Annotated in this window: 62 protein-coding genes and 1 other annotated feature (2 of these 63 cut by a window edge); of the genes, 5 read left to right on the top strand and 57 right to left on the bottom strand. The window is 39.5% G+C overall.

Going from position 1 to position 57,671, the window contains the following annotated elements; genetic code table 11:
- From glyQ to rpsU, 16 genes are all read right to left on the bottom strand, one after another.
- Nucleotides 1–474, bottom strand: partial view of a glycine--tRNA ligase subunit alpha gene (gene glyQ, locus H0185_RS05920; protein WP_221872147.1) — the 5' portion only. It extends 417 nt beyond the left edge of the window; only the first 474 of its 891 coding nucleotides appear in the window; it begins with the start codon at nucleotides 472–474; its stop codon lies off the left edge, out of view.
- 86 nt (nucleotides 475–560) lie between these two features.
- Nucleotides 561–729 (bottom strand) — a binding site (T-box leader).
- Between the two features lie 51 nt (nucleotides 730–780).
- Complete coding sequence (recO, locus tag H0185_RS05915; protein WP_221873041.1) at nucleotides 781–1,533, bottom strand: DNA repair protein RecO; 753 nt, start codon at nucleotides 1,531–1,533, stop codon at nucleotides 781–783.
- Nucleotides 1,534–1,563: 30 nt separating this feature from the next.
- Entirely contained in the window at nucleotides 1,564–1,707 is a 144-nt protein-coding gene (locus H0185_RS05910) for a YqzL family protein (RefSeq protein WP_221872145.1), read from the bottom strand.
- A gap of 363 nt (nucleotides 1,708–2,070) precedes the next feature.
- Entirely contained in the window at nucleotides 2,071–2,982 is a 912-nt protein-coding gene (gene era / locus H0185_RS05905; protein WP_221872143.1) for a GTPase Era, read from the bottom strand.
- The gene (locus tag H0185_RS05900) at nucleotides 2,975–3,373 is read right to left on the bottom strand and encodes a cytidine deaminase (RefSeq protein WP_221872141.1); all 399 of its coding nucleotides are present in this window, start codon (nucleotides 3,371–3,373) and stop codon (nucleotides 2,975–2,977) included. Before H0185_RS05900 ends, era begins: the two co-directional genes overlap by 8 nt.
- Nucleotides 3,374–3,558: 185 nt before the next feature.
- Entirely contained in the window at nucleotides 3,559–3,957 is a 399-nt protein-coding gene (locus H0185_RS05895; RefSeq protein ID WP_221872140.1) for a diacylglycerol kinase family protein, read from the bottom strand.
- A complete protein-coding gene (ybeY, locus tag H0185_RS05890) occupies nucleotides 3,935–4,405 on the bottom strand; it encodes an rRNA maturation RNase YbeY (protein WP_221872138.1) in 471 nt (156 codons plus the stop codon). The genes H0185_RS05895 and ybeY overlap by 23 nt, the downstream gene beginning before the upstream one ends.
- Nucleotides 4,402–6,561 (bottom strand): HD family phosphohydrolase, encoded by a 2,160-nt coding sequence (locus H0185_RS05885; RefSeq protein ID WP_221872136.1) that lies wholly within the window; start codon nucleotides 6,559–6,561, stop codon nucleotides 4,402–4,404. Before H0185_RS05885 ends, ybeY begins: the two co-directional genes overlap by 4 nt.
- 229 nt (nucleotides 6,562–6,790) lie before the next feature.
- Nucleotides 6,791–7,759, bottom strand: coding sequence for a PhoH family protein (locus H0185_RS05880; protein ID WP_221872134.1), 969 nt, complete (start codon nucleotides 7,757–7,759; stop codon nucleotides 6,791–6,793).
- Nucleotides 7,719–8,948 (bottom strand): sporulation protein YqfD, encoded by a 1,230-nt coding sequence (gene yqfD, locus H0185_RS05875; RefSeq protein WP_221872132.1) that lies wholly within the window; start codon nucleotides 8,946–8,948, stop codon nucleotides 7,719–7,721. The genes H0185_RS05880 and yqfD overlap by 41 nt, the downstream gene beginning before the upstream one ends.
- 15 nt (nucleotides 8,949–8,963) lie before the next feature.
- Nucleotides 8,964–9,248 carry a sporulation protein YqfC gene (gene yqfC / locus H0185_RS05870; protein WP_221872130.1) on the bottom strand — a complete coding sequence of 95 codons (285 nt, stop codon included), beginning with the start codon at nucleotides 9,246–9,248 and terminating at the stop codon, nucleotides 8,964–8,966.
- 92 nt (nucleotides 9,249–9,340) lie between these two features.
- Nucleotides 9,341–9,838: a hypothetical protein gene (locus H0185_RS05865; RefSeq protein ID WP_221872128.1), complete on the bottom strand. Its 498-nt coding sequence runs from the start codon at nucleotides 9,836–9,838 to the stop codon at nucleotides 9,341–9,343.
- Nucleotides 9,839–9,868: 30 nt separating this feature from the next.
- Nucleotides 9,869–10,870: a flotillin-like protein FloA gene (gene floA, locus H0185_RS05860; RefSeq protein ID WP_221872126.1), complete on the bottom strand. Its 1,002-nt coding sequence runs from the start codon at nucleotides 10,868–10,870 to the stop codon at nucleotides 9,869–9,871.
- Between the two features lie 23 nt (nucleotides 10,871–10,893).
- Nucleotides 10,894–12,210, bottom strand: a complete 1,317-nt coding sequence (locus H0185_RS05855) for an NfeD family protein (RefSeq protein WP_425515812.1) — start codon at nucleotides 12,208–12,210, stop codon at nucleotides 10,894–10,896.
- Nucleotides 12,211–12,461: 251 nt separating this feature from the next.
- On the bottom strand, nucleotides 12,462–12,908 hold the full coding sequence (locus H0185_RS05850) for a GatB/YqeY domain-containing protein (protein WP_221872125.1): 447 nt from the start codon (nucleotides 12,906–12,908) through the stop codon (nucleotides 12,462–12,464).
- Between the two features lie 16 nt (nucleotides 12,909–12,924).
- A complete protein-coding gene (gene rpsU, locus H0185_RS05845; RefSeq protein WP_090741070.1) occupies nucleotides 12,925–13,098 on the bottom strand; it encodes a 30S ribosomal protein S21 in 174 nt (57 codons plus the stop codon).
- A 203-nt stretch (nucleotides 13,099–13,301) separates the two neighbouring features.
- On the opposite strand from rpsU, the gene H0185_RS05840 reads away from it, so the two are divergent.
- On the top strand, nucleotides 13,302–14,234 hold the full coding sequence (locus tag H0185_RS05840; protein ID WP_221872123.1) for a Na/Pi symporter: 933 nt from the start codon (nucleotides 13,302–13,304) through the stop codon (nucleotides 14,232–14,234).
- Between the two features lie 805 nt (nucleotides 14,235–15,039).
- On the opposite strand, the gene mtaB is transcribed toward H0185_RS05840, so the two are convergent.
- The 12 genes from mtaB to gpr form a co-directional block, all read right to left on the bottom strand.
- A complete protein-coding gene (gene mtaB / locus H0185_RS05835; RefSeq protein ID WP_221872121.1) occupies nucleotides 15,040–16,386 on the bottom strand; it encodes a tRNA (N(6)-L-threonylcarbamoyladenosine(37)-C(2))-methylthiotransferase MtaB in 1,347 nt (448 codons plus the stop codon).
- Between the two features lie 5 nt (nucleotides 16,387–16,391).
- Nucleotides 16,392–17,141: a 16S rRNA (uracil(1498)-N(3))-methyltransferase gene (locus tag H0185_RS05830; RefSeq protein WP_221872119.1), complete on the bottom strand. Its 750-nt coding sequence runs from the start codon at nucleotides 17,139–17,141 to the stop codon at nucleotides 16,392–16,394.
- 90 nt (nucleotides 17,142–17,231) lie between these two features.
- Nucleotides 17,232–18,167: a 50S ribosomal protein L11 methyltransferase gene (gene prmA / locus H0185_RS05825; RefSeq protein ID WP_221872117.1), complete on the bottom strand. Its 936-nt coding sequence runs from the start codon at nucleotides 18,165–18,167 to the stop codon at nucleotides 17,232–17,234.
- 18 nt (nucleotides 18,168–18,185) lie between these two features.
- Nucleotides 18,186–19,313: a molecular chaperone DnaJ gene (gene dnaJ / locus H0185_RS05820; protein WP_221872115.1), complete on the bottom strand. Its 1,128-nt coding sequence runs from the start codon at nucleotides 19,311–19,313 to the stop codon at nucleotides 18,186–18,188.
- 169 nt (nucleotides 19,314–19,482) lie between these two features.
- Nucleotides 19,483–21,315 carry a molecular chaperone DnaK gene (dnaK, locus tag H0185_RS05815; protein WP_221872112.1) on the bottom strand — a complete coding sequence of 611 codons (1,833 nt, stop codon included), beginning with the start codon at nucleotides 21,313–21,315 and terminating at the stop codon, nucleotides 19,483–19,485.
- A gap of 33 nt (nucleotides 21,316–21,348) precedes the next feature.
- The gene (grpE, locus tag H0185_RS05810) at nucleotides 21,349–21,954 is read right to left on the bottom strand and encodes a nucleotide exchange factor GrpE (protein WP_246629041.1); all 606 of its coding nucleotides are present in this window, start codon (nucleotides 21,952–21,954) and stop codon (nucleotides 21,349–21,351) included.
- A gap of 107 nt (nucleotides 21,955–22,061) precedes the next feature.
- Nucleotides 22,062–23,093 (bottom strand): heat-inducible transcriptional repressor HrcA, encoded by a 1,032-nt coding sequence (gene hrcA / locus H0185_RS05805; protein ID WP_221872111.1) that lies wholly within the window; start codon nucleotides 23,091–23,093, stop codon nucleotides 22,062–22,064.
- A 77-nt stretch (nucleotides 23,094–23,170) separates the two neighbouring features.
- Entirely contained in the window at nucleotides 23,171–24,316 is a 1,146-nt protein-coding gene (gene hemW / locus H0185_RS05800) for a radical SAM family heme chaperone HemW (protein WP_221872110.1), read from the bottom strand.
- Between the two features lie 162 nt (nucleotides 24,317–24,478).
- Nucleotides 24,479–26,314: a translation elongation factor 4 gene (gene lepA, locus H0185_RS05795; protein ID WP_221872108.1), complete on the bottom strand. Its 1,836-nt coding sequence runs from the start codon at nucleotides 26,312–26,314 to the stop codon at nucleotides 24,479–24,481.
- Nucleotides 26,315–26,799: 485 nt separating this feature from the next.
- Nucleotides 26,800–27,138 carry a YqxA family protein gene (locus tag H0185_RS05790; protein ID WP_221872106.1) on the bottom strand — a complete coding sequence of 113 codons (339 nt, stop codon included), beginning with the start codon at nucleotides 27,136–27,138 and terminating at the stop codon, nucleotides 26,800–26,802.
- Between the two features lie 24 nt (nucleotides 27,139–27,162).
- Nucleotides 27,163–28,353: a stage II sporulation protein P gene (gene spoIIP, locus H0185_RS05785; protein WP_221872104.1), complete on the bottom strand. Its 1,191-nt coding sequence runs from the start codon at nucleotides 28,351–28,353 to the stop codon at nucleotides 27,163–27,165.
- A 96-nt stretch (nucleotides 28,354–28,449) separates the two neighbouring features.
- Complete coding sequence (gene gpr, locus H0185_RS05780; RefSeq protein WP_221872102.1) at nucleotides 28,450–29,574, bottom strand: GPR endopeptidase; 1,125 nt, start codon at nucleotides 29,572–29,574, stop codon at nucleotides 28,450–28,452.
- 207 nt (nucleotides 29,575–29,781) lie between these two features.
- On the opposite strand from gpr, the gene rpsT reads away from it, so the two are divergent.
- A complete protein-coding gene (gene rpsT / locus H0185_RS05775) occupies nucleotides 29,782–30,042 on the top strand; it encodes a 30S ribosomal protein S20 (RefSeq protein WP_221872100.1) in 261 nt (86 codons plus the stop codon).
- Nucleotides 30,043–30,235: 193 nt separating this feature from the next.
- Here the strand turns inward: rpsT and holA are convergent, their stop codons facing one another.
- The gene (gene holA, locus H0185_RS05770; RefSeq protein ID WP_221873038.1) at nucleotides 30,236–31,258 is read right to left on the bottom strand and encodes a DNA polymerase III subunit delta; all 1,023 of its coding nucleotides are present in this window, start codon (nucleotides 31,256–31,258) and stop codon (nucleotides 30,236–30,238) included.
- A 244-nt stretch (nucleotides 31,259–31,502) separates the two neighbouring features.
- Between holA and H0185_RS05765 the strand changes: the two genes are divergently transcribed.
- Nucleotides 31,503–31,637, top strand: coding sequence for a YqzM family protein (locus H0185_RS05765; RefSeq protein ID WP_221872098.1), 135 nt, complete (start codon nucleotides 31,503–31,505; stop codon nucleotides 31,635–31,637).
- Nucleotides 31,638–31,885: 248 nt separating this feature from the next.
- Here H0185_RS05765 and H0185_RS05760 read toward each other — a convergent pair whose 3' ends face one another.
- From H0185_RS05760 to H0185_RS05750, 3 genes are all read right to left on the bottom strand, one after another.
- On the bottom strand, nucleotides 31,886–34,195 hold the full coding sequence (locus tag H0185_RS05760) for a DNA internalization-related competence protein ComEC/Rec2 (RefSeq protein WP_221872096.1): 2,310 nt from the start codon (nucleotides 34,193–34,195) through the stop codon (nucleotides 31,886–31,888).
- A 3-nt stretch (nucleotides 34,196–34,198) separates the two neighbouring features.
- Nucleotides 34,199–34,645 carry a ComE operon protein 2 gene (locus H0185_RS05755; protein ID WP_221872094.1) on the bottom strand — a complete coding sequence of 149 codons (447 nt, stop codon included), beginning with the start codon at nucleotides 34,643–34,645 and terminating at the stop codon, nucleotides 34,199–34,201.
- Nucleotides 34,646–34,711: 66 nt separating this feature from the next.
- Nucleotides 34,712–35,359: a helix-hairpin-helix domain-containing protein gene (locus H0185_RS05750; protein ID WP_221872092.1), complete on the bottom strand. Its 648-nt coding sequence runs from the start codon at nucleotides 35,357–35,359 to the stop codon at nucleotides 34,712–34,714.
- Nucleotides 35,360–35,454: 95 nt separating this feature from the next.
- Between H0185_RS05750 and comER the strand changes: the two genes are divergently transcribed.
- Nucleotides 35,455–36,279: a late competence protein ComER gene (gene comER, locus H0185_RS05745; RefSeq protein ID WP_221872090.1), complete on the top strand. Its 825-nt coding sequence runs from the start codon at nucleotides 35,455–35,457 to the stop codon at nucleotides 36,277–36,279.
- A gap of 279 nt (nucleotides 36,280–36,558) precedes the next feature.
- Here the strand turns inward: comER and H0185_RS05740 are convergent, their stop codons facing one another.
- The 8 genes from H0185_RS05740 to H0185_RS05705 all read right to left on the bottom strand — a co-directional run bounded on the left by H0185_RS05740 (nucleotide 36,559) and on the right by H0185_RS05705 (nucleotide 41,741).
- The gene (locus H0185_RS05740; RefSeq protein ID WP_221872088.1) at nucleotides 36,559–37,308 is read right to left on the bottom strand and encodes a class I SAM-dependent DNA methyltransferase; all 750 of its coding nucleotides are present in this window, start codon (nucleotides 37,306–37,308) and stop codon (nucleotides 36,559–36,561) included.
- Nucleotides 37,305–37,661 (bottom strand): ribosome silencing factor, encoded by a 357-nt coding sequence (gene rsfS / locus H0185_RS05735; RefSeq protein WP_221872086.1) that lies wholly within the window; start codon nucleotides 37,659–37,661, stop codon nucleotides 37,305–37,307. The genes H0185_RS05740 and rsfS overlap by 4 nt, the downstream gene beginning before the upstream one ends.
- A complete protein-coding gene (gene yqeK, locus H0185_RS05730; RefSeq protein WP_221872084.1) occupies nucleotides 37,662–38,231 on the bottom strand; it encodes a bis(5'-nucleosyl)-tetraphosphatase (symmetrical) YqeK in 570 nt (189 codons plus the stop codon).
- Nucleotides 38,221–38,790: a nicotinate-nucleotide adenylyltransferase gene (locus H0185_RS05725; protein ID WP_221872083.1), complete on the bottom strand. Its 570-nt coding sequence runs from the start codon at nucleotides 38,788–38,790 to the stop codon at nucleotides 38,221–38,223. The genes yqeK and H0185_RS05725 overlap by 11 nt, the downstream gene beginning before the upstream one ends.
- A gap of 19 nt (nucleotides 38,791–38,809) precedes the next feature.
- Nucleotides 38,810–39,103, bottom strand: coding sequence for a ribosome assembly RNA-binding protein YhbY (gene yhbY, locus H0185_RS05720; RefSeq protein ID WP_221872081.1), 294 nt, complete (start codon nucleotides 39,101–39,103; stop codon nucleotides 38,810–38,812).
- A complete protein-coding gene (aroE, locus tag H0185_RS05715; RefSeq protein ID WP_221872079.1) occupies nucleotides 39,097–39,936 on the bottom strand; it encodes a shikimate dehydrogenase in 840 nt (279 codons plus the stop codon). Before aroE ends, yhbY begins: the two co-directional genes overlap by 7 nt.
- A gap of 179 nt (nucleotides 39,937–40,115) precedes the next feature.
- A complete protein-coding gene (gene yqeH / locus H0185_RS05710; RefSeq protein ID WP_221872077.1) occupies nucleotides 40,116–41,222 on the bottom strand; it encodes a ribosome biogenesis GTPase YqeH in 1,107 nt (368 codons plus the stop codon).
- Between the two features lie 3 nt (nucleotides 41,223–41,225).
- Complete coding sequence (locus tag H0185_RS05705) at nucleotides 41,226–41,741, bottom strand: YqeG family HAD IIIA-type phosphatase (protein WP_221872075.1); 516 nt, start codon at nucleotides 41,739–41,741, stop codon at nucleotides 41,226–41,228.
- Nucleotides 41,742–42,079: 338 nt separating this feature from the next.
- Between H0185_RS05705 and H0185_RS05700 the strand changes: the two genes are divergently transcribed.
- Nucleotides 42,080–42,220, top strand: coding sequence for a sporulation histidine kinase inhibitor Sda (locus H0185_RS05700; RefSeq protein ID WP_221872073.1), 141 nt, complete (start codon nucleotides 42,080–42,082; stop codon nucleotides 42,218–42,220).
- Nucleotides 42,221–42,331: 111 nt separating this feature from the next.
- On the opposite strand, the gene H0185_RS05695 is transcribed toward H0185_RS05700, so the two are convergent.
- The 17 genes from H0185_RS05695 to H0185_RS05615 form a co-directional block, all read right to left on the bottom strand.
- Nucleotides 42,332–43,111, bottom strand: coding sequence for a phosphatidylserine decarboxylase (locus H0185_RS05695; protein ID WP_221872071.1), 780 nt, complete (start codon nucleotides 43,109–43,111; stop codon nucleotides 42,332–42,334).
- Nucleotides 43,112–43,209: 98 nt separating this feature from the next.
- Nucleotides 43,210–45,015, bottom strand: coding sequence for a M3 family oligoendopeptidase (locus H0185_RS05690; protein ID WP_221872069.1), 1,806 nt, complete (start codon nucleotides 45,013–45,015; stop codon nucleotides 43,210–43,212).
- A 128-nt stretch (nucleotides 45,016–45,143) separates the two neighbouring features.
- Entirely contained in the window at nucleotides 45,144–45,866 is a 723-nt protein-coding gene (gene sigK / locus H0185_RS05685; RefSeq protein WP_221872067.1) for an RNA polymerase sporulation sigma factor SigK, read from the bottom strand.
- A 551-nt stretch (nucleotides 45,867–46,417) separates the two neighbouring features.
- Nucleotides 46,418–46,558 (bottom strand): YrzI family small protein, encoded by a 141-nt coding sequence (locus H0185_RS05680; RefSeq protein ID WP_221872065.1) that lies wholly within the window; start codon nucleotides 46,556–46,558, stop codon nucleotides 46,418–46,420.
- Between the two features lie 115 nt (nucleotides 46,559–46,673).
- Nucleotides 46,674–46,814, bottom strand: coding sequence for a YrzI family small protein (locus H0185_RS05675; RefSeq protein WP_221872063.1), 141 nt, complete (start codon nucleotides 46,812–46,814; stop codon nucleotides 46,674–46,676).
- 116 nt (nucleotides 46,815–46,930) lie between these two features.
- Nucleotides 46,931–47,077, bottom strand: a complete 147-nt coding sequence (locus H0185_RS05670; RefSeq protein WP_221872061.1) for a YrzI family small protein — start codon at nucleotides 47,075–47,077, stop codon at nucleotides 46,931–46,933.
- Between the two features lie 383 nt (nucleotides 47,078–47,460).
- Entirely contained in the window at nucleotides 47,461–47,724 is a 264-nt protein-coding gene (locus H0185_RS05665; RefSeq protein ID WP_246629039.1) for a YrhC family protein, read from the bottom strand.
- Between the two features lie 707 nt (nucleotides 47,725–48,431).
- Nucleotides 48,432–49,130: a 5'-methylthioadenosine/S-adenosylhomocysteine nucleosidase gene (mtnN, locus tag H0185_RS05660; RefSeq protein WP_221872059.1), complete on the bottom strand. Its 699-nt coding sequence runs from the start codon at nucleotides 49,128–49,130 to the stop codon at nucleotides 48,432–48,434.
- Between the two features lie 52 nt (nucleotides 49,131–49,182).
- The gene (locus H0185_RS05655; protein WP_221872057.1) at nucleotides 49,183–49,839 is read right to left on the bottom strand and encodes a YrrS family protein; all 657 of its coding nucleotides are present in this window, start codon (nucleotides 49,837–49,839) and stop codon (nucleotides 49,183–49,185) included.
- A gap of 132 nt (nucleotides 49,840–49,971) precedes the next feature.
- A complete protein-coding gene (locus H0185_RS05650) occupies nucleotides 49,972–51,729 on the bottom strand; it encodes a peptidoglycan D,D-transpeptidase FtsI family protein (RefSeq protein WP_221872055.1) in 1,758 nt (585 codons plus the stop codon).
- Nucleotides 51,730–51,793: 64 nt separating this feature from the next.
- Complete coding sequence (greA, locus tag H0185_RS05645; protein ID WP_221872054.1) at nucleotides 51,794–52,270, bottom strand: transcription elongation factor GreA; 477 nt, start codon at nucleotides 52,268–52,270, stop codon at nucleotides 51,794–51,796.
- Nucleotides 52,271–52,413: 143 nt separating this feature from the next.
- On the bottom strand, nucleotides 52,414–53,049 hold the full coding sequence (udk, locus tag H0185_RS05640) for a uridine kinase (RefSeq protein WP_221872052.1): 636 nt from the start codon (nucleotides 53,047–53,049) through the stop codon (nucleotides 52,414–52,416).
- A gap of 3 nt (nucleotides 53,050–53,052) precedes the next feature.
- Nucleotides 53,053–54,321 (bottom strand): peptidase U32 family protein, encoded by a 1,269-nt coding sequence (locus H0185_RS05635; RefSeq protein ID WP_221872050.1) that lies wholly within the window; start codon nucleotides 54,319–54,321, stop codon nucleotides 53,053–53,055.
- Between the two features lie 46 nt (nucleotides 54,322–54,367).
- Nucleotides 54,368–55,297 (bottom strand): peptidase U32 family protein, encoded by a 930-nt coding sequence (locus tag H0185_RS05630; protein ID WP_221872048.1) that lies wholly within the window; start codon nucleotides 55,295–55,297, stop codon nucleotides 54,368–54,370.
- A gap of 6 nt (nucleotides 55,298–55,303) precedes the next feature.
- Nucleotides 55,304–55,942, bottom strand: coding sequence for an O-methyltransferase (locus tag H0185_RS05625; protein WP_221872046.1), 639 nt, complete (start codon nucleotides 55,940–55,942; stop codon nucleotides 55,304–55,306).
- Nucleotides 55,943–56,171: 229 nt separating this feature from the next.
- Nucleotides 56,172–57,326: an endolytic transglycosylase MltG gene (gene mltG / locus H0185_RS05620; protein ID WP_221872044.1), complete on the bottom strand. Its 1,155-nt coding sequence runs from the start codon at nucleotides 57,324–57,326 to the stop codon at nucleotides 56,172–56,174.
- Nucleotides 57,327–57,502: 176 nt separating this feature from the next.
- Nucleotides 57,503–57,671, bottom strand: the 3' portion of a protein-coding gene (locus tag H0185_RS05615; protein ID WP_221872042.1) for a DUF1292 domain-containing protein. It continues 119 nt past the right edge of the window; 169 of the gene's 288 nt are visible here — the last part of the coding sequence; its start codon lies off the right edge, out of view — the gene reads right to left on this strand; its stop codon occupies nucleotides 57,503–57,505.

The following is a 57,671-nucleotide window of genomic DNA, read 5'->3' as shown; positions in this document are numbered from 1 at the left end:
AGTGATTTCAACAGATACAGGCTTACACTCCAGGCCACCAACCTGCTGGAAATAAGTAAACTGAGTAATCTCCATTCCATCAAGCCAAACTTCCCAACCTAGTCCAGCACAGCCAAGTGATGGATTTTCCCAGTTATCCTCAACAAATCGAATATCATGCTCAAGAGGGTTAATACCAAGCGCCTTTAGTGAGTCTAGGTACAACTCCTGAATATTGTCAGGTGAAGGCTTCATAATTACTTGGAACTGGTGATGTTGATATAAACGATTCGGGTTTTCCCCATATCGTCCATCTGCAGGTCGTCTTGAAGGCTCAACATACGCCACATTCCAAGGTTCAGGACCAATTGCCCTCAAAAAAGTATAAGGACTCATTGTACCGGCACCCTTTTCGACATCGTATGCCTGCATTAAGATACAGCCTTGTTCAGACCAGTGTTTTTGCAACGTTAAAATCATATTTTGGATATTCATAAAAGAACACACCTCCAAATTTTTTGAACTCTTAAGGCACAATCCTGAGCAAACAAAAAACTCTCGCCACTATGCCTTAAAAATGGCATAGGGACGAGAGTTACCCGCGGTTCCACCCTATTTGCTGCATACGCAGCCTCTTTAAGTAAAGTCGCTCCAGAACGCCATTCTCTAAATCTCCGCATCTCGGCTCACACCATCCCGAGTTCGCTTTTACAGAGGAATTTAGATACTCCTTTCCTTCACAGCAACATATGTAAGTAATTTATTTAGAATCATAACCAAAACAAAATGAGTTGTCAATATTTATAGCTTATCTTTAAAGCTATCAAGCTGCCCAAGAAACTTCTTCGTTTTCAAGTTGAGACCAGAGTATTCTTCATAATACGCATTTATAACCTTTTTTAACTCTGCCTTTGTTTCAGCCTTGACGGAGATATTCCCAAGTCTTGAGAGATCAAGTAAATAAAAAAGTCTTAACAAGCGAACCGTAGCAGGTGAAATTCTATAATGATAGGGATCTTTTTGGATGCAATGTTGGCAGAGAAGGCCACCTTCTCGAATTGAAAAAGCAAAGTTCCCTTCTGTCCGTCCGCAGCTTGCGCATTGGTCCAAAACCGGATAAAGCCCAAGAACATTCAACATTTTCATTTCATAGATATTCACTAAGATATCTAAGTCATAGCCTTCGTTCATATATTGCAAAGTCTGCAAAAGAAGTTCAAAGAGAAAAGGATTAGGCTTCTTTTCTTCAGTGCTTTTGTCTGTTAAGTCAATAACATAACTAGCATAAGCAGTTAAAAAAATATCCTCTCGAATACTTCGCATTGACGAAATCAAATCCCCTTGTTGCAGACCTCCAAGCCCTCTACCACGTTGGATTAGAAAATAACCATAAGTAAAAGGCTGGGTGACAGCCGTTAGGCGACTATTTGGTTTTTTCGCCCCTCTTGCCATCACTCCAACCTTACCCCATTCTCGTGTAAATAAGGTCACGATTTTATTCGTTTCAGCATAATCAGTTGTTCTTATAACGATGCCTTCGCATTTTTCCAGCACCATTCTTCACCATCCACCTGAGGAGACAATCTATGAGATGGGAAAATCAATTTCTGCTAGATCTTCCTCCTGATTATCGGGTATTTCTCGTCTTTCCTGCTCCAATTCCTTGAAGAGGAGATAAGTGTCAATATTACCTGTTTGTGAAAAGACCTTCCAGGTAAAATCCAACATGCGAAAACCCCACCTTTCATTAATCGATACTAGCAATTTCAATCCCGAATCCTTAACAATATCATAGCCTGTCAGTCTGTTTTTCATGTGCCACAAATTTTGTAAATGAGTTAAATGCATAAAACATGTCTTCACCTAATACATTAATTAGGGCTTTTTAAACACTAACCATTTTTTAATACGGCTCTTTTCTCAAACTTTGTTGTAAAGTGCACATCCATTATACCTAGCTCATTCTGAGCTATATACGAAATTCACTAATGAGAAAAGAGCTTACAAACCAATTAAAACCTAATAAATAGCTGTCCTTATGCTAAAAATCAGCTTTAGGATTTTAGCAAACAATCCTTACCCAAATAGCTTTTAATATTCATCTTCCCTAAAACCATAGTCACGGAGGTGTGAAGCACGGTTCCTCCAGTCCTTTTGAACTTTTACCCATAATTCAAGAAACACTTTGCTTCCCAATAGGTTTTCAATATCGAGTCTTGCTCGCTTGCCAACTTCCTTGAGCATACTCCCTTGTTTCCCGATTACGATTCCCTTTTGAGAATCTCTTTCAACAATAATGGTCGCCATAACGTGTACGGTATCCTTTTCATCGTTTCGTTCAATTTTCTCAATCAAAACAGCAAGGGAGTGAGGAATTTCCTCACGCGTTAGATGAAGCGCTTTCTCCCTAATTAATTCAGAAATTATGAAACGCTCAGGATGATCCGTCACCTGGTCAGCAGGGTAATACTGAGGACCCTCGGGTAAGTAAACTTTAATTTGCTCTAGAAGTTTTTCAATATTGTTCCCTTCTAGTGCTGAAATTGGCACAATCTCTTTGAAATTAAGTTTCTCTTTGTATCCATCTATCATCTTCAAAAGTTGGTCTGGGTGAACTAAATCAATTTTATTGATAACGAGAAATACAGGTGTATGAATGGATTGAAGCTTTTCAATAATGAACTCTTCTCCACGTCCATAGCCTTCCTCTGCATTCACCATAAATAAAACAAGGTCAACTTCCTTAAGGGTATTTTGTGCAACTTTCATCATAAAATCCCCAAGTCTATGCTTAGGTTTATGAATACCCGGTGTATCAATGAACACCATTTGCGAATCATCAAGGGTTAAGACCCCCTGAACCTTGTTTCTCGTGGTTTGAGGTTTATCGCTCATAATCGCAATTTTTTGACCAACTACTTTGTTAAGGAAGGTCGATTTGCCGACATTAGGTCTACCTATGATAGAAATAAAACCTGATTTGTATCCATTATCCTTATTCATGTAAATCCTCCGGTGTAAACGCGCCTGGAAGCAATTCCTCAACGGTTAGTTCTAATGTATTTCCTTTTAAGTTTGTTAAAGTAACCTTCATATCCTTTGGGCATAATTCCGAAATAACCTGGCGACAAGCTCCACACGGAGAAATCGGTCGGTCTGTATTCGCAACGACAGCAAGTGCCTTGAATTTTCGATCTCCATGGGCGTAAGCACTAAAGATTGCCGTTCTCTCAGCACAGTTACACATACTGTAGGCAGCATTTTCAATATTACATCCATGATAAACCTTATCATCCTCAGTTAGTAAAGCTGCTCCAACTTGAAACTCAGAGTATGGAACATATGCTTTTTTCATTGCTATTATTGCTTCATCAATTAACGTTGTGTTATCCATCGATGATCTTCCTTTCCACTATTTTACCTTATATTGATGTTAATTTCACTGTAAATAACGAAAAAAGTTAAAAATTTTAAATTTTCAGTAAATATGCAAATCCTTTTAATCTGACTTATTTTCTCAAATTGCCTCCGCACACTCAAGATGTAACTAATAGGAATGAAAAGCTGCCTAGGAGGCAGCTAAAAAGATAAGATGGATAAGATTCTCGGAACAAATATAACAATTCCAACCACTACCGAGGTAACCGCAAATAGTAGGACAGCCCCCGCCGCGATATCCTTAGCCTGTTTTGCTAGTGGATGGTATTCTTCAGTCGCTAAGTCCACAACTCTCTCAATTGCAGTATTTATTAACTCCGCACATAACATCCCGCCAAGAACCAAAATAACAATTAACCACTCTATCCTGGTAATTGAAAAAGCAAAGCCTAGAAAAATCACCAACAAAGAAAGTGTCAGATGAATTCTTAAATTACGCTCGGTCTTAATAGCCGAAGAAATTCCACTGATGGCGTAATAGAAAGAACGTAAAAGAGTGATTTTTTTCTTATGATTCCTATCTGGTGAGCCCATACTCATCTAAAATTTCCCTTTGTCTTGAAAACATTCTTTTCTCATCTTCTTCATTTTCATGATCATAACCAAGTAAGTGAAGAAAACCATGAACGGCCAAGAATCCTAGTTCACGCATAAATGAGTGATTATATTCAACTGCTTGTTCTCTGGCTTTTTCAGTCGAAATGATAATGTCACCAAGAACACGAGGTATATCTGTTCCTACAATTTCCATTTCACCTTCACCCCTTTCTTCTAACGCAAATGAAATGACATCTGTAGGTCGATCCTTATCCCGATATTCTCGATTTATCTCATGGATTCTTTCACTTGAAACAAAGGTCACCGAAACTTCACTACCTGGCTCAACCTTCTCTTTCGTTGCAGCAAAATTCAATAGATTTTCAATTACCGCTAGATCGTCTTGAGAAAGTTCATCTACTTCATCAAAAATATCAATTTCCAAACTCATGCCTGCTTCACCTTCTGCTTTGTCATTTCTGGGTATTCAATCCGGGAGTGGAAAATGCCTTTTAGCGTTTCACAGAATGATTCCCCAACTACATTTAATTCTTTAAGAGTAATATCACAATCATTTAACTGTCCATCTTGAAGTCTATCCGAAATAATATTTTTCACAAGAGTTTCAATCTGCTCATGTGTTGGATTTGACATTGAACGAACAGCAGCTTCAACACTATCGGCAATGCCTATAATCGCACTTTCCTTCGTTTTCGCTTTCGGGCCTGGATAACGGTAATCAGCCTCTTTTACTTCGCTTCCGTCTTGTTTCGCCTTATGGTAAAAGAATTTTAATAGCGTCGTCCCATGATGTTGCTCAGCAATATCAATAATTTCTTTCGGCATCTTGTGCTTCCTAAGCATCTCCGCACCATCTGTTGCATGAGCAATAATAATATTTTTACTTGTCATCGGAGGCAATTTATCATGCGGATTTTCAATATTAATCTGATTCTCAATAAAAAATTGAGGGCGTTTTGTTTTTCCAATATCATGATAATAACACCCAACTCGAGCCAACAAACCATTTGCTCCAACTGCTTCACAAGCTGATTCAGCAAGATTCGCAACCATCACACTATGATGATAAGTGCCAGGTGCCTCTGTCAAGATTTTACGTAATAGTGGGTGATTTGGATTTGACAACTCGATTAGTTTCATGGTTGATAACACCCCAAAGCCGGCCTCGAAGAATGGTAAGAGACCAATCGTCAACACAGCAGAAGAAATACCTGATATAAATGCTACCAATAGATTTATCCCATATTCTAAGCCCGAATATTGGCTGTTACGCAGCAGAACAAGTGTAATGATAACAAAAAGATTAACTAACGATACAAATAATCCTGCTTGAAGAATTTTCGACCGCTGATTCTGATGTCGGAGGTACAAAATCCCTGCCAAGCCACTTGCGATAATATAAATCGCTACCGTCACATTGAGCGTTCCAGTGATCCCTTGGTTGAAAAGAATGCTGCCTGAAATCCCAAGGATAACGGTTTGAAAAATCGCTAAGCGTTCATTGATAAGTACTTTAATCAACATTGGCCCCATCGCAGCAGGAACTACATACCCAATCTCAGAATATTTATAATCAGTAAAGAGACTCAACAGTTTCATGATTAACAACACAAGGATAAAAATGAAACTAAAAATCAACAGCTGATTTTGATTGCTTCCTGTTGCTCGCATTTCGTCAAAAATAAAGAAAAGAGCACATAGGATAATAAAAATCATCATAGCAAGACCCACAAACGGCCTCAGAGAATTTTCATTATCTAAAAGTCCAGCCAGCTCCAATTTATGATAAACATCCCTACTGATTAACTGGCCTTCCTCTACAATGATCTGGCCCTCTAAAATCTTTACAGGCTCAACTCCGTCGCTTGCTTGCTGGCGCAAATCCTCAGTAGCTCTTGGGTCATAAAATTCATTTTGAATAATGGCATAACGACCCAATTCAATAATGGCAGCCTTTAAACCAGAATTTAGACTCGTATACTTTAATTCTTCCTCAACACGTTTTTTTGCATTTTCAACTCCATCAGCAGGAATCCGATTGGTCATTACATTGTTAACAGCAGTCACAGTTAAATCCCTTGCTATTGATAGATCGTCAGGTGAGGCATGTAACATCGCGGTGAAGGATTGATTAGAGATTGCATCCGTGACTTCAGATGTCAACATCGCCTTAACTCTTGTTAACTTTTCATTTAGCAATTGAGCAGGAGTTTTGCTTGCCTCGTTTTCTTCGTTAGCGGGTGCTTCCTCGATTTCACTATTCACTTCCGTAATGGAGTCAAAGATTGACGTAATTAAATCGACTTGATTTTGAGTGTATTCTTTTTTCACCGTATATACATCTTGGACTTGGTCGACGGCCTCTTGTCTCTTTCTCTCAGTATTCGTCTTATCTTCAACAGTAATCGGAGAACGGATTGTTTGACCGGCAATTGAAAACAGGGTTAGATTTAGTTTTTCCGGTTTCACATTGCTATACATGGATAAAAACATCACAATACCAAGGATAAGAAATAATAAAACACGGAAAAGCCTGATATTCAATAAATTAAGGATAGAATTTAACGAATGCTGTAGCTTTTCCATTCCATGCCTCCTTTCCCGTCCTTGCTAACAAGAAATACGTTAATTGGAAAATTTATCTTCATTATTTTACATCATACCAGTTTTTTTGCTAACTTTCATCTTTCAATTAGAAAAGCGGAAGTGCCCTTTTAGCACACGACAGGACTGGAGCGCTTCAACTGAAATCTAGGGAAACGATTGTTCCTTTTGTTATTTAGAACAACTAAAAAGTCTGTCCGAAAGGGACAGACTATTTCTGTTCGTCATTGTTTTCGTAGGCACGAATAATTCGAGCTACTAGCGGATGCCTCACTACATCTGTTTGTTCCAAATGAATAAACTCAATTCCCTTTACTTGTGAGAGAATTGCTTCCGCCATAATCAGTCCAGACTTTACCCCTCTTGGTAGGTCAATTTGAGTTTGGTCTCCCGTAATAACCATTTTAGATCCAAAACCTAGTCGCGTAAGAAACATCTTCATCTGTGCTTGTGTCGTATTCTGAGCTTCGTCTAGAATAACAAAAGCATCATCCAATGTTCTTCCTCTCATGTACGCAAGCGGGGCAATTTCAATTGTCCCACGTTCAATTAGGCGTTGGGTATGTTCCATGCCTAGGATATCGTGCAAGGCATCATACAATGGTCGTAAATAAGGATCTACCTTTTCCTTTAAATCTCCTGGAAGGAAACCTAGACTTTCCCCAGCCTCAACAGCTGGTCGCGTTAAAATAATTTTGTTTACATTCCCATTTTTCAACGCACTTACAGCCATGACAACTGCAAGATAGGTTTTACCGGTCCCAGCAGGACCAATACCGAAAACAAGGTCATTCTTTTTAATCGCATTGATATAATACCTTTGTCCAAGTGTTTTAGCCCGAATCGGCTTCCCTTTGGAGTTTTTCGCAACTTCTTCATTATAGAGATCTTCAAAATAGTCAAGGGTGCCCTTTTCAGCTAGTTGAATAGCATAGATGACATCCCTTTCACTGATATTAATTCCTTTCCTAACGACGGCAATCAGCTTTTCAAGTATTACCCGTGCTAATTCAACTTTCTCAGGATCACCTGAAAGATTGACTGATTCACCTCTAGTAACAATTGAGATGCTTAACTCTTTCTCCACCGCTTTAAGGTTGGCATCAGAGTTTCCAAACAATGCAATTGCTTCTTCATGATTAACTAGTTGGATTTCCATTGTTTTCAAATCTTGAGTCATCTTCGTCTCCTTGGATTATTGGTTGGCCTTCTGCGATATTTTCTATTACTTGAAATAGTATGGATAGTTTTACTTTACCATTCTTTATTGACTGATGTAAAATTTCTTCCCCTTTTATAGTAGCATCTTCAGGTAACTGGTTTTTTATATCTTTTCTTGCCAAATCAGTTGCTCTTTTAATTGCTTCCTTCTCGGTATAAGTCCGATTGACCTCTTCCCTTTCGCGTATGGTATCAGTTTTAAAGGTCACAGGAAGCTCCCATTTAAGCAATTTTAATCGATAATCTCTGGTCTCCTGTTCAAATTCTTTATATTGATGATCTCCGAATCCCCAAACTGGAATAGTAGCACTCCCAATATTGAGGTGGTATTTTCGTTTTTCTTCCCCACTAAATACTTGAAAGGTTGAATTGAGCGGCAGTTCAACCTGAGATTTATACCAGGTTTCTCCAAGAATTTCACCTCTTGCTGCAACCGGCTGTTTTTCATCCTCTTTCCCAATTAATCCAGAAACAAGCAACTGTCCTGGTTTTACATTATCGTTTAACTCAACAACTTGCTCCCCTTCTTCAACAAACATTTTGACGATTGTAGCCTTCTTGGTTGCGACGAGATTCTGTGCACTATATAACTCTGGTTTCTCCGGCTCCGCTTTTTCAACAACCTGAAAATGATAGGTTGTCCCCTGTAATTCCACCCCTACCCATGTCAAAGCCTTTACTTTATCAGTTAGTTCCCGTTGAATAACATCTACATTATCCACTTTAAATTGGGGTGTCCCAATTTTCACCCCCATATCGTCTAATTCCTTCCGTATTTGATATTCAGTAGCTGGGCTTGCCCCCTTTATTTCAATCCCCCAAACCATATTTGATAAGATTAAAATCAGTGCAAAAAAGGCAACTGCCCCTATGACAAACCCACTGTTTGTCCATAATCTCTGTAAAAAGAAAGGGCCGCCCGCCCTCTCAATAAATCGAATTTTGCACTCACTTGCTCTGGCAGGTCCACGAAGCTTTTTTATATCGGTTAACCTTATTTGAAAGGTAATGGCTTGTGTTCCGTGCCTTTTTACATTCCAGATAAGAATTTCATTTCTCGTTAATTGGTTTAAAAACCGCTCTACCCCTCTGCCAGTTACTTTTACTCGGACGATACCAATCAAACCGTTTATCCACTGATTTTTCATGTATTTCCTCCTGAATCATTCATTGATATATATCACCTGGTCAATTTTTCCTTCAAGTAAAATTTCTTCTGGCAAAATCGTTTTTATTACAAACGCCTTCCCTTTAACAAGAAGCTGTCCTTGCTCAAGCAACAGCCGAACTTCCCTGTCAGAGAAAGCAAGTAAGCCACGGTGGTTCTCAATATAGATATGGATTTGACCAACCATTGTAATTCGGGGGAGATCCATCATGACATCGGGTGGAAGATCCATGGTCTGGCTCATCCAATTTCGTATAAGCTGGCTCCATTTTTTTGCCATAAAAAAAGAACCCCCTTTCATCTCATATGTATGAGCTGAAAAAGGGTTCTAGCACTTCTTTTTAACTTCCTAGTCGAGCTTTAATTAACGATTTATTTACGCCTCATCGTCCGGTGCGGATTCCGTGAACGAGGCTCCCCAAGAACCTGCGCCCAAGCAATCCCTTCAATTAACCGGTCTGCCTCTGGGCTCAAGTCTAATGAGACTCCTTCTGGTGACTCATCCTTCTTCAATGAAGTGGTTGTTGCTATCGACCGACTCTGTAAATTGTTGGATCGAGGTGACTTTTTGTATTCATTCTCGCGGCGTCTTTCCTCATACTTCTTTTGGATATCCAAGAACGGATTTTCCGGTACACCGGTAAATTCCTTCTTCTCTTCGAACCGTTCATCTTCGGACGTTTCGGTCCTCAGTGGTTTAAGAGGTTCCGTAGGCATCTGTCCCTCTGAATTCCAAGTAGGTCCTTGTTGCTCAGGACGCACCGGCCTTTTAGGCTGCTGCTCTTGTTCCCCTTTTACCTTTTTAAACAAGCTTGAGATAATTCCAATCAAGACAAAGATGATGAGGGGGTTTTCAAATAGGAATTCCATCTAAGGTACCTCCTTTACATCCTGAATTCATTAGTCATTCTTTTTATCGTCTTTTTTTCCACCTGAAAGCTTACCAAATGAGTCTCTCATATCAGTATCAGCAGAAATATTTTGGATGTTCATGTAATCCATAACACCAATATTCCCCGATTTTAGCGCTTCAGCCATGGCCAATGGCACAGTTGCTTCTGATTCAACCACTTTTGCTCTCATTTCTTCAACTCGAGCCTTCATTTCCTGTTCTTGAGCTACAGCCATTGCTCTACGTTCTTCGGCCTTAGCCTGAGCAATTTTCTTATCTGCCTCAGCTTGTTCTGTTTGCAATTCCGCACCGATATTTTTACCGATATCAACATCGGCGATATCAATCGAGAGGATTTCAAATGCTGTACCAGCATCAAGCCCTTTAGCTAATACTGTCTGGGAAATCATATCTGGGTTTTCCAACACTTTTTTGTGATTATCTGAAGAACCGATAGTCGAGACAATCCCTTCCCCGACACGGGCTACAATGGTCTCTTCACCAGCACCACCGACAAGGCGGTCAATATTCGCTCGTACCGTGATACGGGCTTTCGCTTTTACCTCAATCCCGTCCATTGCAACACCGGCTATAAACGGCGTTTCAATTACTTTAGGGTTAACACTCATCTGGACAGCTTCAAGCACGTCACGCCCTGCTAGGTCAATCGCAGCAGCTCTTTCAAACGAGAGTTCAATGTTTGCACGGTGAGCAGCGATTAACGCATTCACGACACGGTCTACATTTCCCCCAGCAAGATAATGACTCTCCAACTGGTTCGTTGTTACTCCAAGCCCAGCTTTATGAGCCTTAATTAATGGATTAATCACTCGACTTGGGATAACTCGACGTAATCTCATCCCAATCAATGTAAAGATGCTTACCTTTACCCCAGCAGCTAATGCTGAAATCCATAGCATAACTGGTACGAAAGTAAATAAAACGCTAAGCAGTATTAAACCTATTACAACTGCAACTAGTACAAAAATTGTACCGCTAGTAAATACCATAACTATTTCCTCCAATCGATGTATTACTCAATTATTTCTCGGACCACAATTCTCGAACCTTCTGCTTTTACAATTTTGACTTTCTTATCCTTTTGGATAAAGCCACCTTCACTGACAACATCAAGTCGTTCGTCTCCAACCTTAACTGTACCAGCAGGTCTCAGAGCAGTAATTGTAACGCCTTCTACTCCAACTAAATCGTTTCGTGTTTTATTTGACACATAGCCACTATCGGTACTGGTTGAATCTGTCAGTATAATTTTTCTAAAGAATTTCACTTTTTTCCCCAACACCTTTACCATCAGGATAGATACTAGAACTGAAAGGATTAGAGCAATCAATAGGGATATTCCCATATGAACAATATTTCCTGATGCCAAGAAGAAGCTACCAATAACGGCTATAAATCCAATAATCCCGGCGATTCCACCTGGCACAAAAAGCTCGAGGATAATTAAACCGAGACCAATGACAAACAGAATAATGGCCTCATATCCCGCTAACCCAGCAACTAAATGACCATAAAAGAATAGAAGTAATGAAGAAATTCCCATGAACCCAGGTATACCAAATCCTGGAGAATACAATTCAAGCACTAGACCTAGACTACCAATTGATAATAGTATAGGGACCACAACAGGATGCGTAATAAATCTTGCTAGCTTTTCAGCAAAACTCTCTTCAACATTCTTTATGACCGGATCCTGGTAACCTAGTGTTTCAATTAAATGATCTAAATTAGATACGGTACCATCAGAGTAGCCAACCTCTAATGCCTGATCTGTCGTCAGCGTCAAGAGCTCGCCTTTTCCCGCACCATACTCCGGCAAATCCACTTCATCGTTTGCCATTGCCTCAGCATAGAGCGGATCACGTCCAGACTCTTCGGCAGCACTTTTCATCGCAGCTAGCCAATAGGACTGAGCTTTTTTATCAGCTGCATTTCCACTTTGATCGATAACCGCAGCAGAGCCCATTACAGCTCCGGGCACCATGTAAATTTCATCAGCATTCAATGAAATAAAGGCTCCAGCAGATAAAGCTTGTTTGTTTACAAAGGCTATGGTCCGAATATCTGTTGTTGTAAACAACTTTCCAATCTCCCCGGCCGCATCAACAGCACCACCAGGTGTATTAACGTCAAAAATAATGGCCGAAGCACCATCTGCTTCAGCTTCCGAAACAGCTCTTTCTAAAAATGCAAATAAGCCTTTTTCTACTGTCTTTTCCACCGGTACTACATAAATGGTTTCTCCTTGTGCTGACGTCCCTACAGGGAAAAGCGAAAAAACAAAGCCCATTACTAAAAGGAACAAAATGACAATCCGATTTGCTCTCAAATCCCACCCCCCTTTCTAATTTTTTTGCGGCTTCCTGTAATACGTTTATCCTACCCTGATAGTTTCATTTCCTTTAATAGTTTTATCACTAAATCGCTTAAAGGAACTCTTTTGACCATTCGGGGCTAATGACTTAAAAAACCATATATCCTATGTATAGTCTTATCGTACCATACGTATCCATTTTATGTACCACATAATGAACATAATTAAAGCCGTAAGCAAAATGCTTACGGCCAGTGCTCATTTTTTTATGAAAGGTGTTGTTGTACAAGTTTATTTACAAGTGATCCATCTGCCTTACCCTTAACTTTAGGCATGAGAGCAGCCATCACTTTGCCCATGTCAGCTTTAGACGATGCCCCAATCACTGCGATAGTCTCTGAAATTATAGTCATCAACTCTTCTTCACTGAGTTGCTTCGGCATATATGCTTTGACATAGGATAGTTCCATTCGCAATTTTTCAACAAGGTCTTCACGACCTGCTTTATCAAATTCCTGGAGGGAATCTTTGCGTTGTTTCATTTCGCGAGAAAGTACAGTCAACTCTTCCTCTTCGGACAACTCCTGCTTCCCGAGCTTAATTGCTTCGTTTTGCAAGGAAGACTTTATCATCCGAAACGTCGTGAGTTTGTCTTTTTCCTTGTTCTTCATCGCTTGGATTATATCTTTATTTAAACGCTCGAGAAGACTCAAATGATTCCACCCTCTCTTAGAACTTGCGTTTTCTAGCAGCTTCAGACTTTTTCTTACGCTTTACACTAGGCTTTTCATAGAATTCGCGCTTTCTAGCTTCTTGAATTGTACCTGATTTCGATACAGTTTTTTTGAAGCGTCGAAGAGCATCTTCAAGCGATTCGTTTTTGCGAACAACAGTTTTAGACATTCTCTTTCCCTCCCTCCGAACACAACACACTTACATGAAAACACATGGATACCATGTACTTTGCAATTATAATATAACAGCGTTGATAGGTCAACTGAATTTAAAGCTTATATTTAATAATAATGATATTGTCCATATAAACGAAAATATAAGACATGTCCATCCTTGGTTTTCATAGATATAGAATGAAAGGGTGGGGGTCAATGGTCTATTTAGCTTTGTTTATTCTATTTGTTGCTGTCTTCCTTTTAGGGATGATGGTCCTTCGAAAAGGTCTATTTAGTCTTTCCGCTGATTCAATGAAAATATGGATAGTAAGGATGACAGGTACACCTTTGAAAGGACTCATAGCAGGAGCAATTGTTACCGCTATTCTCCATAGCAGTTCAGCTGTAATGGTGATCACAATAGGATTGATCAGCGCAGGCATTTTAACCTTCCGCCAATCAATCGGAATTATTCTAGGTTCAAATATTGGAACCACATTCACACTAGAAATGATTACAATTAATATTGATATTTTTATTGTTCCGCTTGCGGTTATCGGAGCGTTTATGATGGTAACGAAGGCTTCAAGGTATCAGAATATTGGTAGAATCCTTTTTGGGATGGCGTCAGTATTCGCAGCCATGCGTGGGTTTTCATATTTAGCCGACCCGTTAACGACTCTACCTGTCATTGAACATACCTTAAATCAGATGAATACTAATTTATTTGTAAGTCTAGCAGCTGGTACAGTGTTGACGGCTATCATTCAATCGAGCACAGCAATGTCAGGAATCCTAATGGGGTTTCTTTCAGAGGGGACGATTGAATTTGCAGCTGCTCTCGCTGCAATGCTTGGCGCGAACATCGGTACCTGCGCAACCGCGCTATTAGCGTCTGCAGGAGCAGGAAAAGAAGCAAGACTAACAGCTTACGCTCACTTTTGGCTGAACTTTGCAGGCATGCTTGTGTTCTTCCCACTGGTTGATGATTATGCAAAAATAGCTCCTCTAACTGCAGATCGAATGGACGTCCAACTTGCACATGCTAGCGTTTTATACAATGTCATTTCGTCACTACTTGTTCTTCCATTTGCCGAGCGTTTCGGTAAAATGATTATCTTCCTTCACGGGCGCAATAAACTACAATAAGGACTGAGTAGCTTATTGTCGATAGGAGAGGCTGTTAATCTTTCCTGTAAACGGTTGTCCATGAGGTAGAGATAGATCACTCATGGGCAACTATTCTTTTTCCACCAGGTTTTATCTTTGAGACTGCCTCTCTTAGACAAAATACCTCTCCTTCCATCCTGTTTTGTCCTTGAGACTGACTCTCATAGACAAAATACTCTCCTTCCATCCTGTTTTGTTCTTGAGACTGTCTCTCTTAGACAAAATGCTCTACTTCCTTCCCTGTTTTGTCCTTGAGACTGTCTCTCTTAGACAAAATACTCTGCTTCCATCCAATTTTATCCTTGAGACTGTCTCTCATAGACAAAATACTCTACTTTCATCCTGTTTTGTTCTTGAGACTGTCTCTCTTAGACAAAATACTCTGCTTCCATCCAATTTTGTCCTTGAGACTGTCTCTCTTAGACAAAATGCTCTTCCTCTATCAGATTTTGTCTTTGAAACGGCCTCTCATAGACAAAATACTCTCCTTCCATCCTATTTTGTCCTTGAGACTGCCCCTCATAGACAAAATACTCTCCTTCCATCCAATCTTGTCTTTGATACTACTCACATGGACAAAATGCTCTGCTTCCATCCAAGGTTTGTCCTTGAGTAGGCGTCAAGGACTTATTTCCTCTTTCAGCTTATTAAACTTTTTTAATTCCGTCGTTTCGGATAAAAAACCACATAAAAAAAACCTAAATCACGAATGATTTAGGCTTCAAACTAAATAGTTTTTAAACACGATTGGAATTACATTCCGTAAACACAGATTATTATCCCTTTATATCGCTGCTTTTTCAGTAACTGTATCTTCATCTAGAACACGAACAAACTGGCCTTCATTATATGGATAACCAACTTTTGTAAGTTTCACTTTCACAAGCTTACCAATTAAGTCTTCAGTTGCTGGAAGAAGGACTTTAAGATAGTTATCAGTGTAGCCAACCAAATATCCTTCGTTGTCTTTGGATTCCTCTTCAGGAATAATCTCAAGTACTTCGTTCTCAAATTGAGAAGCATACTCTTTTGCTAACTGGTCGGAAAGAGCAATAAGTCGGTGTACACGCTCATTTTTAACCTCTTCATCCACCTGATCTTCCATACGTGCAGCAGGTGTACCTGTACGCTTTGAATATGGGAAAACATGAAGCTCAGAGAATTTATGTTCTTTAATAAAATTGTAGGTTTCCATAAACTCTTCTTCCGTTTCACCAGGGAATCCGACAATAACATCAGAGGTAACTGCCAATCCAGGAAGCACTTCCTTCAGGCGATTAATGCGCTCTCCGAAAAACTCCATTGTATATTTTCGACGCATTCTTTTTAGTACCGTATCAGATCCAGATTGAATTGGGATGTGCAGATGTCGCACAACAATATTCGATTTAGCAATGACTTCAATCACTTCATCCGAAATCTGACTAGCCTCGATGGAAGAAATCCGTAGGCGCTGTAAACCTTTGACATTCGCTTCAAGATCTACAAGAAGTTTAGCAAGATTGTAGTCTTTCATATCCTCACCGTATCCACCTGTATGAATGCCCGTTAGAACGATTTCTTTATAACCTGCATCTACTAGCTGTTGTGCTTGGTGAATGACTTCTTGTGGATCACGAGATCTCATTAAGCCACGTGCCCAAGGAATAATACAAAATGTACAGAAGTTATTACAGCCTTCTTGAATTTTAAGAGAAGCTCTTGTACGGTCAGTAAACGCAGGAACATCTAATTCCTCATAAACACGGTTTTTCATAATATTACGGACACCGTTAATAGGCTCACGCTCATGTTTATACTGCTCAATGTACTCAAGCATTTTTACTCTATCCTGTGTACCCACAACAATATCCACACCAGGAATAGCCATAATTTCAGCTGGAGATGTTTGAGCATAACACCCAGTCACACAAATAACAGCATCTGGATTTTTACGAACTGCACGACGAATCACCTGTCTACTCTTTTTGTCACCAGTATTGGTAACTGTACAGGTATTAATCACATAAACATCCGCTGTTGCTTCAAATTCAACACGGTCATAATTTTGTTCCTTAAATAATTGCCAGATTGCCTCTGTTTCATAATGATTTACTTTACAACCAAGTGTATGGAAAGCAACTGTAGGCATAATCTTCACCTCATTAATTCAAAATGGTAGGACGCAGCGGATAATAAATAGAGCGGCGCTGTTTCTGTCCTTAGTATTCTTGGTCCTAATCCACAAGAAAGAAAACCGTTATCCTGGAGAATAGCTACTTCCTTTTCTGTTAGTCCGCCCTCCGGACCAAAAATGATAATTAGGGATTCATTTTGTCGCATTTTATTAAATACTTCAAAAAGCACCGATGTCTCACCTTGCTTAGCATCTTCCTCATAAGCAATCAATTTATAGTCGTATCCCTCCGCTACCTTTACTAATTCAGAAAAGGGAATAGGGGGAGCAACCTTTGGAATAGTGCTACGATGTGACTGTTCAGCAGCTTCTTTGGAGATTTTTTGCCAGCGATCTACTTTTTTGCTACTTTTCTTTTCATCCCATTTGACAACAGAGCGAGCTGCAACAAAAGGGACAAAACCAAAGGCTCCGAGTTCCGTCCCTTTTTGGATGATTAACTCGAGTTTATCCCCTTTGGGCAATCCGCTCGCTATCGTAATGTGAACAGGAAGTTCCGAGGATTCCACATTCCATTGTACAATGTCCGCTACTGCTTGTTCACCGGTAATTTCTGCAATTTCACAAAGTGCACTTTCTCCCTTTGGTGAAACACAAATAATTTGATCCCCTTGCTTCATGCGCATGACCCTGACAATATGATGATAATCCTCACCTTCAATATAGAACCTTTCATTTTCTGAGGGTCCATTCACAAAATAGCGTTGCATAGGATGCACCTTCCCTTTAGCTTAAATCAACCTGATCAGTATTTTTACCAATAGAAAAAAGGGGATTAAGGAAAACCCCTTTTTTCTCATTTACTTCTTTGCGATGATTGAAACCCAGTCTTCCATTGTGATAATTTCCTCGATTGTAAAGCCCGCTTTAAGAATTGCTTCTTTTACATCATCTTTCTTTTGCTGAATAATACCCGAAGAAATGAAATATCCATCCTTTTTCACAAGGCGATGAGCGTCATCTACAAACCTAAGAATAACCTCAGCTAGGATATTTGCAACGATAATATCTGTCTCTCCTTCAACACCATCAAGAAGATTGTTTTGACGAACCTTTACCACCTCATCGACCTTATTTAGCTTTATATTTGATCTAGCCACATTTACAGCTACCTCATCTAAATCTAGTGCCTCAATTTTTGTCGCTCCTAGTTTTGCTGCTGCAATGCTTAGGACTCCAGAGCCTGTACCAACATCCACGATGCGGTCTCCGGGGCTAACAGTCCGTTCTAGTGACTGAATACAAAGCACAGTCGTTGGATGCGTTCCCGTACCAAAAGCCATCCCTGGATCAAGTTCAATGATTAACTCATCACTATGAACCGGAGTATAGTCTTCCCAAGTCGGTACGATTGTGAACTTATCAGAAATTTTCACTGGATGATAATATTGTTTCCAAGCTGTCGCCCATTCTTCTTCACGAACCTCACTTAAGGTCACTTTATTCAACCCAATATCAATATTGTAAAGAATGAGATTATTAATCGCTACTTTAATTTCTTCTACCGTTTCTCCTAGAAAGCTATTTACAGGTAGATAGGCTTTTACAATGACCCCTTCATCTGGGTAATCTTGAGGATCGAGCTGGTAGATTTCTCCGAACTGGTCTTCCCTCTCTTTAACAAGATCAAATGGGTCTTCTATGACAACCCCGCTAGCACCTGCCTCATGCAATATATTAGAGATTGGTTCAATCGCTTCATTTGTTGTTAAAATGCCGATTTCAGACCACTTCATTAAAATCCCGCTCCTTTATTATTCACCCTTAAAAGCTCGTTTTACTTTAGCAAAAAAGCCTTCTTCATGCTCTCCTAGTGGAGATTGACCGCTTATATCAGCAAATTCTCTAAGAAGTTGCTTTTGTTTATCTGAAAGTTTCGTTGGCGTTACAACTTTCACGATGATATGCTGATCACCTGTTCCATAGCCTCTAACATTCGGCACACCCTTGCCTTTTAAGCGGAACCTTGTACCAGTTTGTGTTCCAGCTGGAACCTTCAATTTCACCTTGCCATGGACAGTAGGTACCTCGATTTCATCCCCAAGTGCAGACTGTACAAAGGTAATTGGCATTTCGCAGTAGATATCGTCCCCATCGCGTTCAAAGAATTCATGAGAACGGACATGGAATACAATGTATAAGTCCCCTGCAGGTCCACCATTTACTCCTGGTTCACCCTTGCCAGCTACTCGTAGTTGTTGACCATCATCTACACCAGCAGGAATTTTAACATGGATCTTATGGCGGTTTTTCACCTTACCAGAACCTGAACATGTCCGGCATTTTTCTTTGATTTCCTTACCTGTTCCACTACAGTATGAACAAACCCTACGATTCACAATCCTACCAAATGGAGTGTTTTGCTGAACGTTTAATTCACCTGTACCTTTACAATGGCTACATGTATCTACCTTAGTACCAGGTTTTGCACCTGAGCCTTTACACGTATCACAAGTTTCTTCACGTGGAATTTCAATATCCGTTTCTTTTCCGAATACCGCTTCATCAAAAGAAAGAGTCATTGAAAACTGGAGGTCTGCACCTTGTCTTGGTGCATTTGGATCTCTCCTTCTTCCACCGCCACCGCCGCCAAAGAAGGAATTGAAAATATCCTCGAACCCGCCGAAGCCGCCACCAAAATCTCCACCACCGAAACCTTGGTTAGGATCAGTATGACCAAACTGATCGTAGTGAGCTTTCTTCTGGTCATCACTTAGTACTTCATAGGCTTCTTTTACTTCCTTAAACTTTTCATCGGCATCTGGCTCTTTATTGATATCTGGATGATATTTTTTTGATAATTTTCGATAGGCTTTTTTAATTTCGTCCTTGGATGCCCCTTTGCTGACACCAAGAACCTCGTAGTAATCCCGTTTACTCATTTTTAACACTCCCGATTCTTTTCACATAAAGGTAATTTTACCATTCACAGCTCAAAGAGTGCAATATTTAAAAACCGCTATTGCTACCTATAAGCCTGGCGGGCCTTCATAATCAAATAAAAAGCCAAAGCCAAGAAAGACCTGACTTTGACTTTAGGTGTAACGATGCTTACTTTTTATCGTCTACTTCTTCGAATTCAGCATCCACAACGTTGTCATCCTTGGCTGAGCCAGTTTGACCTTCAGCACCCTGAGCTGCCTGAGCTTGTTGTGCAGCTTGTTCATAAAGCTTAGTTGTAAGAGCCTGAACGATTTCCTGCAATGCATCCTTCTTCGCACGAATTTCTTCAAGTTCATTTTTCTCAATAGCGGCTTTTAGTTCATCCTTCGCTTCATTCGCTTTGGTAACTTCTGCCTCATCTACTTTACCTTCAAGATCCTTAAGAGTCTTTTCAGTCGTAAACACTAGCTGGTCTGCTTCGTTGCGAAGGTCAACTTCTTCCTTACGTTTTTTATCCGCTTCAGCATTTTCTTCAGCTTCTCTTACCATTTTGTCAATCTCTTCATCTGAGAGACCAGTAGAAGATTTGATTGTAATCGCCTGTTCTTTATTTGTTCCAAGGTCTTTCGCACGAACATTAACGATTCCGTTTTTATCAATATCAAAACTCACTTCAATTTGTGGTACACCACGTGGTGCTGGTGGGATATCAGTCAATTGGAAACGACCTAAAGTTTTATTATCAGCAGCCATTGGACGTTCACCTTGTAGAACATGAATGTCTACAGCTGTTTGGTTATCTGCAGCAGTTGAGAATACCTGCGATTTAGAAGTTGGAATAGTTGTATTACGTTCAATTAGCTTCGTAAATACGCTACCCATCGTTTCGATACCAAGAGAAAGTGGTGTAACATCAAGCAACACAACATCCTTAACATCTCCAGTAATAACACCACCCTGGATCGCAGCACCCATTGCAACAACTTCATCTGGGTTTACTCCTCTATGAGGCTCTTTACCAGTTTCTTTCTTAATTGCTTCCTGGACAGCAGGAATACGAGTAGATCCACCAACAAGAATAACCTTGTCAATTTCAGATGCACTTAAACCAGCATCTTTCAGTGCTTGACGAGTTGGTCCCATTGTACGTTCTACAAGACTTGAAGAAAGTTCATCAAATTTCGCACGAGTTAAGGTCACTTCTAAGTGAAGCGGACCAGCTTCTCCGGCAGTGATGAATGGCAATGAAATTTGTGTAGAAGTTACACCAGAAAGGTCTTTTTTCGCCTTTTCAGCCGCATCCTTTAAACGCTGACCAGCCATTTTGTCTTTAGAAAGGTCAATGCCGTTTTCTTTTTTAAACTCAGCCACTAAATAATCAATAATGACTTGGTCAAAATCGTCACCACCAAGACGGTTATCTCCAGCAGTAGATTTTACCTCGAATACTCCATCGCCAAGTTCAAGAATAGAAACGTCAAACGTTCCGCCACCAAGGTCATAAACAAGGATGGTTTGATCTTCTTCCGTTTTATCCATACCGTAAGCAAGAGCCGCAGCAGTTGGCTCATTAATGATCCGTTCAACTTCTAGACCAGCAATTTTTCCAGCATCTTTAGTTGCTTGACGTTCAGCATCATTAAAATAAGCTGGAACGGTAACAACCGCTTTTGTAACAGGCTCGCCAAGATAGTCTTCAGCATAGGATTTTAAGTATTGAAGAATAATAGCTGAAACTTCTTGTGGTGTATACTTCTTACCTTCGACCTCTTCAGTATGGGATGTTCCCATATGACGTTTTACAGACATAATTGTATTTGGGTTCGTAATGCTTTGGCGTTTCGCCACCTCACCAACTTGACGCTCTCCGTTTTTAAACGCTACGACCGATGGTGTTGTTCTATTTCCCTCCGGGTTCGGGATGACTTTTGCTTCACCGCCTTCTAAAACGGCCACACAAGAGTTTGTTGTCCCTAAATCAATTCCAATAACTTTGCTCATGGAAATTTACCTCCCCACATAATATGTAAAAATCTATTGATTCACTTTCACCATAGAAGGACGGATAACTCTATCCTTCAAGATATAACCTTTTTGCAATTCAGCCACTACGATGTTAGATCCATAATTCTCATCATTGTCTTGCATCACTGCCTGATGGCGGTGCGGATCAAATTCTTGGCCTACAGACTCGATTTGCTCGACACCTTCTTTTTTAAGAGCATCTAGCAAACTCTGGTAAATCATATCCATCCCTTTTAAAAGAGATTTAGCTTGCTCATTATCTGTTTCCATTTGCATAGCTCTTTCAAAGTTATCAATAGCTGGCAATAAATCAGTTACAAGACTTTGAGCTCTATATTTTGCACTCGCTTCAAGGTCCAACCTCGAACGGCGACGGAAATTATCAAAATCTGCTTGTAGACGTAGGTAGCGATTTTCTGCTTCTTCAAGCTTGGTTTCTAACTCAACGACCTTCGAACTATCTGTACTTTCCTGATTTTCTTCATTCAGGGGAGTACTTTGTTCATTCTGATGGTCCTCAGCCTGCTCTTCAGCAAAAACTTCTTCAACTACTTCTTCTTGCTGACTTTGTTCAGACTGTTCCATTTCTGATGTCATGTTGTTTTTCTCTTCCATGTTAAACTCACCTCCCTTAAAGAATGCTATCTATCGATTTTGTTAACCTTTTTGACATGGTAAGGGGATGGAACTCGTCGGTTCCACCCTTAACAATATTTCCATGCTCATTTATTTTGATACAGGTTTGTCAGAACCTTTGATAAATCGGCACTGATAAAATCAAGCAAGCCAATCACCCTTGAATACTCCATCCTCGTTGGTCCAAGGACAGCAATTGTTCCTAGCTTTTCATCTCCAATTGAATACGTAGCCGTAATTAAACTACAGTTATCCATGGCCGAGTTATTATTTTCCCTACCAATTTTCACATTAATGCCCTTTGGGTTTTTGCGAATGAGTTGGGATATTCCATCTTCCTGTTCAATCATAGCCATTAGGCTGCGAATTTTATCAATGTCATTAAACTCTGGTTGGTTTAACATATTGGTTTTTCCACCAAAGAATACTTTTTCGCTTGCCGGTATAGAAAGGGTTTCTGTAATCGACCCCATCAACACATCATAACTCTTGATATGCTGTCTAAGAATGGCTGCAACCTCTTTATAAATACTGGCATTTAAATGAACGAGCGGGATTCCAGATAGTCTTTCATTTAAGATATTGACCATCTTTTCAACATCACTAGGGTCAACACTAGCCGGAAAATGAAACATTCGATTTTCGACATGGCCTGTATCCGTAACGATGATGGCAATTGCAGTATCCTGATTTAATGGAACAATTTGGATTTTTTTTAGCTTGTTATCATTTACAGCTGGTCCCAGAACAATTGAAGTATAACTAGTAAGTTCCGATAAGATTTTCGCTGATTTCTGAACAATTTTTTCTAGTTCATAGATTTGTTCTGCAAAAATCGACCTAACCGTTTGTATCTCAGAGCGATCTAGCTTCTGCGGTAGCAGTAAATGGTCAACATAATATCGATACCCCTTTTCAGAAGGAACCCTTCCTGATGAGGTGTGTGTTTTTTCAATAAAACCGAGCTCTTCCAAATCGGCCATCTCATTACGTATCGTTGCCGAGCTGAATAAAATCTCTTCTTTTTTCGACAAGCTTCTCGATCCCACTGGCTGTGCAGTGCGGATAAAGTCATCAACAATTACCTGTAATATCAATACTTGTCGGTCTGTTAACAACACTCATCACCTCTGTTAGCACTCTTTCATAACGAGTGCTAAATCTAATAATAAATTATCAATAAATAACGTTGATGTCAATCATTAGATATCCCCAGAAACGATTGAAATACCTCGTTCCCTAACAGTCGCCCCTTCCTGGTAAGTACAACAGCATCCTTACTTAGCTCAATCAGCTTGTTCGCTTGATGTTCTCTTAGTTCCTTGCTAAATAATTCTAACGGATTAACCCCAAATTTTTCTATAAAACGAGGAACTTTAACTCCCTCAGTCTTGCGCAAACCAAGGAACATTTCTTCTTCCATTTGTTCTGCTTTTGTTGTTGGATGGTTTTCCAACAATGGTAAACGATCATTTTCTAGTGGTTCCATATATTTTTTTATTGGTCCATGGTTGGATTTCCTGTACCCATTCACATAGCTGTGCGCTCCAGCACCAAAACCAAAATATTCTTCATTACTCCAATACGTTAAGTTGTGCTTACTCTCGAAACCAGGCTTAGCGAAATTACTAATCTCATACTGTCTTAATCCTTTTTTCTCCATTGAGTCCATTAGTAATTCATACATCTGAGCTTCAATTTCTTCACCAGGCAGATGGAGCTTTCCTCGGTTCATTAGGTTATAGAATACAGTCTTCGGCTCAATGATGAGCGAATAACCAGAGTAATGGACCAAATCCAACTCAAGCGCTGTTGTTAAAGTCGATTTAAAATCCTCTAGGGTTTGCCCTGGTAAACTGTATATTAAATCAACACTAATGTTTTCAAAACCGATGTCTTGTGCAGCGCTTATCGATTTAAAAACATCCGCAGCACGATGAGATCTCCCAATCTTTTGAAGTAGCTCATCATTAAACGATTGTACTCCAAAGCTTAAGCGGTTAACCCCGGCATCTTTTAGGATTCTCAGCTTTTCTTTCGATAAATCTCCAGGATTCGCTTCAAACGTATACTCAGTTTGACCATCATATGGCAACGTCTTTTCAATTGATTCCACAAGAATCCCCAATTGCTTTTCATCTAAAGCAGTTGGCGTCCCCCCACCTACAAAGATTGACTGAAGAGTGGAAACTGGATTCTCCTTTAAGGTAATCATCATTTCTTTTTCAAGGCTAGATAGGTATTCACCCACAGGTTGCCTATCCATAAACACCTTATTAAAATCACAATAATGGCAAATATGGTGACAAAACGGGATATGAATGTATGCTGCTTTTATCATGGTTATCACTTCTTTCTAAGAAAGGCGCAAGCGCCATGTTGGCGCATGGCCCTGAGCTGAACAATTCTTTCAATTAAATATCATATGTCTTCTCAGCTTGTAAAAAAGAGGTTAGAACCGGCTGTTGTTGCTTCATGCCGGTCTAACCTCCTCCAAAAATCTCTATTTTTTAGAGCTACTGTCATCCATCTTTAACACAGCCATGAAGGCTTCCTGCGGTACTTCTACAGAACCAACCTGCTTCATCCGCTTTTTACCTTCTTTTTGTTTTTCTAACAGTTTTCTTTTACGTGAAATGTCGCCACCATAACATTTTGCAAGAACGTTTTTACGCATTGCTTTAATCGATGAACGTGCGACGATTTTGGTTCCAATCGCCGCTTGGATGGGTACCTCGAATTGTTGTCTTGGGATAAGTTCCTTCAGTTTTTCAACAATAACCTTACCGCGTTCGTAGGCAAAGTCTCTATGGACGATGAAGCTTAAAGCATCAACTTGTTCGCCATTTAGAAGAATATCCATTTTTACAAGTTTAGATTGTTTGTACCCTATTAATTCATAGTCAAAAGAGGCATATCCTTTTGTACTAGATTTCAGCTGATCGAAGAAGTCATAAACGATTTCTGATAGCGGAATTTCATAAACGATGCTGACACGGGTTTCATCGAGATATTGCATATCAATAAAATTACCACGCTTTTCCTGACAAATTTCCATAATTGGACCAACATAATCATTCGGTGCCATCATCGTCGCTTTGACATATGGCTCTTCGACTCGGTCAATTTTTTGTGGGTCAGGCATGTTAGACGGGTTGTCGACCTTAATTTCACTACCATCCGTCATGACGACATGATAGATAACACTCGGAGCTGTTGTAATGAGGTCAATTTTAAACTCTCGCTCAATTCGCTCTTGAATGATTTCCATATGAAGCAATCCTAGGAAACCACAGCGGAAACCAAATCCTAATGCTTGAGATGTCTCTGGTTCAAATTGTAAGGCAGAGTCGTTTAATTCAAGCTTTTCAAGAGCTTCTCGCAAGTCATTGAATTTTGCTGTATCAATTGGATAAAGACCACAGTATACCATCGGGTTTAATTTTCGGTAACCCGGTAATGCTTCGGTAGTCCCATTTTTAGCATTGGTGATGGTATCCCCTACACGTGTGTCGCCAACGTTTTTAATAGCGGCTGTAAGGAACCCTACACTACCAGCTGATAATTCATCAACAAGTACAGGTTTTGGATTAAATACGCCAACTTCTGTTACTTCAAACTCCTTACCCGTGGCCATCATCTTAATTTTATCGCCAGCTTTAACTGTTCCATCCACTACTCGGATATAAGCAACTACCCCACGATATGCATCGTATAAAGAGTCGAAGATAAGCGCTTTTAAGGGTGCTTCTGGATCGCCATCTGGAGCAGGGACCTTCTCTACGATTTGTTCAAGAATGTCCTCAATCCCTATTCCCGCTTTTGCAGAGGCAAGCACAGCATCGGACGCATCAAGCCCGATAACATCCTCTATTTCCCCTCTCACTCGTTCAGGGTCAGCACTAGGAAGATCGATTTTGTTTATTACCGGAACAATTTCCAAATCATTATCGAGAGCTAAGTAGACGTTCGCTAATGTCTGTGCCTCAATTCCTTGAGCGGCATCCACGACAAGAATTGCACCTTCACAAGCCGCAAGACTTCGTGATACTTCATAAGTAAAATCGACATGACCAGGGGTATCAATAAGATGAAAGGTGTAAATCTCTCCATCCTTGGCCTTGTATTTCAATTGTACTGAATTCAGTTTGATTGTAATTCCTCGTTCTCGCTCTAGGTCCATCGAGTCTAGCAACTGATCTTTCATTTCCCTGGCAGTCAACGAATTCGTTTTTTCAAGGATACGGTCAGCTAGCGTCGATTTACCGTGGTCGATATGAGCGATAATCGAAAAGTTACGTATTTTAGATTGTCTGTTAAGTTTTTCTTCTCTATTCATTGGTGCTTCACTCCTACTTTTCTCGCGCATACATACTATTTTTTGATTATAGCAGTAGGGGGATGAAGATTCAATTATTATTGAAATCACTTTATAGAACGTGAGTGATAGTTATATCATTATTTTATCTTGGCACATCATATCATTCTATTGCGACATTTAAGCTTCAAGGAAACCGTTGGTTACCTTTCTCCTCTTATCCCACTTCACTTAGGATTCCAATCGGTTCCATTGATGACCTTTCTCTTCTTCCCCCTCCCCACTTAGGGTTCCTATCGACTCCTTTGGTGACCTTTCTCTTCTTCTCCCTCCCCACTTAGGGTTCCTATCGACTCCATTGATGACCTTTCTCTTCTTCTAACCCACATAGGGCGCCAATCAACATTATAATCCACACACACCCAGCTCCTTCGCCTTTTTCAGGTAAGGAATCACACGAATTAATATAAAAAGAAAAAAGAAACAGGATTTCTAACCCGTTTCTTTCATTTTTCCTTATTTGTAATCAACTCTAGCGATTTTTCAACGCCCGCTCCCAGTCCATCTGCTAGTTTTTTGCCCATTGAAGAAAACAGGTTAAAGGTCTCCATTTTTTCAAGCTGCTCTTTTTTTTTCTGCAGGTCATGACTTGAAACATCGTTACCAAGAATCGCTGTTTCCACCTTGCCTTCATCATTTTCTTTTACAGTAAAGGCTGACTTGAACTTCGGGTCTTCGTACCCTTTCATATCATGGATCCCTTTGTTCGCTAGCTGCATTCCCGTTAATACGCAAATGAACATGATACAAACTAGCAAGATAGCTTTGAGCATAAACATCTTCATATCCTATAACCACCTTGGCTTACCTTAATTACTCGGTTGGCCATCCACTTCTGCATCCTGCCAATATGTTTCACTGAACACATCCGCTAAAGCATCCGCAGACCGATATAATTCCTCAAAGGTATTATCGACACCACCAAATTCGATTAACAACGCGTTTTCAGACAGGTCCTGATTATAAACACCGTTAAAACCAGCCCCTTTGTTTTCAATAATCCCACGGCTTAACCCTTTATATTTCTGTTGCAGCTTTTCATGTAGTTCATTAGCAAGCTTTAAGTTTTTCTCATAATTTTTATTATTGCCTCCGATGACAAAGGCAAGTTTTGCATAAGATTCTCCATTAATACTAATCGTTGTATCCTTTTTTCGTCTTGAATCACGATGAATATCAATTAAATAAGTTAAATCGCTATTTGTTCCCATTGCACTCTGAACTACATTTCTTGATTCCTTGTAAGATTGAGCATATGGTAGACCCTTTTGATTTAACTTTCCTTGCACATCTGTTTTATCAACAGTTGTGCCAATTCCTTTGCTTTCTAGGGTTTTCTTTAACCGGTCACCTATCTGGGTCACATTCACCTTTGAGTGAAAAGCAAGATCTGGATCTGTCACTCCTTCTAAATAAGGTAAATAAGACTCACGATTATGAGAGAAATACACGTAAACGACTTTACGGTCGCCCGTCGTATTAGGTGGGACTGGTTTATTCTCATCGTCACTCGCGTTTTCTATATCCTCCGTATTTTGAAGAGCCGCCTCTTGCTCAGCTTTTAGAACTTCAATGGGTGGCGGCGATTCCATAGGCATATTCGTATAGTTGGTTCCTTCACCAGCAACTAGAATCTTTCCATCAAAAAGGTCGAACCCTGGTAGTTCTCTACCAAGGAAACTTCTTGGATCATCGAGACTAATATTGGTTGAGAGTTTAAAGACAAAATTCGAAAGGTTAAAAGAATCGTCCTTTTCAGGCAGGGATTGTAATAACTGATGATTTTCCCAGCCCATTAACCTGTAAAGCATTTCACCATTAATATTGTTCGCTGCCTGGTTGATAGAAGATGAAGCGATTCGAAACTCTGGCTTTAATGATGTCATCAAACCACTAAAGGTAAAAACTGCTATTAGAAAAAACATAAAAGCCAGTACCACTTTAAACAGGCTTGTCCCTTGAACTGTTACAATCATCCCTGGTCCTTTTAAACGTTTCACGGTTCCACCTCTTTTAGCAAGTCTAGTAAATCTTATGACATTGCTAGAAAAGATAGAACCTCATTTTTCCACCAGAAACTATTTAATTTGAACTCATCAATGCGTATAAGTACCGACGTTATCTTGATTTACTTTCGTATGGAGAGCTGAATTCAGGCCACTCGCAATTAAGTTCGCCATATCATCAATAAATACATCAACTTCTTTTGGTGTTACCATAAGATTATGACCTAACGGAGCCAATACCTCGTAAATAAGCTTTCGCTTTTCTTCTTCCTCAAGAGTTCCAATCATACCCAAGAATGTTTGTCGATGCTGTTCCTCAGGTAAATCTTCTTCTGTTAACTTCTTTTTCTTTCCAAAAGTCATTCCAGCTGGAACTAATGAACGAGAAGGACGATCCCCTTCACGAAGCTCTTTTCCAAAGTGTTTTAAAATAAAATCTATTGCGTCACTCGTAATGGAAACTGCATCAACAACAGTCGGTACTCCAATTGCAATAACCGGAATCCCTAGTGTTTCTTGACTTAGTTCCTTGCGCTTATTCCCAACACCTGAGCCTGGATGAATTCCTGTATCCGAAATCTGAATGGTACTGTTCACGCGTTCAATCGATCTTGAAGCAAGAGCATCGATGGCAATAACAAAATCAGGCTTTATTTTTTCTACTACACCAAAGATGATATCGCTTGTTTCAATACCAGTAAGTCCCATTACTCCAGGAGCAAGCGCACTCACAGGACGATACCCTTCTTCAACATGCTCAGGTTGTAGCTCAAATAAATGTCTCGTAACCAATAAATTCTCACAAACCATCGGTCCGAGTGCATCAGGAGTAACATTCCAATTTCCTAGTCCAACAATCAGACAGGAGGCATCTTCACCTAGCCCCTTTTGCTTTAAGAATCTAGAGAACTCGCCAGCGAATACTCCCTCTACCTTTTGTTGAAGCTCGCTATCCTTTTGACGAATACCTTGTACCTCAATTGTCAAATATTGCCCCTGCTTTTTACCAATTGCTTTTTCTCCTTCTGCCGTCACTTCGACTAAGGAAACTTTTATATCATTTTCTTCCTTTTCTTTTATAATAACGCCTTCGAGTTTTGACTGATCGGTTTCATCGCGTACGGTTTTCACTCTTTCGGCAATCGCCATTTCACGAGCCTCCACAGCGAGGTCTGTCCGTACAGAATACATACTTAAATCGATTGAATCTGCCATGTACTAGAATCCTCCTTAACCTTCAATAATTCCTATCTTTACCAACATAAGAAAAAAACATTCAATTTGACCACTGAGAATTGAAGAGAGAGGTATTGCATTATTGCCGGGCGTTTGATAAAATATCACTTGTTCTTAATAAATAAGAAAACGTATTGGGATGTCGAGTTCCATTAAATTCTCGACGCTTTTTAGGAGGTGAACGGAATGCCAAACATTAAATCTGCAATCAAGCGTGTAAAAGTTAGTGAAAAAAATAGAGCACATAACATAACTGTTAAATCTTCTATGCGTACAGCTGTTAAAAAAGCTGAAGCAGCTATCGTAAACAACGACAGCGAAGCAACAACTTCTTTCGCCGCAGCTGCAAGCAAGCTTGACAAGGCTGCTGCAAAAGGTCTTATCCACAAAAATGCAGCTGCTCGTAAAAAATCTCGCATGATGAAAAAATTAAACGCTAACGGCTAATTTTTCCCTATCATGTCTAGCAAAAAAACGACCCAAAAAGGTCGTTTTTTTATTTTTATTAAAAAGTAGCCTTAGCAGCGGCCAATGTCTTCGCTCTCAGAGTAAAATAAATGACTGGTGGTTTTTTACCAACCTGTTAGAGCGCACCAGGCCATACGCTGATGAACGGAGGCGCTAGTGCTATTCAAAATATTTATGCTCTATTTAAATTAAACAGAATCATTTCAATTAATAGTTCTTTCTTCATTCCACCGGTCTTCATTTGATAATCAGCATTGGCAATCATTTTCATAATCCTCGATAACTCTTCATCTGAAAAATACCTTGCTTGACCAGCCGCAAGCTTGACCCGGTATGGATGAGTTTTCAATACCCCAGCAATTTGTTGCTGCCCATATCCTTTTCGAGAGAGCTCTTTTACCTGGTAAATCAGCCGGAATTGTCCAGCCAGTAATGCTAGAATTTTAATCGGCTCTTCATTTTGTTTTAATAGGTCATAATAAATTCGAAGCGCCTCTTCAATTTTCCGCTGAACGACTTTTTCTATTAAAACAAAGATATTCTGCTCGAGTGATCTTGCAACTAGCTTGTCTACCATACTGGCATCAACTCTTCTAGATTCTCCTGCATATAATGAAAGTTTATCGACTTCACTTGCTAGCATAAATAGATTCGTCCCTGATAGGGTCAGCATTAAATCGATAGCACTTTCCTCTATTTGAACGCCATTCCCAGCTGCTCTTTCCTTGATCCAGACTTTTAAGTCATGTTCATTTAGCCTTTTCGCTTCGCCAACTGCTGCTTTCCGTTTTAATTCCTTAGTAATTTTCTTTCGTTCATCAAGCTTTTCATATGGAGCCGAAAAGACAACAACAGAGTATGGTGCTGGCTCAGCTAAGTACGCTTCGAGTCTTGAAAGATTATGCTCCACTACTTTTCCCTTTTGTTTTTCTGAAGTTAGAAAGGTAGGATTCTGCAGAATAATCAACCTCTTCTCTCCCATAAAAGGGAACGTTTCCGCATCCTCGATAGCCGCCTCGACTGGAGTTTCTTCAAGATCATAAGTTGAAAAATTAAAGTCGATTTCTTCGTCACTTAGCACACTTTGAATGAGAAGTTGCTTTGTCTCATTTATTAAAAAAGATTCAGTCCCATAGAGTAAATATACAGGCTCTACTTTATTTTTTTTTAGTTGTTTCCATATATCTAAAACCAATATTTTCGCCCCGCTCACTCCAAATTACTCCCTTTTAATCCTAAAGAAGCTTGTCCATTTTGGCAAGTTAAAATTGGAATCGCTATGTTCTCCTAGCGATTCCGTTATATGGTAAACGCTACCATGCAAGACCCGGGATACTTACATGGAAACGGTGTATCATATGGTAAGAGAAACATAATACTAGGCTGGCTTTTTTATAAAAATTAGTCTATACTGAAAAAAGATTAAGGGGGGATGGACTGTGAATAAGTTTGAAGAAAATATTACAAACAAACGTCATGATATCATCGACGCAGGTGTTGGATTTGTTGTTTCGTTTGGTTTCTTTGCAACGATGTTCATCATTGCGACAGTCGTTCAAGTTATTGGAAGATAAATGGTACATAGCTTGGTGTTAATTAGGGATTGCTACCGGCAGTCTCTTTTTCTTTGGCTCTTTTCCCAAACTGTATAGCTTCTGGAGATTAAAGAAAGTTGATTAGCATAAGAATAGAGCGTACAAACGTATCTTAGAACATAAAGACGACTGTTCTTACAGATACATTTTTATGGTCTTTACCAACATTCTTTAAGCAAGCGGCTTCTACACTTGGCTCTTTCTGCCAATCAACACTTTTTTATATCCTATGGCATCCAAGTTCGAAAGGTTCCTGAATCTTCTTTAAAAGTGTAAATAACCGCTCCTTGAGTATCTGTTCTGTATAATTTAATTTGGCGGCTCTTCAACCCCTCAAGGACCTCGGCATGTGGATGACCATAACGATTCCCATCACCAGCTGAAATAACAGCGGTTTCAGGCTGAATAGTATCAAGGAATACTTCGGAGCTTGATGTTTTGCTACCATGATGTCCAACCTTCAATACATCTACATCCATTTGCGAATAATGATTTATTAATTCTACTTCTCCACCTGATCCAAGGTCACCGGTAAAAAGCCACCTTTTCCCTCCAAAACTTGCATATAGGACGATCGATCCTTCATTTTTATCTTCGAGCTTTTCTAACGGACTAATAATTTGAAAGAAATCCTGCCCTACTTTCCAACGGGCACCAGCGCCAACAATTCTTACTTTAGCTTGATTTGTTTCTGCAATTCTTATGACTCTTCTTTCCATTACACTCCGTTCAACTGAAACAGGCATAAGGATTTCCTCAATCCTCAATTCTGACAAAATCGCGGGGGCACCTCCAATATGATCCATATCTCCATGCGTCAAAATTAGTTTTTCCAACTTCCTTATCCCCTCACTTTTTAGAAAAGGCACCAAAATATCTTCACCTGTTTCAAAATGGTCTCTTTTTTCTTCCCATGCTTCTCTATGGAAGGAAATGGTCCCACCGGTATCAATTAAATAAGTTGCACGATTATATGGCAATCGAATCAAAATACTATCTCCTTGTCCAACATCAACAAACACGACTTTTCCATAAGGAGAGAGATACGGAAACACAATTTGAAAAATTACCGGAATGAAAGGTAATAGAAAAACAGCAAAGCTTTTCTTCCTCTTCTCCCAGCTAATAAAAAACAACAGATAGATCACTAAATACAGAAGCAAAATGAACGGGTTTGGCTTTCCGATTACAACCGATGAAAACGAGAAGGATGCAAACAATGCTGAAACTTTATTGGCAAACGCGACGATAAAGGACATCCAAAACAGAAAAAAGTCTGAAACGAATGGGAAGAATATTCCTGTTAAATAAGTAACTAGTACAAGCGGGAGGATGATGATAGAAAAAAGTGGAACAAACAATAAATTTGTCACAACAGATATGAGAGAAATCTCGTAGAAATAACTTAAAAGAATCGGGATACTTGCCAGTTGGGAAACAAATGAAACAGCAATCAATCTAAGTAAGTAGGATTGAAATGTATTAATAATTTTAGTTGAGGAGAGTACCAAGGCAAGACTAACACCAAAGGAAAGCTGAAAACCTGGCTCATAAATGGTATAAGGAGAAATGAGAACTAGGAATAAGAAGGCAATCGAGATTGCGTCAAGCGGAGTAATTTGAACTTTTAATCTTCGTGCGACCAACATCAACATGAGCATGAGCACGGCTCGGTTAACAGAAGGTGATAAACCCGTTAAAACAGCATAACAAGGGAGAATCAAGATCAAAAACAACTCTGCTTTTTCCCTTGTCATTCCTAATCGCAGAAGGAAAGCAAAGCACATACCAGTTAAAAGAGCAACATGAAGACCTGAGATGGCTAATAAATGGACGGTTCCCGTTTTTGTATAGTCTTCCTCCATTTCAGGATTCATCAGATTTCGGTCTCCAAATAAGAGCGCTGCGAAAATAGCTGCAAGTTCTTCATCCATTTTCTCTTCTAATTTAAGTACTTCTTTTTGCCTAACCCTTTTAAGGAGCGTAATCAGATTGCCTTGTGGTTGTGTACAGATCGCAGGGGAAATGTCATTTGGTTTAAGAATCCAAAAAATCTCTTTTCGCTTGAGATACAATTGATAATCAAAACTATTAGGATTCGTTGCCTGATTTGGTGTTGCGAGCGTTCCTGTAACTTTACAACTTACGCCTGGATAGATTCGTTTTTGCAGAGCTGCCTTTTCCTGAGGAGAACGAAGTCGGTAATTTAGAATAATTCGTTCTCCACCAGAAGCAACTTCCGCTATTGCCGAAAAGCGGTTTCCATCAATATTAATTCCATCTATGAAATGAAGAGTAAACTTTGTTTCATTGCCCTCCAAGACACTTACTTGTGAAGAAACTGTAAGAAATCCTATTATGATAAAAGAAAAATACACGACAATAGAGATCAATAAGTAGCGACCACTAAATTTTTTTGAATAAAAGTAATATAAAAGAATAAGTAGTGAAAGTGAACTGAAAAGGATAGTGTTTCCAAAAACACTTAACAATCCAAATAAGGAAATGATTGCTACATAGATTAATTTCCCTTTCATTTATCAGTCTTTAAGAACAACTTGACGACAATTTACCTGCTCTGTTTTGACACCTGCTCGTTGAAATAATTCCAATGCATATGGATGATTCTTATAATCTTCAGCATAATAGACCGTCTTTATCCCTGCTTGAATAAGGGCTTTACAGCATTGTAGACAAGGGAAGTGAGTCACATAAATATCTGCATCAGCTGTTGGCACACCGAATTTTGCACATTGTAATAGTGCATTCATTTCTGCATGAATGGTACGTATACAGTGATTGTCAACCACGTAGCAACCTTCATCAATACAGTGATCGCCACCAGCAATGGATCCATTATATCCACCTGCAATAATACGCTTATCTCTCACAATCGTTGCACCAACCGTTAATCTAGTACACGTACTTCTTAAAGCCAACAGTTGGCTCTGAGCCATAAAATATTCGTTCCAAGAAATTCTTTCCATTATGATTCCCCTTCTTTTACATTCTATAGTTTTAGTTTAAAGGTTTATATACTTGTCTGCAATTTCTTATTTAACAGTGATAAGATCTTTTAGTTTTTCAAAGGTTTTGTCCCCAATCCCAGAGATGGACTTTAAATCGTCGATTGTTTTAAAAGCTCCATTACTTTCCCTATATTCAAGGATAGCCGATGACTTTGCTGGTCCTATCCCTGGCAGGGTCTCTAATTCACTTGTTGTCGCTGTATTCAAATTTACCTTTCCAGCTCCTTGCGTTGTTGAACTTGACTGCTGATTGGATGCTCCTACCCCTCCAACCTCAACCATTTGTTCTCCCTTTTTAGGAATATAAATAACCATCTCATCACTTACTTTCATAGCGAAGTTTACAGCTGAAGGATCGGCATCTTCTTGTAAGCCACCTGCTTTTTCAATTAAATTGATGATCCGTTCATCACTGTTCACCTCATAGACACCTGGTTTTTTCACAGCCCCCTTAATATCCGCCATCATGATTAGGGGGGCTACTGGCTCAGGTTCTGGTGTTGCTTCACTTGGTACACTCTTCTCGCTCATGTCTTCTTCCGGTAACCATCTTTCCTCTGTTACCACTTCTTCTTTAGGCATAGAATTTGAAAAGTAAGCATAGGAAAAGAAAAGAATCAAAACAGTACCAACTAATAAAAATAGCTTACGTTCTTTTAACCACTCAATCATTCATAACACCTTTCTTTCTTAGGTTATATTTTGATAAATGGACACATAAATTCATAGGAGAAAGAGACCCGAATTGCAAGAAGGAGGGAAGGGATTTGAAAATAGGGATTATTGGCACCGGAAATATGGGGAGAATTTTGGCTGAAGCCCTGATTGATGGGAATGCCGTTTCCCCTTCTTCGATGATCGTTACCAATAGAACATTGTTGAAAGCGGCCGAGTTAAAAAAGGATTTTCCTGGGATAACGGTTGAACCAAGTGCAGTAGAGGTAGCTGAGCAAACTGATGCCATTTTTGTATGCGTGAAGCCTCATGATGTATATCCACTATTACAGGAGTTAGAATCTGTGCTAACAAAGGATAAATGCATTATTTCGATTACTAGTCCTATCAGTGTGGCACAGCTAGAAAGTGCGGTACCCTGTTCAGCTGCAAGAGTGATCCCAAGCATAACGAACAGAGCCCTTGCGGGAGTTTCACTCGTATCCTACGGGTCAAAGTGTAGTGATAGCTGGAAACAGGAACTAACTTTATTATTTAATAAAATCTCTACACCTGTTGAAATAAATTCCTCGATTACAAGGGTAGCTTCTGACATCGTAAGCTGTGGTCCAGCTTTCTTTAGCTATTTGTCACAACAATTTATCTTAGCGGCCGTAAAGAAAACGGATATCGACTATGATACGGCGACAAAGTTGACTAGTGAAATGTTAATTGGTCTTGGGGAGCTCTTGAGCAAAGAATTTTATACCTTGCCTACTCTGCAGGAAAAGGTCTGTGTGAAAGGCGGAATAACTGGTGAGGGGATTAAGGTCCTGGAGAGAGAACTTGGTGATGTCTTCGAACAATTATTTGAGGCTACACATCGCAAGTTCGATGACGACTTGAATATAACTAGGGATCAGTTTGGTATAGATTAATTTTTCGACACTAATCTACTCATTCCTTCTTTTTTTAGGCTTATTTCTCAAATTTTTTTGCTCTTAAAAAAAGCAAAACCATTATTCTGAGCTACAAAAGAAATTCACTAATGACAAAAGAGTGTGCAAACATTTAAAACCTAATAACGAGCTGAGCTCACGCAAATCGGCTTTAGGTTTTTAGCAACACTCCTTAATAAAACAGCCTTTTAAAAAAACCAAGTGCTTAAAAAAGCACTTGGTTTTTTAAGTTCACACAGGTTTATTTTTTAGAATAAATTAAAATCTCTTCCTAGCCGCAAACAAAATCCGCTCTGGCTCAGGTCCTGGTTCACCTTGTTGGAAGTCCGCTATCGATTCAAGAAATTCGAAACCTGCCTCTTCTAACAGTTTGATATATTGAGTTCCTTCATATGTACGTTGATAGTGATATTCTTCTACACGATCATATTGTCCAGTTGACTCGTCGAGGACAAAAAAGGTAAGTTCATGTTCCACGCTATGTCGAGCCTCACCAGGAAAACAATTCCAGATATACGAAATTTCTTCATCATTATAAGTAAAAGGTCCTTCTTGGAAAATAACATCCATTTTAAAGATGGAGTGAACATCAAATAAAAACAATCCTCCAGGCTTTAAATGCTCAAACACCCTCGCGAAGGTTTGTTGAACATCTTCGGGTTCATGTAGGTAGTTGAGAGAATCGCAAAAAATTCCAATAAGGTCATACTCACCTAGCCCATTCAACTGCGTCATGTCCTGATGGTAAAAAGGAATGGATAATCCATTCCTATCAGCCTTTGTCTGGGCGACCGCCAGCATATCTTCAGATAAGTCTATACCCGTCACATGAAAACCTGCTTGGGCAAATCGAACGGAAAGCTCACCTGTTCCACATGCCAAGTCCATCATCTTTTTCCCATTCACACCGTATTTCCTAGTCAGATTCTTCACCCATTCTACCCACTCATCGTAGGGAACATCCTCCATTAAGGTGTCATATAGATAGGCAAACCTCTGATAGGTCATGGAGTAAGCTCACTCTCAATATTTTCGAGTGGGGCATCTCCCCAAAGGCGTTCAAGATTATAATAACTTCTTTCATCCCGATGGAATACATGTGCAATGACGTCACCTAGATCAATTAAAATCCATCTTGCTTCGTCAAAACCTTCCATTCGGTTGATATCGTACCCATTCTCTTCGGCCTTATCTTTAATTTCACGTGCAATCGCCTGAACTTGCTTATCGGAATTTCCGTGACAGATCATAAAATAATCAGCAACTAATGAGATTCCTTTCATATTTAAGACTAAAATATCTTCTGCTCTTTTATCATCTGCAGCTTTTACTGCTGTTTGTAACAACTCTCGTTCGTTCATTCAATCAATCCTCCCTAATTTCACTAAATCATTATACGTGTAAATTGTGTCCGGGTATACAGGCTGATTCTTTTTCATCAAAAATTGAATGGAATTTTTTAGCGCCTGGATTAACGCCTGATTAAGATTATCCTTTGCTAAATTTCTTACTTCATCCACTCCTGGAAACCGTCTGCCGGGTTCTATGTAATCTGCCAAATAAATAATTTTATCTAACAAACTCATGCCGATCCTGCCTGAAGTATGATAACGAATGGCGGCTAGAATCTCCTCATCCTTTAGCCCGACTTCCTTCTCAACGAGAAATGCTCCTACAGGAGCGTGCCAAAGTTCACTATTAAATTCTAGTAACAGCTGTTCCATCCCCTGGTCGATAATAATTTGCTTCATTTCGTCTTTCGGGCGAAATTTGGCATAATCATGAAAAATAGCTGCAAGCTCTGCCTGTTTCACATCGACTCCATACCTTTTTGCAAGAACAATCGCCGTTTCCATAACCCCAATGGTATGTTGATAGCGATGGTCTGTTAATTGTACTTTTACCGTTTGTAACGCTACTTCACGATCCATATAATCCATTCTCCTCTATATAATCCCGAACCAAATCGGGCACTAAGTACCGGATGGTTCCGCCACTCTCTCTTCTCTGTCTAATCATACTGGACGACAAATCAATCGACGGGGAGTCGATTAATAAGACTTCATATTCTGTTTTACTGCTGTATCGCGGACGATTAACTCCTACAAATTTGACAAGTTGTTGTAACTCATCAATTTTATGCCATTTAGCTAGGTATTCAATCATGTCTCCGCCAATAATAAAATAAAACTCATGATTTTTATGTCTATCTGTCAGGATCTTCATTGTCTCATACGTGTATGAAGGTCCTTGCCGTTCCAATTCGAGCGATTCGACAGCAAAATGAGGGTGGTCTTGAATCGCTAATTCTAGCATTTTCACCCGTTGTTGATTGGAGACATTACCTTCTTTCTTTTTATGAGGCGGCTCTTGGTTTGGCATAAACCAGACTTTTTCTAACTCTAGCGCATGGAACACCTCATTCGCAATAATAAGATGCCCCGTGTGTGGCGGGTTAAATGTTCCACCAAGAATCCCAATCTTCACCATAGACACCTCTTTCTTCCAATTAGCGAGGGAGTTCGATTTGTTTATTTTCTCGTGATTCCTTATAAAGGACAATGGTATTTCCGATTACTTGGACTAGTTCTGCCCTCGCACCTTTTGATAATTTTTCAGCAACAGTGTCTCGATCTTCATCACAGTTCTGCAAGATACTGACCTTAATCAATTCGCGGGCTTCTAGTACATCGGAAATTTGATCGATCATATTCTCATTCACTCCACCCTTTCCTACTTGAAAGATTGGATTCAAATGATGGGCCTTCGCCCTTAAAAACCTTTTTTGTTTTCCTGTTAGCATGGATATCCTCCTAGTTGTTTCAAAACGTTTTCTTTCATCCGCTCGGTATCCGGGAATAGGCCTGTCCATATTTCAAATGCAAGTGCTCCTTGATAGACAAACATCTCAATTCCATTTTGTGTACGAGCTCCGGCGGATGATGCCTCTTTCAAAAATTTTGTTTCAAGAGGGTTGTATATTATATCACTGGCAAAACTAGCTGGTTTTATTCCTTTTAACGATAAGGGAGCCTCCTCAATGTTAGGGGCCATACCAATTAAAGTTGTCTGGATAAGTAAGTCATACTGTTCTAACCGTTCTTCAGCTTTCTCTATAGTAAACACTTCAGTCTCAACAGGGAATGGACATGTTTTCATTAATTCTACCGCTTTTGCCGGCGTTCGGTTACAGATGTCAATTCTCTTTACACCCGCCTCAGCCATTGAAAAATAGATGCCCCTTGCTGCGCCTCCTGCGCCAATCATCAGCACAGTTTGACCTGATAGAGAGGGAATTTCCTCTTTTAGACCCCGGACATATCCTCTACCATCCGTGTTATAGCCAATGAGTTTTCCTTCTTGATTCTTAACTGTATTAACAGCCCCAATCGCTTTAGCAAGTGGATCAATTTCATCCAGGAGAGGCATAATGTCCGTCTTATGCGGCACAGTGACATTAAAACCTGCTACACCGATGGCTTTAAGTCCTTTTACAGCGGTCTCCAAACCATCTGAAGTGACATGAAAGGGCACATATGCAGCATCCATTTCATAAAGATCGAATAGATCATTCATCATAACTGGTGACATTGAATGAGAAATTGGATCTCCCATTACCCCATAAAGCTTTTTCATTCCTTCTCCCCCTAAGTAATTCTATGCACATTTGTATAACAGCACCAGAGTCTACTATTGAAAGGGCGATAAAATTACTTTCACTTTATTTTCTCTACTATATTGTCTATGTTTCCTTAACTGTAGGTTACCACTTCAGACAACAATAAGAAAATCATCCATATATATTAACTCAAATCTTAGATTAATGATTTACGTAACATGACCTGAACACCTTTTGGCACATGAGCAGCTATCTTTGCGCCTGCTTCATTCACCGTCATCCAGCCAAGACCTGAAAAAACAATATCTGTTTTAGGTTCTTTAATCGAGAACTCATACCTTACGAGTTCAGGAAATTCATTTACTTGTTCCTCCCGCGGAGGAGTTAACAATTCACCTACATGGTTTTTATATAGTTCATCAGCCTTTTCTAACTTGGTACGGTGAATATTCAATTCATTTGACAGATAGCAGGTAAATGACCTTCTCCCCCCACTAAGATAGTCAAAGCGAGCCAAGCCGCCGAAGAATAGTGTTTGCTCTTCATTTAATTGGTAAACTTTTGGTTTAATCTCTTTTTTCGGAGTAATGAATTTTAAGTCCCGTTTATCAACAAAATGTGCCATCTGATGATGATTAATAATTCCCGGTGTGTCAATTAACGATTTCCCATCATCTAATGGAATTTGGATCGTATCAAGTGTCGTCCCAGGGAAATGGGAAGTTGTAATCACATCTTCTTCACCTGTTACTTCTTTGATAATTCGGTTGATGAAGGTTGATTTGCCAACATTCGTACATCCGACCACATAAACATCCTTGCCATTTCGATATTCATCAATTGCCGCTGCAGCTTCGCTAATGTTCTTCCCTTTTGCTGCACTAACTAGAAAAACATCCTTAGGGACCAAACCCAATTCCTTCGACTCTTTTTTCATCCATTCAATTAGCTTGTTCTGATTTACTGATTTTGGAACAATGTCCGCTTTATTTCCAATCAAAACAACAGGGTTTTTACCGGCAAACCTTTGAATGCCCGGAAGCCAACTTCCATTGAAATCAAAGATATCAACTATTTTTACAATTAAAGCGTCTTTCTGACCAATCCCATTTAGAATCTTTAAGAAATCATCATCTGTTAAACTAACATCTTGTACTTCATTATAATGCTTGAGCCTGAAACAGCGTTGACAAACAACAACCTCTTTTTCCAACGAGGACGATGGTGCATAACCTAATTGTTCTGGTTCTTCTGTTTGAATCTTTACGCCGCAGCCTGTACATACGATTTGCTGGTCACTCAATACTTAATCCTCCCAATTCAGTTTCCCTTGTTTTCTGAATATATTTAAAAGCCTTCTTTCAATAGCACGGTTAAACTTAGTGGCTAACCCGTCTGTTTGTGCCACTGGAACAACAAGGATTGTATGAAACCCACCCCTATTACCACCAAACACATCTGTCATCAATTGATCTCCAATCACGACAGTTTCCTCTTTCTTTAATCCCATATCGGCTACAGCTTTATTAAAGGCAATAGTCATCGGCTTTTTAGCACGATAGATATAAGGAGTAACAAGCGGGTCCGCAAAAAACTTAACCCGTTCTTCATTATTGTTTGAAACGATGGTGACAAGTATATTATGTTTCTTCATATTTTCAAACCATTCAATGAGCTTAGGGGTAGCCGATGGACGGTCCCACTCCACAAGAGTATTGTCCAAATCAGTGATAATCCCTTTTACCCCTTTTTCTTTTAAGCTTTCCGGCGTGATTTCAAATATACTTTTCACATGCTGATCTGGCAAAAAATGCTTTAGCACTGTATTACACCTCATTATAAATAATTGCGATTATATCATATCTAAATTTTTCCCTTGATTCAAAAATATATCAAATATAAGGAGAAACTTTTCGACATTTTTCAACCTTTTCCAAGGGTGTGGATAACTTTACTCACATTTTACCGCTTGAAATTCATATAATTCTTAATCTTATAAACAACTTAATCACAAGTTATCCACTGGTAATTGTGGATAATTCGAACGGTTGTTCTACGAGTTTAAATCTGATAGAGTAAGGGTACAAATGATAAATAACTTACTAGTATATGTACATTAGACCTTTATTATACATTCATTTTCGGGGGTGAATGACGTTAATGCGAAAGCTTTCGGATGAATTGTTGATCGAATCTTATTACAAGGCTAGAGAACTCAAACTCAGCAAAGAGTTTATCTTGTTAATTGAAACAGAAATTAAGCGTCGGTCATTAGCTCATAAAATTCGAGTTTCTTCTTAAAAACGTCTTATTGGACGTTTTTTGTTTTAGTGAAACCCTTTTAAAAGGGAGTTTTAATAGATTCAGAACAAATTGGCACAGAGCCTCTCTGTGCCAATTGTTCACTTCCTATTAATTCAAGGTCCCAAGCTTTTCTCCCACCTTGATTGGTTTCGGAAGGTTTATCTTTACAGGTAGGTTTAAAGCGTCCTTTTCAAACAGAAGCACAACCGTTGAACCAAAGGAAAAATAGGCGATTTCCTGCCCTTTTTGCAGCTCGTCTCCTTTGTGTACGGGTTCAATACAATTGACAAACATCGCCCCTACCTTTACTACTGCTAACCTGCGATTCTCGTATCCAATTTCAGTAATTGTTCGATAGTTCTTTGCAAGTGTGTCTTTCCCGTATTTAAGACCAAGTCGATTAACAGGGTAGGACCTGGAACCAAGCGTCCATTGCTTCAGCACTTTACCAGCTATCGGGCTGTGAATCCGATGATAGTGACTAGGACTTAAGTAGAGAACCATATACTTCCCTTGCTGATATTGTTCCGCTGCTTCCCGAGAACCAAGCATTTCTGCTATCGAGTACATCTTCCCTTTCACATTAATCTCGTGACTTGGTTCAATCAAACCTATGTCTTCAATTACCGCATCAACTGGGCTAACAACAACATCGGCTTGCTCAGTAATCGGTCTTACACCAGGTTTAAGCTTACGAATAAAGAAATCATGCAAGCTTGCATATTCTTGCAAGTCCTTTTCCATTTCTTCTTGATTGATGCTATAGACTTTTGCAAACGAAGGAACAAACCTTTTACTCACTCGGGAACGAGCAAATTTTTGAATCATCGTCGATGACCATCTTCGATTTGTTAATTCGATGAATAAACGATATAAGCTTTGAATCAAAGCAATAACCTCCGAGGTAGTCGTACATGGACTAGTTGCACAAAATTCACCTTAATTTCATGAATGCCATTATATCATTTATCTAGATAGCCAGACAATCATTGAGTGATTTTATCGTTCGTTAGTTTGAGGAATTCCTCAACATCGTCTACACATAACTTAACAGCCTTCTCCCAGAACTCCTTTTCCGTTAAATTGACATTTATATGCTTAAGGGCCAACTCTTCAACAGTCATTGAAGCAGTATCCTTAAGAAGCTCGATATACTTTTCCTCATAACCATCGCCCGCTTCTAGTGCTTGAGCGTAAATGCCCAATGAAAACAAGAAACCAAATGTATAAGGGAAGTTGTAGAATGGTACACCTGTGATAAAAAAGTGCAGTTTGGAGGCCCAAAATAGTGGATGATAGTCTTCTAACGCTCCACCGTATGCCTCAACCTGCGCCTCCTCCATCAATTGATTTAGCCTTTCAACACTGATAACCCCACTTCTTCTCTCTTCATAAAAACGTGTTTCAAAGAGGAACCGCGCATGAATATTCATCAATAATGCAACAGAGCGCTGAATTTTATCCTCTAGAAGAGCAATCTTTTCTTCTTTCGTTTTAGCTTTTTTCACTGCCGCATCTGAGACAAGCATTTCCGCAAAAGTTGAAGCAGTTTCTGCTACATTCATAGCGTAATTCCGATTAAGTAAATGTAAATCTTTCATTGCATAAGTATGGAAGCCGTGTCCTAGTTCATGTGCAAGTGTCGATACATTTGAAGGCGTCCCTGAATAGGTCATAAAGATCCGTGATTGACTGCTTTCCGGAAAAAATGTATGAAAGCCACCCGGCGCTTTTCCTTCACGGTCCTCCGCTTCAATCCAATTATCTTCAAAAGCTTTTCGAGCAAACTTAGCCATTTCTGGACCGAATTTTTCAAAATGGTCAATGATAAAGTCTGCGCCTTCTTGATAGGTCATTTTCGTTGACGACTTTCCAAGGGGAGCATCAAGATCATACCAACTTAATTTTTCTAGACCTAACAAGCTAGCTTTTCGCTCTAAAAATTGAACGAAGGGTTGCTTTTGATCTGAGATCGCTGACCACATGCTATCAAGTGTTTCTTTTTTCATGCGGTTTATGTCTAACGGTTCCTTTAACACGTCTTCCCAACCACGTTGTTTATATGTATTCAAGCGGAAGCCTGCTAAGTGGTTTAAGGTCTTAGCAAAAAAGTCTGCTTTCGCACCCCAGGCTTTTTCCCATTCAAAGAACGTCTCTTTCCTTACCTCTCGATTTCCATTGGAAAATCGGTTCGCTGCCTGCCCAACGGAAAGCTGCTTTACTTCACCATTTTCATTGATGTGGATTTTCACTGAGCTTACTAATAAGTCATACATTTGACTCCAGCCATGGTATCCATCTGTGCTAAGAGCAGTAATCAATGCTTCCTCTTCTGCTGAGCATTTCTCTGCAGCTCTTTCTCTTCTTTCCTCAAGAACAAATTGCAGCTCTTTTAAGAGTGGATCTTCCATAAACTTGGACCATTCTGTTTCGCTAATTTTCGTTAGTTTATTATCAAATTCCAACAAAACCGTTTGAAAGCTAGCACTTAGTTCTGTAATCTTTGCTTTAAGCTCTGTGGCCTTTTTATCCAAGGTATTTTGTGCTTGTAAACAGCTTACAAATGCTCCTGCCTGGCGTAATTGTTTTGCTGCTCGCTCAAACCCACTAATTAAGTTTATTAGTGCGGTTGTCCCATCTAGTGAACCCTCTGGATTCCAAGAATTCACAGCGTTTCGATAATCACCAATATTCTTCACCGTCTCATCAAGGTAATGTTTAAACCCTTCAGAGTGACTCCCTCCTTGAAAAAAAACCTCAAGGTTCCAATTGTCTGAATATGTATGGACCATGTTCCTATTTCCCCCTTTCATTTCCTACCATTATAGAACTAATTTTTCGTTACGACTAGGTATCCAATCCATTGAGAAAGCTGACCCTCCCTCAAGGATCAGCTTTTTCAATCCAATTCCCTTCCACATCATGATTTAGAGTTTTTTCTTTTTTCCTTTTCAGCTCGGTAAAACTCATGAAACATCTTCATTAGCGCCCGTTTTTCAATTCGCGATACATAGCTTCTTGATATCCCTAGCTCTTTTGCAATTTCGCGCTGAGTTTTTTCCTTTTTTAAGTCCAAACCAAACCGACCAACAATGACTTCTCTCTCCCGCTCATCCAACACATCAATATATTGTTTGACTTTTTCAAGCTCCATATTGAGTTGAATTGTATCAAAAACATCTTCGGACTCAGACTTCAATACGTCAATGAGAGAAATTTCATTTCCCTCTTTATCCTGTCCGATGGGATCATGTAGGGAAACATCTTTTTTCGTCTTTTTCAAAGCCCTTAGATGCATGAGAATCTCATTTTCAATACATCTAGCAGCATAGGTAGCCAATTTTGTTCCTTTCCCTTCTGAGTAGCTTTCAATCGCTTTGATCAAACCAATTGTTCCGATTGATATTAGGTCCTCAGAATCTTCCCCCGTGTTTTCGAACTTTTTAACTATATGCGCAACAAGCCTTAAATTGTGTTCAATTAGCATGTTGCGAGCATGTGCATCTCCTTCGGCCATTAACCTTAAGTACTTTCGTTCGTCTGATGAAGATAACGGTTGGGGAAATGCATTATTTTTAACGTAAGAAACAAGGAAAACAATTTCCTTTACTAAATATCCAAGTGCTGCTAATATTCCCGACACTTTTCCACCCCCCGCATAATTAGGCTTTTGCCTATAATAGATTCCTATGAAGAAAGTGTCAGGTTCGTGTATGTCCAAATAAAATCTTTTAAGATGAAATTATTCCCAATACAATGTAAGCAGTAACTAAAAAGGAAAAAAGCACTAACCAAGTGGCTAGTGCTCGTTAGACATATTTAAAACTAAAATTTTTTATTATGTGCTTTCCCTATTCAACGCTGACTTCTGCAGCAATGATGCACCCAATAGCACCGCAAATAATCAGTCCCATTACCATTGAAAACATATTCCCCACCCCTTTTTAGCTCCACTTTATTTGCTTTCAGTTTATCGCATTTCCAGTGTGCAAAAAGGGAGTGGTTGTGAACAAATTTTAACATTTCTTTCTGAAAACAAGTGTTAAAAGTAGTACGTGCAGTGACATGAGATTCCCTCCTAATCCTCTCTACTCTCGTTAGGTGGTATCCTTCTCCACCCAGAACACAGCTTGACGTCTTTGCATTAAATAAATCATTGTCCATTCCACCTTTCTGTTTTTATTCTAAGGAAAATTAATATGGTCTAATATATTTTGTCACTCGATCTTTATTATCTTCATATAACTTTTCAACCATTTGATCATGAATTGCTTCATCTAATGTAATTTTTCGTTTTTTAATCGTAATGGTGAAAAACAGGATATTTAAAGTCATTCCATTTCACCTCCTGTCCTTAACGCTGGTCAACGGCCTCCTATTGCCTTCTTAAATTTCTTAACTGAGATTATCATCATCATCCCGCCTTTCTTAAGTATGGTAAAAATTCAAATTACAGTTGATTCATATAAGAATTGATTTTTCTTCTGTTCTCTTCATATAGGTTTTCTACGACTTGATTATGCATTTCTTCTTCTATTGTCAATTCACGCTTTTTCAGTGTTATTGTGAAAAATAAAAGATTTAAGGTCATTCAGTTCACCTCCTATCAACACGGACTACCATTGTCCTCCTCCATTACCTGCAAACCTTTATCTAAAAAAATCATTTTTGCCACCGCCTCTCTTTTTATTTTTTATATCCATCATATTAAAGGGGATTTTTCATTGTATAAGAGCGTACATGACTCCTACTCTCTTCAAATAGGTTTTCTACAACTTGATTGTGCATTTCATCTTCAAGTGATTGTTCACGTCTTTTTAGGGTAATTGTAAAAAATAGAATATTTAAGGTCATTTCTTTCACCTCCTCTTTTATATCCATAAAATGTAAAAAGCCACAGGGATAGTCCCCCTGCGGCTAAAAATAGGCACAAAAATGCCGCAGGGCACGATTCTCCCTGCGGCACGGATATACTTAGTCACAAAAAAATAAACTTAAGCGATCCATTCCGATCTGGTCGAATGCGTGGATATTTCATTTTCAATTGTCATCACCGATACAGCAACACTCTTTACATCTACCCATGTGATTGTATTCATCATTTCATCCGACCTCCTTTAAGTTTGTTTTTCTTACAATGGTAATTATATCCACTGTCACCATGTTTGTAAACCTGTTTTTTGCCTAATTTTCGAAATTGTTTTTTCATTATTTTTCTGAAATAAAAAAAACGTCCATTAGGGACGTTTTTGATTCATTAAGTATTCCAGGCCTTCTTCCGTTTCAATTAGTTTGTTACGATATCTTTTTGATAAAGCGAAAAAACCGATTGAGATTAGTAAAAATGCAGAAGATGCTGCTACAGATATATATTTATCAACCATTACTTGTCCATCAGAAGGAATAATACTACCAAGAAAGAAGAGGGATCCTACAGCAAGTAAAACTATTCCAAAGTTTCGGTAATCGCTCATTCTTTCAAACAATTGCTTAATACTCAATTTCTTCACTCCTAATGCTAGCAATCTATAATTATTGTTTTACTATAATAATTTAACATAGATTTTTATATTGTTGGACATGTAAATAGTGGAGAAAAATAATACTCTTAACAGCTACCTTAGATTATCTCCATGATTTCATGGTATTGCTCTCAATTGATTTGTCCTTATAGGTGGGGCAAAATCTCATGGATATTCTAACGTGTCCGATTTAGGTTAGATGTGGCTCATATTGTTTCTATCCGGTTTTGTCCTGGAGCGGAGCTCTCATGGACATTTCCTTTCATTTCTCAGCCGTTTTGTCCTTGAGAGGTGCTCTCATAGACATTTCCCTTCATTTCTCACCCGTTTTGTCCTTGAGAGGTGCTCTCATAGACATTTCCTTTCATTTCTCAGCCGCTTTGTCCTTGAGAGGTGCTCTCATAGACATTTCCCTTCATTCCCTCACCCGTTTTTGTCCTTGAGCCCTGCTCTAATAGACATTTCGCTTCATCCCTCACCCGTTTTTGTCCTTGAGCCCTGCTCTCATAGACATTTCGCTTCATCCCTCACCCGTTTTTGTCCTTGAGCAGTGCTCTCATGAACATCATTCCTCCTCGATCAGCCACATTGGTGAAAAATTGATACGTACTCCCAAACCCCATTTCTCTCCAAACAAAAAAACAGGCGTGAACCCCAAAGGAATTCACGCCTGAACTGAAGATAAATTAATTATTTAATGCCGCTGCTATTTTCATTACGAGTGTGGCTGAGTTGACAGCAGCTGTTTCAAGAAACTGGTCAAATGAAACGTTTGATTCTTTCCCTGCAATATCAGATAGAGAACGAATGATTACAAAAGGAGTACCAAATTGGTAGGCAACTTGAGCTATCGCCGCTGCTTCCATCTCTACGGCCTGTAGATTTGAGAATTTTGATAGAATGAACTCACTTTGCTCAGGCTTGCTGATAAAAGAATCGCCAGTTGTAATCAGCCCTTTTACCACTTGAATGCCTTCTATTTCCTTTGCACAAGTTTCTGCTACTGCCACAAGACTTGCTTCTGCCTCAAATGCAGCAGGCAATTGAGGGACTTGGCCATATTCATACCCAAAGGCTGTTACATCAACATCGTGATGACGAACATCTGTAGAAATGACCACATCCCCGACGTTTAGATCAGGATTAAGACCACCAGCGGACCCCGTATTGATCACATAGTTTGGTTTAAAACGTTCTAGGAGAATGGTAGTCGACATGGCCGCATTCACCTTCCCAATCCCAGAACGAAGCAAAACAACTTCATTCCCATCCAGTGTACCCGATGTAAATTCAAAGCCAGCAATTGTTTCTTGGACTTTATTGTCAATTTTCTCTCGTAATAAGGTTACTTCCTCATCCATTGCACCAATTATTGCGATTTTCATTGTCGTATCCTTTCTGTCTTGCTGTTCCACTACGGAAGCTACGGAACAACGATTATTTTAACTCTTCTACTTTAACGGGTTTCCATCCTTCGCCGTCCACCCAATCAATCGCTACCCTATACTTTGGACCTCCAGCTTTATCAGAAACGGTACCTTGCGCGCTTTGCGGACCACCATTGTTTCCGAGGAACCAGACTGTCATATTTCCACCATCAATTCCAGTTGCATAAGAAATGGCCTTTAACATTTCTTGCCAATCAACAGACGACTCATCATATACAGCCTGATGTTCACCAGTTTGGGTTGTCCCTACCGGCTTCCAATCAGGATTAACAATCGTTTGTTTTACATCTGGGCTGCTTCCACCTTCAGTAATCGTAGGCTCACTTTCTTCTTCAAGCTCTTCATCGGCAGACTCCGACTCTTCTTCCAAATCTGAAGCATCTTGCTTTTCTTCTTCTACTTCTTCTTCTTCATCCTCGTTGCCAGAGTCACCATCGGCTTTTTCATTAGCCAATTGTTTATCTACTACAACTGAATCTGATTTTTCAGCCTCACTCTGGCCATCACCAAAAAAAATCTTTACTGTTACAAAAACAATTAATAATAAGACGATTGTAATCAAACTGTTTAAGATAAGGTTTGTCTTTCTTCTTTTAGCAAGCTTTCTTGCCCTAGAAGCCTCATCGTTTTCCTCAAAATTACCCATTCTCCTTCACTCCCTCATTCACTGACAGTAAGCCTCCACATGATGGGTTCTTTAAATTAAAGACTGACAACATTCTATCATGTCTTTTAAGAAACATGAAGGATTTTTATCATCTTCCTTTAGGTCCAATGATTAGTTCTCTTGATCGAAGTTATAAATTTCCTTCACCATTTCTGCAAATAAAGGGTTAATGCCCCCTTGATCTGAGTGTACACCTAGATTAACAGTGACGAGTGCATATTTAGGATTTTCATATGGAAAATAACCTGCGAACCATTTATTATGGTTTTGCTTTCCATCCTTCAAAATTCCCGTTTCTGCTGTTCCAGATTTTCCTGCCACGGAGTAAGGTAATTCCTTAAACCATCGCCCAGTTCCTTCTTCATCGACGACCACTTCACGAAGCAATTTTTGCAGTTTTTGGGCTGTAAACGGAGAAATGGTATCTCCCGGCAATTTACTTTGGTCAAAGCCAAACACTTTTGATCCATTGTGATATTCCACAGACTCTACTACTCTGACCATCTGTTTATCCCCACCACGGGCAATCGTAGCCATCATATTGGCTATCGCAAGGGGCGTCACTCTTACTTCATGTTGTCCGATGGCAGATAGAGCTACATAATTATTATCATACCTAGCTTCCTCACTCTTAAAAACCCGTCCGAGATTCTCATCTGGCAACTGCCGAAAATCCTCTGTGTGGAAAACCGAACCTTTCCAGCCTACACTTCCGATTAAAGATAGTTTTTCAGCATATTCATCCATCATTTCAGCGTCCTTAGCTTTTAACTCCTTAGCTAAATCTGCAAATGTCCGATTACAGCTCCTTGCAAAGCTTTGGGTAAAATCCAATTCCCCATGTTGAAAGTTCGGGTCCTCATCTCCATAAATATTTTCACTACAGTTAAATGTTCTCGACGGAAGAGCTAGTCCATAGTCAATTGCGGCTGCGGCAACAACGGTTTTGAAAACAGAACCCGGGATATGTTGCTTAAGCATTTGGTTCTCCACACCTAAATCACCAAATGGATTCTTCCGATTAAGATGCGGCCTTGATACCATTGCAAGGATGTTGTTGGATTCAATATCAAGTAAAACCAAGCCACCATTCTTTACTTGGTGCTTATCAACAAGATTTTCTGCCAACTCCTGAAGATCTTTATCGATTGTTGTTTTTATGTTAATCGGATAAAAGGGGTTGGCTGGTTCTGAATATTTCACGTTAATCCCAAACAAAGGCGAGCCGATTCCATCTACATGATAGACAAGCTTTGTTTTTCCTTCCCCTACTAAAAATTCATCAAAGCTTTTCTCAAGTCCCGAAAGTCCTACTAGGGTCCGCGGAGAAAATTCCTTATCCCCATACCTCTCCTCTAGAAGTTTAGGATTTTCACCTGTAATTCCAATTAACTGTTCGGCTTGAGTATCTGATAGAGGATATTTTCGTTCTACCGCAAATACACCGGGGATTTTCAGTTTGTTAATAGCCGCCATTTCATGTTTTGATAGAAGATAAGGCTCAGGATTTCCGAATGCTATTGGTCCGTCAGCTTCATCTAAGCTTTCAAGAATTTTTCGTTCTGAAACTCCTATAACAGAAGCAACCTCTTCTACTGGCCACTCTAGATGGTTTAAGAAAGGGAACAGTATTAATACTGGAATACTTTCATAGATTAAAGGCTTTCCTGACCGATCAAGAAAATTCCCTCTCCCATTGTCAATTACCATTTCCTGAGTCCTCTGGCTTACACTTCCTTCGAGTAAGTTAATGCCATGCTTTGAAAATGACTCTGTGGAAACAAGCTGAATTTGCGCCAATCTCGTCACAAGGACAATAATTCCCAGGATACATATGACTAACCATGCCTTTAACCTTCGCCTTCGCATAAAAAAACACCTCGTCAAAAGTGTTGACGAGGTTAAGCTTTTTCAAACCATTTCTATTGTATTATTACTTAATGGAAGTAATCTTTACAACCATTTCTCCACCTGGAGTTTGGACAGTTACTTCGTCTCCAACCTTTTTCCCAAGAAGGCTTTTGGCAATCGGAGAATCATTTGAGATTTTACCTTCGAAAGGATCCGCTTCTGCACTACCAACAATGGAATATGATTCTTCTTCCCCATCAGGAAGTTCGATAAAAGTAACAGTGCTTCCAAGATTTACTTCATCAATGCTTGTCTCGTCTTCTTTAATGATTTTGGCGTTACGAATCATATTCTCAATCGTAGTGATTCGGCCTTCAACAAAGGCTTGCTCTTCTTTTGCGGAATCATACTCTGAGTTTTCGGAAAGGTCGCCGAAACTACGAGCAATCTTTATTCTTTCAACCACTTCTTTACGTTTAACCGTTTTCAAATGTTCTAATTCTTGTTCTAATTTTTGCTTTCCGGCTAATGTCATCGGAAAAACTTTCTCTGCTGCCATAATCCTTCACTCCTTCTAATCTTTCGCAAATTCCCCAGTTAATTTTTACTATAGTATGTAGGGTCTTTTGTAAATATACAGTAGCGCGTCCTTATGATAAGGGCGCGCACTTTACATTATATAATCTTTTACCTGCTATTGTGTCACAAAAATGACTTTTGTTCAAGAATTGTTTGGATTTTTGTTACCATTAAATCAATCGCAACGTAGTTATGCCCACCTTCGGGGATAATGATGTCCGCATAACGCTTTGTCGGCTCTATGAATTGGTTATGCATCGGCCGAACAACATTGACATATTGCTCAATAACAGAATCCATTGACCGCCCACGCTCTTTAATATCACGGAGCAATCGACGAACAATCCGTAGGTCTGCATCCGTATCGACAAACAACTTGATATCCATTAGGTCCCGAAGACGCTCATCCTCAAGGATAAGAATGCCCTCTAGAATAATGACATCTTTAGGATCCACGTGAATGGTCTTTGTTGAGCGGGTGTGCACTGTATAATCATAAACAGGCTTTTCCACTGGTTCATATTGAAGCAGTGTATTTAGATGTTCAATTAATAAATCATTATCAAATGCTAGTGGATGGTCATAATTTGTTTTCAATCGTTCTTCTAGGGGAAGATGACTCTGATCTTTGTAATAATAATCTTGTTCAAGCATCAAGATCGAATGCCCTTTGAACGTATCATAAATTGACTTTGTTACACTAGTTTTTCCAGAGCCTGAACCTCCGGCAACCCCAATTACAACAGGCTTGCGTGTCATTATTTAGTTCTCCTTTCGCATCATGTTGTAAGGGTAGACAGGCTTGTCCATCTTAAACTTGACAATCTGAAGTGGGTGACGTGCTGCATCAAGCTCATTGCCATCTTCGTCCCAAATTTTTTCAATCACATAAGTAAAGTTTTCAATCTCAGGCCCGAAAAACTCCACTTCATCTCCAGGTTTGAAATAATTTCGTTGCTGCAAAGTGACGATGTTCGTTTCAGCATCATAGTCAAGAACCATTCCGACAAAATCAAAGGTTGTCTTTTTGCTATGGTTTCCAAACATTTGCTCTTTATACCCAGGTACCCCTTCGAAAAAGGCTGTCGCAGTTTCACGGTTCGCACACTTATCTAATTCTTCTAGCCATTCCTGTTTAATTTTAAAATTATCAGGATCTGCACAGTAAGCGTCAATTACCTTGCGATATACGCTTACGACTGTTGCAATATAGTGAATTGATTTCATCCGGCCTTCAACCTTAAGGCTATCAATCCCAATCTCAATCATGCGTGGGATGGATTCAATTAACTTTAAGTCTTTCGGGCTCATCGCAAATGGAGCATCTTGTTCGCCTGTTAATGGTGTTTCTGATGCACCTTCTAGCTGGTATAGGTCATAATCCCAACGGCAAGACTGACAGCACCCTCCACGGTTCGAATCACGCGCTGTCATGTGGTTACTTAACGTACAACGTCCTGAATAAGCAATACACATAGCACCGTGAACAAAGGTTTCGATTTCAATATCAACTTTTTCTTTCATTTCCTGAATTTCCTCGGCGCTCGTTTCTCGAGCAAGAACAACTCTTTCAAGTCCTTCTTCCTTCCAGAACTGGACCGCTTTCCAGTTTGAAAGGGATTGCTGTGTACTTAAATGTACTTCAATCTCAGGGGCTACTCGACGACAAGTTTCGATGATAAGCGGGTCAGCAACAATAATTCCGTGAACGCCTGCTTCTTTTAAGCCTAATAGGTAGTCATCTAAGCCATCAATGTTTTCGTTATGAGCAAAGATATTGGTTGTAACATAAATCTTTGCACCATATTGTTTTGCAAACTCGACGCCTTCTTTCATTTCTTCAAACGTAAAGTTATCCGCATTTGAACGAAGTCCATATTCCTGGCCACCAATAAATACAGCATCAGCACCATAACGAACTGCAATTTTTAGTTTTTCTAGATTACCGGCTGGAGCTAATAGTTCCGGTTTTTTAACAATGACACGCTTCCCGTTCACAATTTGTGAAATACTTTCTTTCACTGCTGTCATCGTATTTCCTCCTTTTACCATACTTCAAGGCATGGCGGTATTTATTTTAATAGACTGTTTCCTTAAAGAAGAACCCTGTATCTAATGGTCGGTTCTCTGGTTGAAGCTCTTCCGCTTCAGCAAGCATATCGTCCTTCACATCGTCATACTGATCTGGATCTTCAACTGCAAGATCAATGGCTTTTCGGTAAAGTGCTGTAACAGCAATTAAATAATCAATGTCTTTCAAAATACCATCTATTTTAAAAGAATCGACACCGGCCTCGACCATTTCTTGAAGCTCATCAATGATACAGATATCGTTTGGACTCATAATATGTGTGCCATTTTCATCTTCAAAGATCGGATATTTATTACTACGCTCTTCATCATGTAGGAACATATTTCTTTGTTCTCTACGGTTTTCAATTTCCATCGCTTTGCCTTGGTATTCAAAATAGTTCCCAAGGAGTGAGCGTTTTGACTGGAACATACAAGTCATTCCGTGAACCTGCACTTCAATTTCAACTTCTGCATTCTCTTTGATTTCCACAATTGCGTCCATGCTGAGTTCACGCGCAAGTACAGCACGCTTGGCACCTTTTCTTCCCCAGTAATTGCAGGTATACCAGTTCGTAGCCGTTGTCTCGGTATTCCAATGAAGCTTCATGTCTGGAGCTGTTTCGCGTGCTGCCATAAGGACAGCTGGGTCTCCAAAGACAATGGCATCTGCGTTTGCTTCTTTTAAAAACGCAATATAATCATTCAGCATTTCGATTTTTTCATTGTGAAAAATTGCATTCATCGCGACATAAACCTTTTTCCCTTTTGAATGCGCCAATTCAATGGCTTTTTTCACATCATCAGGATTAAATTCACCGGCTAAACGGAGACCAAATTTTTGTTCTCCAATTAGAAAAGCATCTGCACCAGCTTCTACCAAAGGAAGAATGTCTTCAACCTTTGTCGGTGTTACTAATAATTCTGGTTTCTTCACCCTATTTCACCTCTTCACACTAATTGCTACACCATCGCCCACAGGGAGAATGACTGTGTCATAATCCGAATTGCTCATGAGCCATTTATTATAGTCATCAATTTTTTTTACAAGATTTCGGATTCGTTTAGTTGGCGTTTCCTGTGTTGCGACAAGTCCTTTAAAAAGGACATTATCCGTGACCACAATTCCGCCAGGCTTCAGATATGCCGAGTACATTTCAAAAAAGCGTTTGTATTGACCTTTTGCCGCATCAATAAAGATGGCATCATACGGTCCGTATTGGCTGGCTTGCAACTCCGTTTCAAGGGCATCACCGAAAATAATGGAAATCTGCGAACCTTTCCCTGCCTTTTCTATATAAGCCTTAGCTTTAGTCAGACGTTCTTCATCTCGTTCAATTGTGACAATTTTTGCATTTGGGAGCGCATAAGCCATCCGCAACGCAGAATAACCGATTGCAGTTCCAACCTCTAAGATTGATTCTGCTTTCTGTATTCTTAAAATTTGCAGCATTGCTTCAATTCCAGCAGCCTCCATAATCGGCACTTGATGATCTTTTGCATACTCTTCCATTTCAGCCAAAATACCCAAACGAGTGGGAATTAGGTTATCAATATATTCCTGCAGCTGTTCATTCATCACGCTGCAAATCACCTCTATTCATAGAGCACTCTACCTTCATTTTTTGTCTAAACATGAAAAAATAGCGTTAACAGCTTGAAGAAATAAACAATGGCAAACCTATTGCCGTCTAGTTAAATCCTCCGCACACTGTAAAATACGCTATCACTACATCTATGAAAAACACTTGAACTATTTTAACATAAAAGACGGAGAAATGCTAATCTCTTGCATTCCTCCGCACTGTAAATTATTGGTTTGTAATGTGTTCCTCTTTTTTGCGGTTATGCTCCTCCAGTGTATCTGAGAAAAGAACAGTTCCCGTTGGCGTCGCAAGGAAATACAACGAATCGATATCAGCCGGATTTATAGCTGCTTCTATCGACATTGTCCCTGCATTTGCAATTGGTCCTGGTGGTAACCCATAGACTTGGTACGTATTATACGGGGAGTCAATTTCTAAATCTTTATAATACACTCTATCCTTATGTTCTCCATGTGCATAAAGGACGGTAGGGTCCGTTTGCAGTTTCATTCCCGTTTCCATTCGGTTATAAAAAACACTCGAAATTTTCGCTCGATCAACACTCTCGGTTGCCTCTTCTTCAATCAACGAAGATAAAGTCAATAATTCATGGACATTAAGTCCTTTTTCCTCGGCAAGTGGAATATACTCCAAAATCACCGAACGTGTTTTATCAAGCATTGCTGTGACAATTTCTTCTAGCGAAGGATCCTCTTCATAAAAAGGATAAGTTGCAGGGAATAAATAGCCCTCAAGTGGGTACTTCACTTGTTCATCCAATATCTTTTCGGTTAAAACATCTGGATATTTTTCCATCAAGGTTTTTAAGAACTCTTGATCATTTAGTTGCTTTAGAACCTCTTTTTGTTCCCGATTCGTCTTTTCAGCAATAATTTGTGCAATTTGTGTTAGTTGTTTTCCTTCTGGGATGGTAATTTGAAAGGCAACTTCTTGCATCACACTTCCAGTTTTAATGGCATCGATTACCTCAGCTAAGGTCATTGATGGTTTCAACTTATATTCACCAGCCATAAAGCCAGCTTCATTTTTAACCTTCACATAATATTTAAAGACACGCGCATCACGGATAATTCCATTGTCTTCAAGAATTTGACCAATCCCTGATGCAGTAGAGCCAATTGGAATCTCAACAGTGACTTCCTCTTTGCTTGTTTCATCAACAGGCAATAAAGCATTTTTAATATAAAAATAGCCTCCACCAGCTAGACCGGCAAACAATAGGAATAAAACAATCGTTAAAATAAAGACAATCCTACGTACGACCTTAGCCTCACTATGTTGTTCCGCTAATTTTTCATTTATCATCTTTTTTCTTTCGTTCTTGTCCAGACTTTGGTTGTTCTTTTTCTCCTTAGTCATCGTTTCCCCCCTGGGTGACTTCTTAGCGATTGTAATATCTCGGATTATTATACTATATTTCACCTTTCAAGTCGCAAAAAACTGCAAGAAAACTCATTTTTCGGCAAAATTCTTTTAAAACGACAAGAAAAAACCAGGATTCTTCATCCTGGTTTTTTCTTTTATTGGCTATAATTCTATTCTTCGTCTTGCTCAGCAAGGAAGGTTTCAAGCATTTCTTCAATCATATCCCACTCTTCGTCAGATTCGATTGGCATTAACTCTCCATCTTGCCCATCTTCAGTCGGTGTGAAGGAAGAAGCATGAATTTCAATTTCTTCTTCATCATCTTCTTCTGCTCCAATT

This window comes from Mesobacillus maritimus (assembly GCF_019749255.1).
Lineage (GTDB): Bacteria > Bacillota > Bacilli > Bacillales > Cytobacillaceae > Mesobacillus_B > Mesobacillus_B maritimus_A.
Note: the sequence above shows the minus strand (reverse complement) of the source record. Positions and strands in the feature narration are given on the sequence as shown.

Coding starts and splice junctions, on each gene's coding strand:
- H0185_RS05910 (WP_221872145.1), bottom strand. CDS start 1,707: ATGTTGGATTTTACCTGGAAGGTCTTTTCACAAACAGGTAATATTGAC.
- era (WP_221872143.1), bottom strand. CDS start 2,982: ATGAATAAGGATAATGGATACAAATCAGGTTTTATTTCTATCATAGGT.
- H0185_RS05900 (WP_221872141.1), bottom strand. CDS start 3,373: ATGGATAACACAACGTTAATTGATGAAGCAATAATAGCAATGAAAAAA.
- H0185_RS05895 (WP_221872140.1), bottom strand. CDS start 3,957: ATGAGTATGGGCTCACCAGATAGGAATCATAAGAAAAAAATCACTCTT.
- ybeY (WP_221872138.1), bottom strand. CDS start 4,405: ATGAGTTTGGAAATTGATATTTTTGATGAAGTAGATGAACTTTCTCAA.
- H0185_RS05885 (WP_221872136.1), bottom strand. CDS start 6,561: ATGGAAAAGCTACAGCATTCGTTAAATTCTATCCTTAATTTATTGAAT.
- H0185_RS05880 (WP_221872134.1), bottom strand. CDS start 7,759: ATGACTCAAGATTTGAAAACAATGGAAATCCAACTAGTTAATCATGAA.
- yqfD (WP_221872132.1), bottom strand. CDS start 8,948: ATGAAAAATCAGTGGATAAACGGTTTGATTGGTATCGTCCGAGTAAAA.
- yqfC (WP_221872130.1), bottom strand. CDS start 9,248: ATGGCAAAAAAATGGAGCCAGCTTATACGAAATTGGATGAGCCAGACC.
- H0185_RS05865 (WP_221872128.1), bottom strand. CDS start 9,838: ATGGAATTCCTATTTGAAAACCCCCTCATCATCTTTGTCTTGATTGGA.
- floA (WP_221872126.1), bottom strand. CDS start 10,870: ATGGTATTTACTAGCGGTACAATTTTTGTACTAGTTGCAGTTGTAATA.
- rpsU (WP_090741070.1), bottom strand. CDS start 13,098: ATGTCTAAAACTGTTGTTCGCAAAAACGAATCGCTTGAAGATGCTCTT.
- H0185_RS05840 (WP_221872123.1), top strand. CDS start 13,302: ATGGTCTATTTAGCTTTGTTTATTCTATTTGTTGCTGTCTTCCTTTTA.
- mtaB (WP_221872121.1), bottom strand. CDS start 16,386: ATGCCTACAGTTGCTTTCCATACACTTGGTTGTAAAGTAAATCATTAT.
- H0185_RS05830 (WP_221872119.1), bottom strand. CDS start 17,141: ATGCAACGCTATTTTGTGAATGGACCCTCAGAAAATGAAAGGTTCTAT.
- prmA (WP_221872117.1), bottom strand. CDS start 18,167: ATGAAGTGGTCTGAAATCGGCATTTTAACAACAAATGAAGCGATTGAA.
- dnaJ (WP_221872115.1), bottom strand. CDS start 19,313: ATGAGTAAACGGGATTACTACGAGGTTCTTGGTGTCAGCAAAGGGGCA.
- dnaK (WP_221872112.1), bottom strand. CDS start 21,315: ATGAGCAAAGTTATTGGAATTGATTTAGGGACAACAAACTCTTGTGTG.
- grpE (WP_246629041.1), bottom strand. CDS start 21,954: ATGGAAGAGAAAAACAACATGACATCAGAAATGGAACAGTCTGAACAA.
- hemW (WP_221872110.1), bottom strand. CDS start 24,316: ATGATAAAAGCAGCATACATTCATATCCCGTTTTGTCACCATATTTGC.
- lepA (WP_221872108.1), bottom strand. CDS start 26,314: ATGAATAGAGAAGAAAAACTTAACAGACAATCTAAAATACGTAACTTT.
- H0185_RS05790 (WP_221872106.1), bottom strand. CDS start 27,138: ATGAAGATGTTTATGCTCAAAGCTATCTTGCTAGTTTGTATCATGTTC.
- gpr (WP_221872102.1), bottom strand. CDS start 29,574: ATGGCAGATTCAATCGATTTAAGTATGTATTCTGTACGGACAGACCTC.
- rpsT (WP_221872100.1), top strand. CDS start 29,782: ATGCCAAACATTAAATCTGCAATCAAGCGTGTAAAAGTTAGTGAAAAA.
- H0185_RS05760 (WP_221872096.1), bottom strand. CDS start 34,195: ATGAAAGGGAAATTAATCTATGTAGCAATCATTTCCTTATTTGGATTG.
- H0185_RS05755 (WP_221872094.1), bottom strand. CDS start 34,645: ATGGAAAGAATTTCTTGGAACGAATATTTTATGGCTCAGAGCCAACTG.
- H0185_RS05750 (WP_221872092.1), bottom strand. CDS start 35,359: ATGATTGAGTGGTTAAAAGAACGTAAGCTATTTTTATTAGTTGGTACT.
- H0185_RS05740 (WP_221872088.1), bottom strand. CDS start 37,308: ATGACCTATCAGAGGTTTGCCTATCTATATGACACCTTAATGGAGGAT.
- rsfS (WP_221872086.1), bottom strand. CDS start 37,661: ATGAACGAACGAGAGTTGTTACAAACAGCAGTAAAAGCTGCAGATGAT.
- yqeK (WP_221872084.1), bottom strand. CDS start 38,231: ATGGATCGTGAAGTAGCGTTACAAACGGTAAAAGTACAATTAACAGAC.
- H0185_RS05725 (WP_221872083.1), bottom strand. CDS start 38,790: ATGGTGAAGATTGGGATTCTTGGTGGAACATTTAACCCGCCACACACG.
- yhbY (WP_221872081.1), bottom strand. CDS start 39,103: ATGCTAACAGGAAAACAAAAAAGGTTTTTAAGGGCGAAGGCCCATCAT.
- aroE (WP_221872079.1), bottom strand. CDS start 39,936: ATGAAAAAGCTTTATGGGGTAATGGGAGATCCAATTTCTCATTCAATG.
- H0185_RS05700 (WP_221872073.1), top strand. CDS start 42,080: ATGCGAAAGCTTTCGGATGAATTGTTGATCGAATCTTATTACAAGGCT.
- H0185_RS05690 (WP_221872069.1), bottom strand. CDS start 45,015: ATGGTCCATACATATTCAGACAATTGGAACCTTGAGGTTTTTTTTCAA.
- H0185_RS05680 (WP_221872065.1), bottom strand. CDS start 46,558: ATGACTTTAAATATCCTGTTTTTCACCATTACGATTAAAAAACGAAAA.
- H0185_RS05675 (WP_221872063.1), bottom strand. CDS start 46,814: ATGACCTTAAATCTTTTATTTTTCACAATAACACTGAAAAAGCGTGAA.
- H0185_RS05670 (WP_221872061.1), bottom strand. CDS start 47,077: ATGACCTTAAATATTCTATTTTTTACAATTACCCTAAAAAGACGTGAA.
- mtnN (WP_221872059.1), bottom strand. CDS start 49,130: ATGAAAATCGCAATAATTGGTGCAATGGATGAGGAAGTAACCTTATTA.
- H0185_RS05655 (WP_221872057.1), bottom strand. CDS start 49,839: ATGGGTAATTTTGAGGAAAACGATGAGGCTTCTAGGGCAAGAAAGCTT.
- H0185_RS05650 (WP_221872055.1), bottom strand. CDS start 51,729: ATGCGAAGGCGAAGGTTAAAGGCATGGTTAGTCATATGTATCCTGGGA.
- greA (WP_221872054.1), bottom strand. CDS start 52,270: ATGGCAGCAGAGAAAGTTTTTCCGATGACATTAGCCGGAAAGCAAAAA.
- udk (WP_221872052.1), bottom strand. CDS start 53,049: ATGACACGCAAGCCTGTTGTAATTGGGGTTGCCGGAGGTTCAGGCTCT.
- H0185_RS05635 (WP_221872050.1), bottom strand. CDS start 54,321: ATGACAGCAGTGAAAGAAAGTATTTCACAAATTGTGAACGGGAAGCGT.
- mltG (WP_221872044.1), bottom strand. CDS start 57,326: ATGACTAAGGAGAAAAAGAACAACCAAAGTCTGGACAAGAACGAAAGA.